The 57,671-nt window shown below is 54.4% G+C and carries 52 protein-coding genes and 1 riboswitch (1 of these 53 running past the window's edge); of the genes, 27 read left to right on the top strand and 25 right to left on the bottom strand.

The window, feature by feature from the left end; genetic code table 11:
* On the top strand, window positions 1-186 hold the 3' end of the coding sequence (locus FE848_RS16145; RefSeq protein WP_200204891.1) for an O-antigen ligase family protein. It extends 1,059 nt beyond the left edge of the window; only the last 186 of its 1,245 coding nucleotides appear in the window; the start codon falls outside the window, past its left edge; it ends in the stop codon at window positions 184-186.
* Here FE848_RS16145 and FE848_RS16140 read toward each other — a convergent pair.
* Genes FE848_RS16140 through FE848_RS16100 form a run of 9 tightly spaced genes read right to left on the bottom strand, consistent with a single transcriptional unit; the run spans window position 166 to window position 8,667 of the window.
* Window positions 166-1,152: a WavE lipopolysaccharide synthesis family protein gene (locus tag FE848_RS16140; protein ID WP_200204890.1), complete on the bottom strand. Its 987-nt coding sequence runs from the start codon at window positions 1,150-1,152 to the stop codon at window positions 166-168. The genes FE848_RS16145 and FE848_RS16140 overlap by 21 nt on opposite strands.
* Window positions 1,149-2,279: a glycosyltransferase gene (locus FE848_RS16135; RefSeq protein ID WP_200204889.1), complete on the bottom strand. Its 1,131-nt coding sequence runs from the start codon at window positions 2,277-2,279 to the stop codon at window positions 1,149-1,151. The genes FE848_RS16140 and FE848_RS16135 overlap by 4 nt, the downstream gene beginning before the upstream one ends.
* Window position 2,280: 1 nt before the next feature.
* The gene (locus FE848_RS16130; RefSeq protein ID WP_200204888.1) at window positions 2,281-3,024 is read right to left on the bottom strand and encodes a glycosyltransferase family 2 protein; all 744 of its coding nucleotides are present in this window, start codon (window positions 3,022-3,024) and stop codon (window positions 2,281-2,283) included.
* A complete protein-coding gene (locus FE848_RS16125) occupies window positions 3,021-4,637 on the bottom strand; it encodes a capsular biosynthesis protein (RefSeq protein ID WP_200204887.1) in 1,617 nt (538 codons plus the stop codon). The genes FE848_RS16130 and FE848_RS16125 overlap by 4 nt, the downstream gene beginning before the upstream one ends.
* Window positions 4,628-5,011 (bottom strand): capsular biosynthesis protein, encoded by a 384-nt coding sequence (locus FE848_RS16120; RefSeq protein WP_200204886.1) that lies wholly within the window; start codon window positions 5,009-5,011, stop codon window positions 4,628-4,630. The genes FE848_RS16125 and FE848_RS16120 overlap by 10 nt, the downstream gene beginning before the upstream one ends.
* 36 nt (window positions 5,012-5,047) lie before the next feature.
* Window positions 5,048-5,596, bottom strand: a complete 549-nt coding sequence (gene gmhB / locus FE848_RS16115) for a D-glycero-beta-D-manno-heptose 1,7-bisphosphate 7-phosphatase (RefSeq protein WP_200204885.1) — start codon at window positions 5,594-5,596, stop codon at window positions 5,048-5,050.
* A complete protein-coding gene (locus tag FE848_RS16110; protein WP_227715402.1) occupies window positions 5,593-6,636 on the bottom strand; it encodes a glycosyltransferase family 9 protein in 1,044 nt (347 codons plus the stop codon). Before FE848_RS16110 ends, gmhB begins: the two co-directional genes overlap by 4 nt.
* Window position 6,637: 1 nt before the next feature.
* The gene (hldE, locus tag FE848_RS16105) at window positions 6,638-8,083 is read right to left on the bottom strand and encodes a bifunctional D-glycero-beta-D-manno-heptose-7-phosphate kinase/D-glycero-beta-D-manno-heptose 1-phosphate adenylyltransferase HldE (protein ID WP_200204883.1); all 1,446 of its coding nucleotides are present in this window, start codon (window positions 8,081-8,083) and stop codon (window positions 6,638-6,640) included.
* A complete protein-coding gene (locus FE848_RS16100) occupies window positions 8,080-8,667 on the bottom strand; it encodes an SIS domain-containing protein (protein ID WP_200204882.1) in 588 nt (195 codons plus the stop codon). Before FE848_RS16100 ends, hldE begins: the two co-directional genes overlap by 4 nt.
* Window positions 8,668-8,928: 261 nt before the next feature.
* Here FE848_RS16100 and rfaD point away from each other — a divergent pair, with 261 nt between their 5' ends.
* Genes rfaD through FE848_RS16085 form a run of 3 tightly spaced genes read left to right on the top strand, consistent with a single transcriptional unit; the run spans window position 8,929 to window position 11,620 of the window.
* Complete coding sequence (gene rfaD, locus FE848_RS16095) at window positions 8,929-9,870, top strand: ADP-glyceromanno-heptose 6-epimerase (RefSeq protein WP_200204881.1); 942 nt, start codon at window positions 8,929-8,931, stop codon at window positions 9,868-9,870.
* Window positions 9,867-10,874, top strand: coding sequence for a lipopolysaccharide heptosyltransferase II (gene waaF, locus FE848_RS16090; RefSeq protein WP_200204880.1), 1,008 nt, complete (start codon window positions 9,867-9,869; stop codon window positions 10,872-10,874). The genes rfaD and waaF overlap by 4 nt, the downstream gene beginning before the upstream one ends.
* Window positions 10,871-11,620 (top strand): glycosyltransferase family 2 protein, encoded by a 750-nt coding sequence (locus FE848_RS16085; protein ID WP_200204879.1) that lies wholly within the window; start codon window positions 10,871-10,873, stop codon window positions 11,618-11,620. Before waaF ends, FE848_RS16085 begins: the two co-directional genes overlap by 4 nt.
* Here the strand turns inward: FE848_RS16085 and FE848_RS16080 are convergent.
* Window positions 11,617-12,711 (bottom strand): glycosyltransferase family 4 protein, encoded by a 1,095-nt coding sequence (locus tag FE848_RS16080; protein ID WP_200204878.1) that lies wholly within the window; start codon window positions 12,709-12,711, stop codon window positions 11,617-11,619. The genes FE848_RS16085 and FE848_RS16080 overlap by 4 nt on opposite strands.
* 70 nt (window positions 12,712-12,781) lie before the next feature.
* Here FE848_RS16080 and FE848_RS16075 point away from each other — a divergent pair, with 70 nt between their 5' ends.
* Window positions 12,782-13,828 (top strand): glycosyltransferase family 4 protein, encoded by a 1,047-nt coding sequence (locus FE848_RS16075; RefSeq protein WP_200204877.1) that lies wholly within the window; start codon window positions 12,782-12,784, stop codon window positions 13,826-13,828.
* Here FE848_RS16075 and FE848_RS16070 read toward each other — a convergent pair.
* Window positions 13,813-14,709 (bottom strand): lysophospholipid acyltransferase family protein, encoded by an 897-nt coding sequence (locus FE848_RS16070; protein WP_200204876.1) that lies wholly within the window; start codon window positions 14,707-14,709, stop codon window positions 13,813-13,815. The genes FE848_RS16075 and FE848_RS16070 overlap by 16 nt on opposite strands.
* 220 nt (window positions 14,710-14,929) lie before the next feature.
* Window positions 14,930-15,598 (bottom strand): YrbL family protein, encoded by a 669-nt coding sequence (locus FE848_RS16065; RefSeq protein WP_200204875.1) that lies wholly within the window; start codon window positions 15,596-15,598, stop codon window positions 14,930-14,932.
* A gap of 96 nt (window positions 15,599-15,694) precedes the next feature.
* Between FE848_RS16065 and FE848_RS16060 the strand changes: the two genes are divergently transcribed.
* Window positions 15,695-16,378 (top strand): SGNH/GDSL hydrolase family protein, encoded by a 684-nt coding sequence (locus FE848_RS16060; RefSeq protein WP_200204874.1) that lies wholly within the window; start codon window positions 15,695-15,697, stop codon window positions 16,376-16,378.
* 28 nt (window positions 16,379-16,406) lie between these two features.
* Here FE848_RS16060 and FE848_RS16055 read toward each other — a convergent pair whose 3' ends face one another.
* Genes FE848_RS16055 through lpxL form a run of 4 tightly spaced genes read right to left on the bottom strand, consistent with a single transcriptional unit; the run spans window position 16,407 to window position 20,446 of the window.
* A complete protein-coding gene (locus tag FE848_RS16055; protein ID WP_200204873.1) occupies window positions 16,407-17,417 on the bottom strand; it encodes a glycosyltransferase in 1,011 nt (336 codons plus the stop codon).
* Window positions 17,414-18,541, bottom strand: coding sequence for a glycosyltransferase family 4 protein (locus tag FE848_RS16050; protein ID WP_200204931.1), 1,128 nt, complete (start codon window positions 18,539-18,541; stop codon window positions 17,414-17,416). The genes FE848_RS16055 and FE848_RS16050 overlap by 4 nt, the downstream gene beginning before the upstream one ends.
* Window positions 18,538-19,512, bottom strand: a complete 975-nt coding sequence (locus FE848_RS16045) for a mitochondrial fission ELM1 family protein (protein ID WP_200204872.1) — start codon at window positions 19,510-19,512, stop codon at window positions 18,538-18,540. The genes FE848_RS16050 and FE848_RS16045 overlap by 4 nt, the downstream gene beginning before the upstream one ends.
* A complete protein-coding gene (gene lpxL / locus FE848_RS16040) occupies window positions 19,499-20,446 on the bottom strand; it encodes an LpxL/LpxP family Kdo(2)-lipid IV(A) lauroyl/palmitoleoyl acyltransferase (RefSeq protein WP_200204871.1) in 948 nt (315 codons plus the stop codon). The genes FE848_RS16045 and lpxL overlap by 14 nt, the downstream gene beginning before the upstream one ends.
* A gap of 122 nt (window positions 20,447-20,568) precedes the next feature.
* On the opposite strand from lpxL, the gene waaA reads away from it, so the two are divergent.
* Window positions 20,569-21,822: a lipid IV(A) 3-deoxy-D-manno-octulosonic acid transferase gene (gene waaA / locus FE848_RS16035; protein WP_200204870.1), complete on the top strand. Its 1,254-nt coding sequence runs from the start codon at window positions 20,569-20,571 to the stop codon at window positions 21,820-21,822.
* A gap of 91 nt (window positions 21,823-21,913) precedes the next feature.
* On the opposite strand, the gene FE848_RS16030 is transcribed toward waaA, so the two are convergent.
* Window positions 21,914-23,275: a TolC family outer membrane protein gene (locus FE848_RS16030; RefSeq protein ID WP_200204869.1), complete on the bottom strand. Its 1,362-nt coding sequence runs from the start codon at window positions 23,273-23,275 to the stop codon at window positions 21,914-21,916.
* A 206-nt stretch (window positions 23,276-23,481) separates the two neighbouring features.
* Window positions 23,482-23,598, top strand: a riboswitch (TPP riboswitch).
* A gap of 90 nt (window positions 23,599-23,688) precedes the next feature.
* Between FE848_RS16030 and thiC the strand changes: the two genes are divergently transcribed.
* The 4 genes from thiC (at window position 23,689) to cpdA (ending at window position 27,967) form a co-directional block, all read left to right on the top strand.
* A complete protein-coding gene (gene thiC / locus FE848_RS16025; protein WP_200204868.1) occupies window positions 23,689-25,566 on the top strand; it encodes a phosphomethylpyrimidine synthase ThiC in 1,878 nt (625 codons plus the stop codon).
* Window positions 25,567-25,826: 260 nt separating this feature from the next.
* On the top strand, window positions 25,827-26,441 hold the full coding sequence (locus tag FE848_RS16020) for an NUDIX domain-containing protein (protein ID WP_200204867.1): 615 nt from the start codon (window positions 25,827-25,829) through the stop codon (window positions 26,439-26,441).
* Window positions 26,442-26,443: 2 nt separating this feature from the next.
* Window positions 26,444-26,929 (top strand): DUF1249 domain-containing protein, encoded by a 486-nt coding sequence (locus FE848_RS16015; RefSeq protein ID WP_200204866.1) that lies wholly within the window; start codon window positions 26,444-26,446, stop codon window positions 26,927-26,929.
* Window positions 26,930-27,160: 231 nt separating this feature from the next.
* Window positions 27,161-27,967 (top strand): 3',5'-cyclic-AMP phosphodiesterase, encoded by an 807-nt coding sequence (gene cpdA / locus FE848_RS16010; protein WP_200204865.1) that lies wholly within the window; start codon window positions 27,161-27,163, stop codon window positions 27,965-27,967.
* Here cpdA and metE read toward each other — a convergent pair.
* Complete coding sequence (gene metE, locus FE848_RS16005; protein ID WP_200204864.1) at window positions 27,961-30,282, bottom strand: 5-methyltetrahydropteroyltriglutamate--homocysteine S-methyltransferase; 2,322 nt, start codon at window positions 30,280-30,282, stop codon at window positions 27,961-27,963. The two genes, cpdA and metE, sit on opposite strands and share 7 nt — an antisense overlap.
* A gap of 122 nt (window positions 30,283-30,404) precedes the next feature.
* Here metE and FE848_RS16000 point away from each other — a divergent pair, with 122 nt between their 5' ends.
* The 3 genes from FE848_RS16000 to FE848_RS15990 all read left to right on the top strand — a co-directional run bounded on the left by FE848_RS16000 (window position 30,405) and on the right by FE848_RS15990 (window position 33,155).
* Window positions 30,405-31,295, top strand: a complete 891-nt coding sequence (locus FE848_RS16000) for a LysR family transcriptional regulator (RefSeq protein WP_200204863.1) — start codon at window positions 30,405-30,407, stop codon at window positions 31,293-31,295.
* Window positions 31,296-31,339: 44 nt separating this feature from the next.
* Window positions 31,340-31,732, top strand: coding sequence for a glycine cleavage system protein GcvH (gene gcvH / locus FE848_RS15995; protein ID WP_200204862.1), 393 nt, complete (start codon window positions 31,340-31,342; stop codon window positions 31,730-31,732).
* Between the two features lie 226 nt (window positions 31,733-31,958).
* The gene (locus FE848_RS15990; protein ID WP_200204861.1) at window positions 31,959-33,155 is read left to right on the top strand and encodes a class I SAM-dependent rRNA methyltransferase; all 1,197 of its coding nucleotides are present in this window, start codon (window positions 31,959-31,961) and stop codon (window positions 33,153-33,155) included.
* A gap of 64 nt (window positions 33,156-33,219) precedes the next feature.
* Here FE848_RS15990 and FE848_RS15985 read toward each other — a convergent pair whose 3' ends face one another.
* The gene (locus tag FE848_RS15985; RefSeq protein ID WP_200204860.1) at window positions 33,220-33,876 is read right to left on the bottom strand and encodes an HAD family hydrolase; all 657 of its coding nucleotides are present in this window, start codon (window positions 33,874-33,876) and stop codon (window positions 33,220-33,222) included.
* Between the two features lie 173 nt (window positions 33,877-34,049).
* Between FE848_RS15985 and FE848_RS15980 the strand changes: the two genes are divergently transcribed.
* The 3 genes from FE848_RS15980 to FE848_RS15970 all read left to right on the top strand — a co-directional run bounded on the left by FE848_RS15980 (window position 34,050) and on the right by FE848_RS15970 (window position 38,264).
* Complete coding sequence (locus tag FE848_RS15980; protein ID WP_200204859.1) at window positions 34,050-34,580, top strand: RNA pyrophosphohydrolase; 531 nt, start codon at window positions 34,050-34,052, stop codon at window positions 34,578-34,580.
* 15 nt (window positions 34,581-34,595) lie between these two features.
* A complete protein-coding gene (ptsP, locus tag FE848_RS15975; RefSeq protein ID WP_200204858.1) occupies window positions 34,596-36,902 on the top strand; it encodes a phosphoenolpyruvate--protein phosphotransferase in 2,307 nt (768 codons plus the stop codon).
* A 117-nt stretch (window positions 36,903-37,019) separates the two neighbouring features.
* A complete protein-coding gene (locus FE848_RS15970) occupies window positions 37,020-38,264 on the top strand; it encodes a patatin-like phospholipase family protein (protein ID WP_200204857.1) in 1,245 nt (414 codons plus the stop codon).
* Between the two features lie 52 nt (window positions 38,265-38,316).
* Here the strand turns inward: FE848_RS15970 and hslU are convergent, their stop codons facing one another.
* From hslU to FE848_RS15945, 5 genes are all read right to left on the bottom strand, one after another.
* Entirely contained in the window at window positions 38,317-39,648 is a 1,332-nt protein-coding gene (hslU, locus tag FE848_RS15965) for an HslU--HslV peptidase ATPase subunit (RefSeq protein WP_200204856.1), read from the bottom strand.
* Between the two features lie 2 nt (window positions 39,649-39,650).
* Window positions 39,651-40,220 carry an ATP-dependent protease subunit HslV gene (gene hslV, locus FE848_RS15960; protein WP_200204855.1) on the bottom strand — a complete coding sequence of 190 codons (570 nt, stop codon included), beginning with the start codon at window positions 40,218-40,220 and terminating at the stop codon, window positions 39,651-39,653.
* A gap of 209 nt (window positions 40,221-40,429) precedes the next feature.
* Window positions 40,430-40,921, bottom strand: a complete 492-nt coding sequence (locus FE848_RS15955) for an SPOR domain-containing protein (RefSeq protein WP_227715399.1) — start codon at window positions 40,919-40,921, stop codon at window positions 40,430-40,432.
* A gap of 150 nt (window positions 40,922-41,071) precedes the next feature.
* Window positions 41,072-42,757 carry an arginine--tRNA ligase gene (gene argS / locus FE848_RS15950; protein ID WP_200204853.1) on the bottom strand — a complete coding sequence of 562 codons (1,686 nt, stop codon included), beginning with the start codon at window positions 42,755-42,757 and terminating at the stop codon, window positions 41,072-41,074.
* Between the two features lie 110 nt (window positions 42,758-42,867).
* Window positions 42,868-45,042 carry a primosomal protein N' gene (locus tag FE848_RS15945; protein ID WP_200204852.1) on the bottom strand — a complete coding sequence of 725 codons (2,175 nt, stop codon included), beginning with the start codon at window positions 45,040-45,042 and terminating at the stop codon, window positions 42,868-42,870.
* 215 nt (window positions 45,043-45,257) lie between these two features.
* Here FE848_RS15945 and rpmE point away from each other — a divergent pair, with 215 nt between their 5' ends.
* A complete protein-coding gene (gene rpmE / locus FE848_RS15940; RefSeq protein WP_200204851.1) occupies window positions 45,258-45,482 on the top strand; it encodes a 50S ribosomal protein L31 in 225 nt (74 codons plus the stop codon).
* Between the two features lie 228 nt (window positions 45,483-45,710).
* Window positions 45,711-46,976 carry a malic enzyme-like NAD(P)-binding protein gene (locus FE848_RS15935; RefSeq protein ID WP_200204850.1) on the top strand — a complete coding sequence of 422 codons (1,266 nt, stop codon included), beginning with the start codon at window positions 45,711-45,713 and terminating at the stop codon, window positions 46,974-46,976.
* An 83-nt stretch (window positions 46,977-47,059) separates the two neighbouring features.
* Here the strand turns inward: FE848_RS15935 and FE848_RS15930 are convergent, their stop codons facing one another.
* The gene (locus FE848_RS15930) at window positions 47,060-49,576 is read right to left on the bottom strand and encodes a penicillin-binding protein 1A (RefSeq protein WP_200204849.1); all 2,517 of its coding nucleotides are present in this window, start codon (window positions 49,574-49,576) and stop codon (window positions 47,060-47,062) included.
* A 195-nt stretch (window positions 49,577-49,771) separates the two neighbouring features.
* Between FE848_RS15930 and FE848_RS15925 the strand changes: the two genes are divergently transcribed.
* From FE848_RS15925 to FE848_RS15890, 8 genes are all read left to right on the top strand, one after another.
* Complete coding sequence (locus FE848_RS15925) at window positions 49,772-50,836, top strand: pilus assembly protein PilM (RefSeq protein WP_200204848.1); 1,065 nt, start codon at window positions 49,772-49,774, stop codon at window positions 50,834-50,836.
* Window positions 50,836-51,399, top strand: a complete 564-nt coding sequence (locus FE848_RS15920) for a PilN domain-containing protein (protein WP_200204847.1) — start codon at window positions 50,836-50,838, stop codon at window positions 51,397-51,399. The genes FE848_RS15925 and FE848_RS15920 overlap by 1 nt, the downstream gene beginning before the upstream one ends.
* The gene (locus tag FE848_RS15915; RefSeq protein ID WP_200204846.1) at window positions 51,399-52,010 is read left to right on the top strand and encodes a type 4a pilus biogenesis protein PilO; all 612 of its coding nucleotides are present in this window, start codon (window positions 51,399-51,401) and stop codon (window positions 52,008-52,010) included. The genes FE848_RS15920 and FE848_RS15915 overlap by 1 nt, the downstream gene beginning before the upstream one ends.
* A gap of 2 nt (window positions 52,011-52,012) precedes the next feature.
* Entirely contained in the window at window positions 52,013-52,561 is a 549-nt protein-coding gene (locus FE848_RS15910; protein WP_200204845.1) for a pilus assembly protein PilP, read from the top strand.
* Window positions 52,562-52,626: 65 nt separating this feature from the next.
* Window positions 52,627-54,681: a type IV pilus secretin PilQ gene (gene pilQ / locus FE848_RS15905; RefSeq protein WP_200204930.1), complete on the top strand. Its 2,055-nt coding sequence runs from the start codon at window positions 52,627-52,629 to the stop codon at window positions 54,679-54,681.
* 135 nt (window positions 54,682-54,816) lie between these two features.
* Window positions 54,817-55,383, top strand: a complete 567-nt coding sequence (gene aroK, locus FE848_RS15900) for a shikimate kinase AroK (protein ID WP_200204844.1) — start codon at window positions 54,817-54,819, stop codon at window positions 55,381-55,383.
* The gene (aroB, locus tag FE848_RS15895) at window positions 55,376-56,473 is read left to right on the top strand and encodes a 3-dehydroquinate synthase (protein ID WP_200204843.1); all 1,098 of its coding nucleotides are present in this window, start codon (window positions 55,376-55,378) and stop codon (window positions 56,471-56,473) included. The genes aroK and aroB overlap by 8 nt, the downstream gene beginning before the upstream one ends.
* Before the next feature lie 35 nt (window positions 56,474-56,508).
* Window positions 56,509-57,671 (top strand): AAA family ATPase (locus tag FE848_RS15890; protein WP_200204842.1); only part of this gene is annotated, 1,163 nt, incomplete at its 3' end.

Raw genomic sequence — 57,671 nt, 5'->3', positions numbered from 1 at the left:
CCTGGTGCTACGTGGCAAAGGTACGGTGGACTGTCGGTGGTGTTACTCTACGCAGGCGCGTCGCTCACTGATGTCCCTTTGCTCCACTCCCAGACAATATTCCTGTTTTTTGGGCTTTGTTTTCTCCTTAGCTCCGCTAACCGTCGAGATAACGTCGAGGCTCTGTCAGTTCGACAGCCTGATTAATTTCAGGTGGGTTTCAAGGCGGGTAGGGTAAACGTAAATCAACCGCGCCAATTGCAGGGCAAGGCGCTGCCTCAGGGTGGTGTCTGGCCGGAAAGCAGGGTCGCAGTGGCGCCTGTAAAGATCTTGCCACTCAAAAAACTGCCATTGGGCGCATCGGCCTTTGGGCCTGGCTATTCTTGCGTTGCCGGAAAACTTCTCGCCCAAGTGCAGCCCCAGCATTCCCGGCGGGGCTATAATAAGGTTGTCTGCATAGTAAAGGTCTGACAGCTTCAGTTTGTCCGGCGCGTTATCAAGCAACCCGTCAAGCTGAATGGAGGCGTCAAATTTCTGCAGTGTCCTGAGCCAGAACATCTGAGTGCAGTCCACAATAAAGCCGTTTGCCCGGGCCTGTGCTCTGGCGGCCTCATCGGGTTTAACATCGTCTAGCAGCTTGAGGTCCCAGATTGCCAGGAGATCCTCTGTTAACCCATAGTAGAAAAAATCGCTTAGATGGAAGGCTACTCTGAAGCCTTTGGCGTACCGCCGGGTAAATACGTTACTGGTGACGACCCGTTCCCTGAAAATGCTATGGCTTCCACAGCGCTCGGGGTATCGGCTCTGCAGCTCAACGAACCCATTGCCGGTAAGGTAGTTGTCACTCCGCAACTTGATGGCATAAGGGGTCGAAACCTGCTTCAGACCGGCCAGCGTGGAGACAATCTGGCGATTGTTGTTGTAATACTGGGGGCGTCCATCGCTGTGGAAATTCCGTATGTTTGGCCCGGGGTCGTCCGAAACCACCAGTTCATCGTAGTCCAGCCCGGCAAGATCCTGCTCGGGCCAGGTGGACAGAATGATATGAGCGCCGGGCAGGTGTGTTCTCACGGAAGACAGGCACTTTTGCGTTATGCCTTCTTCCTGCTCCCGCCCCTTTAGCGTTTGTACCGGGCCCTGGACTACAACAGTGATATCTTTGAAGCGGTTCAATGCGCATTTCCTTTCAGCTGTTCGCTAAGCTCAATATAGCGCCTGGCTACCCGTCGGTGGTCGAGAAACCCGATGTTTTCCGAGCATACCGCGGGAGGGTTCTCCAGTATATCGTCGATAGCGCGGGCAAGTGCATCGACATCTCCCCTGGGAACGATCCAGCGACTGAGGTCACCGCACAATAATTCATAGGAGCCACCCGCGTCGGTAGCTACTACCGGTGTGCCTGCTGTCAGACTTTCTACGATCACCGTTGGCAGCCCTTCAACATCCGAGCTGGATACGTACAGTTTTGCATGGTGAAACGCAGGCAATATGTTTGCGCAAAAGCCGGCGAAGATGACATCTCCGGATATGTCCAGGTCTTTAGCAAGTTGATTAAGGGCATTCAGACGTTTGCCTTCACCGAATATGACCAGTGGGTACTGTCGCCTGGTTTTGGCGTAGGCTTTCAGGAGAATATCAAACCGTTTGGTTCTGTCCGGGCGTCCTGCAGCCATGATGTACGACTGGGGCAGTTGCTCGGGAGGTGACTGCCCCATTTCCCGACGTAGCCGGTTAAAATCAAAACCGTTAAGGATAACTTCAATGCTTGCAGGCGTAGCGCCCACTTTGTTTAGCATGTCCTTCTTTACGTCTTCAGACACGGTTAAAAGCTTTTTGTGGCTGTAAATTTTTTTGTACAGCCACTCGTAAAATCTTTTTCTTATGCCGGTGTATCGGCTTATAAAATTCTCGTATTTGCAGCTGTGTACCACTATGTAGTGGTTACTGCTGCAGGCGCGCATAGGTATGCAACTCTGGCCCTGATAAAAGATAACATCGTAGTTTTCATCCCCGACTTGGCGTTTCATTTGTTGCACGAAAAAAGAGCTAAAGATGTAGTAGTAGAAATGTTTGCCGAGTATTGCGGTGAAGGTTTTTGAAAGCAGCTTGGAGAGTCGGTTTTCTTTATCTAGCCCGATAATTTTCAGGTATTTATCATTGCGGTCGAGAGGTCCGGGGTTTTCCCAGAAAATGAAATCGACAGAGTGGCCTTGCCTCTCAATTTCCTGGGCGACATCGTGAGTGACTCTGTAAAGCGACTGTTGGTAGGTAGAGCCGCCTAAAACGAAGGCAAATCTCATATTAATTCCGGATCGTGTCTGGCCTCTTGGAAAGGAACTGCCGATACTCATCTGGTGTACCACAAAAAATAATGTCGTTCTCTGGTATCTGTGAGTAAAAGATGTTGCGGCCGTTTCGGATCAGGTAGTTGTAAAGTGGTGCTATATATAATTCCCCTTTGGCCCACTCGCTGCGGGGCCGGCTTTCGTACTCATCAAAGCTCTCGATAAAATCAGACGCATGCGTGAAGTGGTAGAGCCCGTCGCTGCAAAGGTTTGAAATGGGCTTTTTTTCGGCGGTTTCAGCAACGCGCTGGGAGCCGCTCTCCACTGGGCGTGCAAAAGACCAGTTGCTTCCCGTGCCTTCAAACACCTCCAGAAAACCATCGCCTATCAAATCAGGTTCCGGAAACTTGAAGCCCGGCCGGAATGTATCAATATTGAATATAGTGACAGAGCCGCTTTTGATGCCGAGCTTCTTTAACGCAAGGTAAACAGTTTCTGCCTGCCCCCGGGTTTCCTTTTCCAGCGTTATCACACGAAAATCAGAAATGCCCAAGGCTGTTGCCCTGGTTTGTACAAACTCTTCGGTGTCAAAAACATCGCGGATGATAAACACAAAGGGGTGAGTCGAAAAATAACGTTTAAAACTGAGCACGGAATGTTCGAACAGCGTGCGGCCATGGGCTTCGAGCATGTACTTGGGCTTTTGGTACCCGGCCTCGAAAAAACGTGAACTTAGTCCTGCCATGGGAATGATGATCATGAGGCTGTGTGTTCCGGTAAAAGTGTATAAAGTCTGAAAGCGTTTGCCAGAAGGGCATCCTGTCGATCCGGCTGGTCTGCGTGTAAGGGCAGCATCGATAAAAACAGATGGATTTGCATGGCGTACATTTCAACCGCCGTTAAGCCGAAATGCGTTTCGACCAGCCTGAGAAACAGTTGCTGAACAGATTCCATCTTGTCGAAATGCGGAATGCTGAACTCAAGCCGGTTATCCGTCATGATAAGTTCATGGGTACCCGCAATGATCCAGTCGTACAGGCCAAGAACCGAATGGCTGAGTTTGGCAATATCGTAGCGGATATCGCCGAAGATGCTGAACCGGTTATCCATGGTGATGCCCCGGGGATCAATCACTTTGATCCGGTCGGTTCGGAAGTCATAGAGTATGTTGCTGAAACAGAAGTCTCCGTGCATCAGCGTGGCTGCAGACGGTTTCGTTGGAAGGTATGGGGTAGTCTTACAGATCAGATCGCTGATAGATAACTCAAGATAGTCCTGTGTTCCGGGGCCTGTCGCATAGAGGTAAGGTTTTGAATCTGACACACCCCGCTCTTCACAAAAAGCCTTAATCCGGGCACGGGTTTTGTTCTGCAGGAGTTCATCAATAGACGAATGGGGCGTGCCATCCCTCGCCGGGTACTTCTGGCAGTCCTTCAGAAAGACCACGCATTGGCGCAGGATCTTTTTCCAAATGAGCGGGGGCAGGTCTGCAAACACGTAAAGCTCGTTGAGTGCCGTGTGGTGCAGGTACTCCAGGCGGTAGGTCAGTTGGTCTGCGTTTGCTTCTGAGGTGCTCGTACCCAGAAACTGCGGCGTGTATTGCCGCATCATCGGCGGTAACTGCTCAAACCACTTCGCCTCACCGGCAATTTTTGCACAATGGGTACCTGATTTTTCAATCCAGCGCCGTGTAATGGTCAGGTCGTTGAATACCCGCTGCGTGGTGAACGTAGATTTGGAGTGGTAGTAGGTGTTGGCGTGACCGAAATCCAGCCAGTTGTGGACGCTAATCGTTTCGAGTCCCTTGGCTTTGTTATAACGCGACAGGCCATTCAGAAAGCTCCAGTTGGACTGGGTGATGCAGCGAATCAGCAATCGTGGGCTGCTGAAGTTGAAGTATCCGGTTACAACACTGTACTTTTCCAGCTCTGGTGTTTCTGTGCTGCTGACAAGCCAGTTGTCTTCGTCTTCGGTGACCACTGCCCAGTCGTAATTGTCGTCTACCTTGGCAGTGGCAATGATATCAGTCCCATCGGGCAGGGGGTCGATGAGCGTATCGCCGAACAGAACCTGCAGCGGGGTATCCAGCGGCTGCTCTGTCAGATTCAGTGATGCGACCAGCGAGGCGCCAAGGCTAAGGCCATCCGGCACGGACAGTACGGTTACCCCATGTTGATCAAGCCAGGCCTGGTCATGAGCCTCCACCACAAAGGATTCAGGTAGCGAAAGAAAAATGCGAACCCCGGCAGGAGCAGATTTAACCTGATGCTGAAATAGCCGCCGGTTGCCCAGGGGCAAGAAGCTTGGGGGCAAGGCACCGAATTCGGAGCGAAGTTCCAGGCTTATGTAATCAGCCGACATAATCAGGAACATGAGTGCTTCTCACGCTCGATGAGTTGCTGGATTTCTTCCGGCGTCAACCGGGTGAATTCCGACGGGCGTATGGCTCGGTCGTCAATGTAAAAACCGTCGAAGCCGCACCAGGGTTTACCAACGTGTATTTCATCGTAAGGCACATCATGCCTGGCCAGCCACTCGGTAATGACCGGCAGGGTGTGAACGTTGATTTTGCCCACGTTGCCCTCGTAGGTGCGCATGTTCCGGGCAGTCTGGATAATGATTTCATAGCCCAGGGCTCTGTAGCTGCGCAGGGTTTCAATCACCTCGGTGTTTGGCAGTACCTCCCGATAATCGGAGGTGTTGGCAAGTGTAATTGTTCCGTCAAGATCAACAACGAGTTTTTTCACGGTTCCCCTTATCTGGCTTGGACATCAATTCTGGCATCACGCAAGAATAGCGCGGGTAGCCTCATGGATCGACGGCCATACGCTGTGTGCGGTACTCAGGTCTGAGGGTGACAGGCTTTGCCCGGATTTCACCAGAACGCGCCTGCCAATACCAGCTGCGGATGCGGCCTCCATGTCGGCACGTTTGTCTCCGATCATGATGCAGTTTTCTGCTGTCAGTCCGTAGTCGTGGATGCCCGCGACAAGCATTCCGGGTCGCGGTTTGCGGCAGTTGCAGTTACGCTCATCTACCTTGCCGTGATCGGGGTGGTGCGGGCAGTAGTACACGTGTGCAAGTGGGGCACCTTCGCTGGCAAAGCGGGCTTTCATCCATTCGGTTAATGCCTGGAAATCCTGCTCTGTGTATTTACCCCGTGCGATACCCGACTGGTTGGTAACAACAATCAGAAGATAGCCGAGCCTGTGAAAGTGCCTGCAGGCGTCGAATACACCTTCGATAAACTCGAACTCCTCGGGCCGGTACACGTAGCCGTGATCCATGTTGATCACACCGTCCCGATCCAGAAAAACTGCTTTACCCTTCATAGTGCTTGCTCTTCCGTCAGGCGGTCAAACATGTCACACACCTGCTTTACTGAGATGTGGTTCATTAAATCTTTACCTTTCAGCCGTTTGCCCCAAGGGGCGTTGGGCGCATCGCTGCCGAGCGCCTGCTGCAGCAGCGGTGTATAAGCGTCCACGGTGTAGTGTTGCAGGCCATAGGGGCCAGTACGTGCAGGATTGCTGTGTGCATAAAGGCCTATGGCCGGCGTGCCCGCTGCCACCGCCATGTGCGTGGGGCCGGTGTCCGGCGCAATAACCAGGGTGGCGTTTTTAATCAGTGCAAAAAGCTGCTTGAGGGATGACTGGCCAACCAGGTTGTACACAGGCACCTTGCACAAACTAGCCACCCGGGCCGCCAGTTCAACCTCTGGTTCGGCCGGCCCACCACAAAGGTATATTGCAAAACCTTTGGCGTGGGCGTGTTCTGCCACCTGCGCATAGCGTTCGGGCAACCAGTTGCGTTCCTGCGCGGAGGCAGCAGGCACCAGTACCAGATGCTTTTGGGCGGTGGGGGCAAGCTGGCTGCGTGCCCAGAGTTCATCCTCCGGAGTAACCGGGATGTTCCAGCGGGGTGGCGTCAGAGGGATGCTCAGGGCAGTCAGAAACTGCCGAAAGGTGTCGAGCACGTGAGGCTTGCTGGCGGGCGCTATGCGTTCGTTGATAAACAGGCTGTGGAGTTCTTTGCTGCGGGCCTTGTCATAACCAATCCGGCGCTTTGCGGAAACACACAGGCTTGCAAGGTTTGCGCGAAGTGCCAGTTGCATGAGCAAGAGTACATCAAAGCGTCGCCCGGCCAGGTCCTGTCGCAGCTTGCGGTATGCAGCCAACCCTGTGCGCTTGTCGAACACGATCAGTTCAATACCGGGCAACCCGCGCAGCAGTGCCGCTTCCGCCTTGCCGATGATCCAGGTTATGCGGGCGCTCGGGTAGTGCTCCTGAATAGCCTGCACCACTGAAGCCGCGTTGCAGGTGTCTCCAATGGCAGAGAGCCGCAATATGCATATTGAGCGAATACTGGCCAAATCAACTCCGCACTTTGCTGATGATTCCACTGGTGGAGCGGCCTTGCAGCAAGGGCAGCACGATGACCTCACCACCATTGTGCTGAACGAATTCGGCGCCAACAATGGTGTCGACGGTGTAATCGCCACCCTTCACCAGCACATCGGGCTGTATGGTGCGAATCAGCTGTTCCGGGGTGTCGTTTTCGGAATCGTCGTCTCCGAAGGGAACCACCCAGTCCACACAAGCCAGGGCTTCGAGCACTTCGAGGCGGTCTTCCAGAGTGTTGACAGGGCGGCTCTCGCCTTTGAGTCTTTTTACCGAGGCATCGCTGTTCAGCCCCACAACAAGCCGGTCACCCAATGCTCTGGCTTCGTTCAGGTAGCGCACATGGCCGGCATGCAGGATGTCAAAGCAGCCGTTGGTAAACACAATACGCTCGCCCTGTTTACGGGCATAATCGATGTGTTGCAGGCTCTGGGTGGTAGTCGGGTAGTAACCGCTGGTTTTGGACGAAAGTTGCTGGCTTGCGCGGGCGGCAAGTTCCTCCGGAGATACCGTGGCGGCACCCAGTTTGGCAACTACCAAGCCGGCGGCCAGGTTGGCCAGCCACGCGGCCTGGGGCAGCTCAAAGCCGGCACTTAGCAAGGTGCCCAGGGTTGCGATAACGGTATCGCCCGCCCCGGTAACATCGCTCACCTCAAGAACCTGTGCCGGGAAGTGGTGGTGCTCGGTTTGGGTGATCAGACTCATGCCCTGCTCACTTCGGGTAAGCAGCATGGTTTCAATACCTGCGCTGCTTAAAAGCTCCCTGGCGGAGGAGAGCATCAGGTCCTCGTTGGTGTCCAGGCCTCCGGCTGCTCTGAACTCTAACAGATTGGGAGTAATAACGGTGGCGCCCCGATAGCGGGAAAAATCATGACTCTTGGGGTCTACCAGCACAGCTTTGCCTGCGTGCCTGGCGGCCAGGATCATGTCCTGAACAAATGCCAGCGAGCCTTTGGCGTAATCGCTGATAACAACTGTTGAGTAGTTGGCAACCAGTGCCTGAAACCGCTCGGTCAAAGCCCGGGCATGGGCCTCGGCGAAAATGTCTTCCATATCCAGTCGGATCATCTGCTGGTGGCGGGAGATGATGCGGGTTTTGGAAATGGTTCTGGCATCGTCCAGTACCAGGAGTTCCGAAGCTACATGTTCTTTGGTCAGCAGCTGGCTAAGTAGCTGGCCGTCCGGGTCTTTTCCTACCAGCCCCAAGAGGGTGGCCTGGCCGTCCAGGTGTGCGATGTTGCGGGCTACGTTGGCCGCACCACCAGCTCGGTCCTCAGAGTTGGCCACCCGTACAATCGGCACCGGTGCCTCGGGGGAAATGCGGTGCGTGTCTCCGATGAAATATCGGTCGAGCATGACATCACCCACCACCAGGATTGACGCGCTCTGAAGGTTAGCCAGCTGTGCCGGATCAATCATTGAGTCAGTCCTGCGGTCGTAACTTCATCATCCAGTGCTTCGCAAAGCCAGTGGCCGATAAACATGTGGGCTTCCTGGATGCGGGCGGTTTCATCGCAACGGATGATAATGGAGAGATCCGCAATATCTTTGACCTTACCGCCATCCCGGCCGGTCAGGGCAACTGTTGCAGCACCCAGGTTGTTGGCAGCTTTGAGACCGCGGTTGATGTTCTCACTCTGGCCGGAAGTTGTCAGGCCAATAACCAGATCTTCAGGGCGTGCCAGGCCTTGTATCTGCCGTTCGAAAACACTCTCGAATTCATAGTCGTTGGGGTGCGCGGTAAGAATCGAGGTATCTGTTGTCAGTGCAATGGAGGCCAGAGGTCCGCGCTCTTTTTTGTAACGAACCATAAACTCGGCGGCCAGGTGCTGGGAATCAGCCGCACTGCCGCCGTTCCCCATAAAAATGACTTTGCCGCCTGCATTTAGGGCCTTGAGCGTCATATTCAGCAGTCGGCCGGCCTCATCCAGGTGGTTTTCAAGAACGGAAAAAGTTGCGCGGTGCCGCTCCAGCGCGGCGATAAAACTGCTTTCCTGGGACATGAGAGCCTCCGGTTCCACAAAATGATTCAAGGTGCCCGTATTCGGAGCTTGAAAATGATTCTGGATTGTAGCATGTGGCGCATGGCCATCTGTATAGGGTTTTTCAGAGGCTAAGCACTTGGTAATGCTGGCAGTAACCCTTGGGAAAGGGGCGCGGTGCTGTGCCGCTCCGGTTTCAGCGGTTGCCAAAAGAGGTTAGTATTTACGCATTCGTTTTCTTCAATCGACCAGCCTGCTGCATTATCCCTCAGGAGAGAAGTTATGATCGTTGTCACTGGCGCTGCCGGCTTTATAGGGTCCAATCTTGTTCACTCGCTGAATCAGCGCGGGGAGACCGACATTCTGGTGGTGGATGATCTGCTGGATGGCACTCGGTTTCGCAATCTGGCAGAGCTGGATGTGACTGATTATATGGACAAGGCCGAGTTTCTGGAAAAGGCAAAAAACAACCAATTGCCCGGTAACATCCGGGCAATTTTTCATGAAGGTGCCTGTTCCGACACCACCGAGTGGGATGGCCGGTTCATGATGGAAAACAACTACACCTACTCGAAGGTGTTGTTGCACTGGTGCCTTGAGCACAAGGTACCTTTTCTCTATGCCTCCAGCGCGGCAGTGTATGGTGCCAGCAATGACTTCCGGGAAGCGCTTGAGTGTGAAAAGCCCCTGAACGTTTACGGGTATTCCAAGTGGCAGTTTGACCAGTACGTTCGCCGCCTGTTACCTGACATAAACAGCCAGGTGGTAGGTTTTCGCTATTTCAATGTGTATGGCCCGCGGGAGCAGCACAAAGGCAAGATGGCGTCCGTGGCCTATCACCTGCACCAGCAGATTGGCGCCGGTGAAAATCCCAAGCTGTTTGAAGGCTGGGATGGTTATTCTGATGGCGGCCAGCAGCGGGACTTTGTGTATGTAGATGACGTATGCAAAGTGAACCTGTGGTTTTTTGATAATCCGGAAAAGTCCGGAATCTTTAACCTGGGTACCGGCCGTGCCCAGTCGTTTCTTGATGTGGCCAATGCGGTGATTGCCCATCACGGCAAAGGGCAGGTCCAATTTATTCCGTTCCCTGATGAACTGAAGGGGCGTTACCAAAGCTTTACCCAGGCCAACATTGAGCAGCTTCGTGCTGCGGGTTACCGGGAACCGTTTGCCGATGTGGCAACCGGTGTCGAGCGTTACCTCCAGTGGCTTGAGCGATGAACTATCTGGTTGTCGGACCTTCCTGGGTGGGTGATATGGTCATGGCCCAGGCGTTGTTCATGTCTCTCAAACAGCAGGATACTCAGGCAGCCATTGATGTGCTTGCACCCGGGTGGTCGCTGCCCATCATAGCCCGCATGCCTGAGGTGAATCAGGGCATAGCGGCACCCTGGAAAAGTGGCGAGCTGGCCCTGAAGGCCCAGTGGCAATTGGCGCGAACACTGAAAGGCTATGACAAGGCCATTATCCTGCCGCGTTCGTTAAAATCTGCGCTCATTCCATTCTTTGCCGGCATTTCTGAGCGGGTGGGCTTTAGTGGGGAAGGGCGCTCTGTTTTGTTAACCGATGCCCGGCGCCGACACCCGACCCGCGACGGATCGGTGATCACCGATAAAACCGTCTGGCGCTATATGGGGCTTGGAGCCAGTAAAGCGGATTATGAGGCCTATCAGTTTGATGTGCCGCACCCGTCACTGACCATTGATGAGGCTAACCTGAAAAGTGTATTAGCCAGGCTCAAGCTGGACCCTGCCAGGCCTGCGGTGGCGATCTGCCCGGGGGCAGAATTTGGCCCTGCAAAGCAATGGCCCCTCGAAAACCACCGGGCGCTGGCTGAAAAGCTGGTGGAAGAAGGCCATCAGGTCTGGATTCTGGGTGGCCCGAAGGATGTAGGCGCAGGCGAGCAAATTGCCAACGGCCAGGAGGGCGTGTTCAATCTTTGCGGTAAAACCCGCCTGGAAGATACCGTGGATTTGTTCAGCCACTGCCGGAAAGTAGTAAGCCACGATTCCGGTCTGATGCACGTGGCCGCCGCCGCCGGTGCCGAGGTGGTTGCCATTTATGGCTCCACCAGCCCGGATTTTACGCCGCCGCTGACCGATAAAGCCTCGATTGTTCGGCACCCCATAGAGTGCAGTCCCTGTTTTGACCGAACCTGCCGATTTGGTCACTACAAATGCCTTACCGGGATATCCGTGCAGCGGGTTTTGGAGGCTTGCCAGTGAAACTCAGTGCTGTGCTGATTACCAAAAACGCGGGGCCGGATTTTGCTGAGTGTTTGACGAGCCTGGCCTTTGCCGATGAAATTGTGGTGCTGGATTCCGGCTCTACGGATGACACCCTGGCTGTTGCAGAACAGTTCGGCGCCCGTGTTTTTCAGTCTGATGATTGGCCAGGCTTTGGAAGGCAACGCCAGAGAGCGCAGAGTTACGCCCGGGGGGAGTGGCTGTTCTGGGTTGATACCGATGAAGTGGTCACCGAGGAACTGGCGACCTCTGTACAGCAGGCTATTGCGGGGGCATCAAAAAAACAGGTATTCCAGGTGGTGCGTTTGTCCTGGTTTTTTGGCCGGTTCATCCGACACTCCGGCTGGTATCCCGACAAGGTGGTGAGGCTGTATCGTCGTGAAGAGTACGGTTACGACGATGCACTGGTGCATGAAAAGGTACACTGCCCCGGCGCTAGCGTAGAAGCGCTCAGCGGTGACTTGCTGCACTACACCGCCACAAACTTCGCGGATTACATGGCGAAGTCGGTTCGGTATGCGGATGATTGGGCGCAGGAGCGTGTTCGCCGTGGCAAGCGGGCATCGCTGCTCTCTGCCTGTGGTCACAGTGCCGGAGCCTTTGTTCGGAAGTATTTGCTGCAACGAGGGTTTCTGGACGGCCCCCACGGTTTTTTGCTGGCGGTCACCACTGCGATTTATGCCTTTAACAAATATGCGGCGCTCTGGATTAAAACCCGGGATTAAAACTCGTCGTTGATGGTTTCCTGCAAGACCTGCAACAAGGCCTTTGATGACTGTTGCACATGAAAGTGCGATGCAATCCGTTGCCGGGCTTTCTGTCCCATGTCGGCGCATAGCTGGGGGTTCTGGTAAAGCCGCTGAATGCCTTCGGCAATGTCTTCGGCGTTGCCTGGCCTCACCCGTATGCCGGAAATGCCATCTTCAATAAGTTCTGCGCTTCCTCCGGTATCACTCACAATAGGTGCGACGCCGTAGGCCATGGCTTCAATCACTGTTTTCGGAAGTCCCTCCCGCTTGGTGGATGCCAGCACGGACACCTGGCAAGAGGCGATAATGGCCGGTGCGTCTTTCCGGAAGCCGGTCAGGTGAATTCTGTCCGCCATCGGGCTTGCCTGAATTAACGACTGTGCTTCAGGGGTGTCCAGCCCTCTGCCTACCAGCAGCAGATGTACCTTGCAGTCAGCGGGCAGCAGGTGGGTGGCTTGCAACAGCACGGGCAGACCTTTTCTTGGGCGAACGTTGGCAACAGAACCCACCACAAAGGCGCCATCGGGCACGCCGAACTCGGAGAGATCCACCGGGGTGTCCTGATACCAGTCGAGATCATGCCCCTTGTAAACCGCGCATACCTTGTTCCGGTTCCCCCACACATGGTTTTGCAAATCATCCCGGGTGGCTTTGGAGACGCAAACAATCCGATTCACCCGCGGGCTCAGGTGGGTGAGGTAGCAGCTTGGGTCCCAGCGGCTGATGTTACCGGTCTGGCCCCGGTATGTAAGCACCTTGACCGGCAACCCTATGGCGGCAAGGTTGGCATTGGCTATGGCCTTGTTGTTGAAACAGTAAACGGCGTCAAACCTGCCCTCTTTCAACAGCTGGCGGATTCTGCGAATCGCCTCCAGCTCGACTTTCTTGCGGGGGTGGTACCCGTGTACTTTAATGCCGTTGGCTTCAAAGCGGGAGCGATACTCCACATCGGCCTGGGTCATCAGCTGCACGTTAACACCGAGTTTCGCGAGCCCGATCAGCATCTCTGCTTCAGGGCGCACAGAATTCCAGGTGTCGGTGTAAGAGCTGATTACCAGTAGCTTCACGGCTATGTGTCCTTTTGGGTGGGTCTCACTTAAACTGCGTGTATTTAACCATTCAAAGGCCTCTGTTGGTATGCATATCTGCCACGTTAATCTTGCCGGAGGTTTCTCCGGCGGAGAGCGGCAAACGGTCAATCTTATCCGCGAACTGGCCCGGGAGGGCGCCACCCAGACACTGGTTGCCCGACCCGGCAGCAGGCTGCACACTGAGCTGGCAACTGTTGACGGGCTGGCGTTTCGGTCATGCTCCCATTTTCTGCTCGGGCATAAAGGCGGAACCTGGGATCTGATCCACTGTCACGATGGCAAATCGGTTTATTGGGCATACATCGAGTACTTGCTCCGGAAAACGCCTTATATCATTACCCGCAGGGTGGATAATCCGCTGGGCAAGGGGCGGCTTACCGGCTCTGCCTACCGGCTGGCCCGTCGCGTTGTGTGCCTGAGCAGAGCCATTGCTGCCAGCGTGGAGGGCCGGGTACCCGAGGCTAATACGGTGGTTATTCCTTCAAGTTTTTCCGGGTTTAAAGCCGATGGAGCTGAAACCCGGAGTATACGGGAGCGTTATCAGGGCAAGCGGCTGGTTGGCCAGGTTGGCCGACTGCTGGAGCACAAAGGCTATCAGGTAACCATTGAAGCAGCCCGGTTGCTGCGCAAGAAGAAACCGGACCTTGCCTTTGTATTTCTGGGCGAGGGGCCGGATGAAAAACAACTGAAACAGCGAGCAAGGGATCTGGACAACGTATTCTTTGTGGGACATCAAACCAATGTGGGCAGTTGGCTGGCAGCTATGGACGTGTTTGTCTTTCCCTCATTGCATGAGGGACTTGGCTCCACAGTTCTGGACGCCATGCACCAGGGCGTCCCGGTGATTGGCGCAAAGGCGGGCGGCATACCAGATATGATTGAACATGAGGTAACCGGCCTGCTTGTTGCGCCGGGGGATGCGGAAGAGCTCGCCGCCGGCATCGAAAGGCTTCTTGAAGACAAAACGCAGGCGCAGGACTTGGCCGCCCGTGCCGGCCAACAGCTAACTCGTTTCAGTCCGAACCATGTTGCAAACCTTTATCTGGGCTTGTATCGCGAATTACTGGCAGGAGCGGCTCAGGACACTTTGTAGGGATTTTGCTTGCCTGGTGGCCGGTGCCTAAGCCGCTTATATTCCCATTGATACTGGCATGGGGCTTGGCGCACAACCTGCTCCACGGTCTGGTTCAGCGCCGTAGCCGCAATAACCGGGTCTGAGTGGGTAAGGTCTGGCGCTGTTTTCTCGACAACAATCCGGAAGCCTTTTGCGTCTGGCAGTCGTTCCGCATAGGTGACTAGCGCATTGGCGCCGGTTTTCTGCAACAGCTTGGCCACCAGGGTCATGGTTTTGACTTCCATGCCAAAGAAGGGCGCGTAGGCGTTGGTTTTCCCACGGGGAGACTGATCGGGCAAGATGCCCACCACGCCGCCTTCCTTCAGGATTTCCATCATCCGTATGAGACCACGCCTGTCTCCGCGAACCAGCTCAGAGCCAAGCCTGCCCCGTACCTTGATCATGTACTCCTCAAACTCGGCAATGTTCGGCGGGCTGTAGAGCGCGGCCATCTGGTGTTTGGAAGAGAAGTACAGGCCCGCCAACTCCCAATTGCCCAAGTGAGGTGCAAGTAAAACCAGGCCTTTTTTGCTGGCCAGGGCCTGATCAATCAACTCAAGCCCCCGGGTTTCACGCACCAGTCCCAGGCACTTTTCTACGGGCCATTCCCACATCAATGGAATTTCTAAGGCCATCATGCCGGTATGCTGCAAGGACTGGGATGAGAGGGTTTTGCGCGCACCTGCAGACAGCTCTGGCATACAGATATCTAGGTTTATATCGGTCACGCGTCGCGCTTTAGTTGGCAACCGCCACGCGATACCTCCCAAAAAACTACCGATCCGCTGGGCACCCCGTAAGCTCAGCAGGCTTGCGATGCGCAATAGTGAGGCGATCGCGTAATATTTCAGCTTTCTCATGCGCGTTTTCAGTCTTCCCGGTGACAAACAGTGGAGGCTTCATTATGGTCAAGTTTTGCCGACACTGAGGCTGTAGTGAGTGAATGCAATAACGAATTTTGAGTTGATCTGCAGAATACTAACATATGCTTCGGTGAGCGAGGGCTCGAAAGCATTGCCTTAGGACTGTTGTGTTGTTTTGCCTTTTATTTGAGCAGCGAACTGCGAGTTGACGCCCGAATTATAAATTTTGAGACATCTCCCAGGATTGCATCTTATCACTCAGCTCCCACGCAATACGCTTGTAAAAACGGCTGATCCGCCTTGATATATACCGCTTACGCCATGCCGGGATTGCCGCCAACTGATTCTGGGCATCGGGTGCCCCCAGCCCGTCCACCAGGAAAAGTTCTAGCTGGGTGTCGCGCCGGGCGACGACCAGGTTGTGGGGTAGGAGGCTACGTGTCAGGATGCCGGTTTTCTCGAGCCACTCACAAAAACGCGCTGAAGCCGCCTTGATGGATTCGTCAAAGCCGTATTGTTGCAGATAGCTCTCAAGTGTCTGGGCTGGCTCACCGTTATCGACTACGAGCAGCTCACTTTCATTGGCGAGGCCCAGCGATGTTGATACTTCCCCATAAAAACGCGGCAGATGGCACCAAACCTCGTTTTCTCGCCCCTTTTTGAGCAAGGACACTATTGCAGTTTGCCGATGCGCTCGCTGCTCCTGTTTGTTGTCATTGATTCTGGATTTGCCAAGCAGTTTCTTGAGAGGTGTTTGCCTCTGATATCGTGCTTCAATATTTTCAGGGCGAATCACCTTCAGACAGCGGCCGGGCGTGCTAGGGTGCAGGTAACAGTGGCGGTTGTATCCCGAGGCGAAGGGCGTTTGGTGTGAAAGGTCTATCACGGCGACGTATATTCCCCCTTTTGGTTTTCATGGTGGTTATTGAGCTGATATTCACCACTGACGATGCGTTCCACTTGCAACAGGAGCCTGCTGTTTATGAGTTTTTCTGAGATAGCCAAGCCTTGTGTGGCGTACGGCGATTGTAACACAGAGGGTTTTCGAACCCTCGAAGGCCCAGTGTGGGCCAAGCGGGTTGCGGATTCGCTGGGGCTTGAGTTCAAAAACTGCGGGCACACCATGAGTACCACCCGGGAAATGTTGCAGTATGCTGCTGCGTTTCCTCCATCGGAATATGCGTTAGCGTTTATTCAGTATGGGTTGGTGGATTCCTGGTTGACGTTTCGCGGTGCGCCTTACGTGCTTTATTACCCCGATAGCCCGCGCCGCAAGCTGTCTAGAAAGGTGGTTAAGAAACTAAAAAAGTGGGCTCGTCACCTGCAATTACAAAAATTACTGGGGGCAATCGAGCAAGTGCCCATCGACGAGTACATCAGTAACATACGTTCGGTGGTGCGGTCCGCGCCTGACTGCCATTTCGTGCTTGTGGCAACCGCACCAAATCTGGATGAGCCTCGTAATCCGAGGATCCGAAAATATAATGATGCTCTGCGAGCCCTTGCAGGTGAGGAAACCAACGCTGTTTATGCCGATGCATGGCCGGAGTTATGGAAAAAACGTGACAGCTGCCTGATGAGTGATGGAACGCATTTAACGGCAGAAGGGCATCGTCTGGTGGCGGATGTCGTGCGTGACGCGCTCGCCACTCAGCCAGCCGTCTAAACCGGCTGGCTGTAAGGAATAAAAGCGTCTATTCGTAGTGGCTAAGGCACTCGGAGTATACACCGACGGTGTTCTCGATCATGTTTTCCAGCGAAAGGGATTCCCTAGCCTTCTTGCGGCTATCTGACTGAGCCTGCTGAAGTTCATCTGTATTCGCCGTCAGCATGCGGGCAAAGAGCTTTGGCGTGAATCCTCGATGGATAAACCGGGAATCGAGAAACTCATTGGCGATGGGAACGTCAGTTGCAATGACAGGTTTTCCTGCAAGCAAAGCCTCGGCGAATGCATAGGAAAATCCCTCACGCCGTGAAGAAATAACCACACCATCAGCAAACTCCATCAGGGCAGGAACATCGTCCCGGTGCCCCAGTAGTATCACTTTGTTTTGCTGTGAGGTGCTTTCTACCTGTTGCTCCAGGCTTTTTTGCTCCGGCCCCGAACCGGCAATAAGCAAGGTTCCCTCCGCGTGCTGAAATGCATCAATCAGAAAGTCGAAACCTTTCGCCGGAACCAGGCGCCCTACTGCGAGCCAGACAGGGCTTTTGAGTTGAGCTGGCAGGGCTTTGGATAATGCGGAAACCTGCGGTTGTGCAAGGCCGTTATAAACAACTTCGGTGTTCTTGTGGCCAATATCAGCCGCAAGCGCCTTGCTGACGGCGATGATACGGCAAAAAGCACTCTCTTTAGGGTAAGCAGACTTGAAGCTGTGAATTGTTGCCACCAGTTTGGTCTGGCGAATGAGGGGGGAGATTAGCTGGAGCACAGCGGCAGCCTTGCTTCCTTGCGCGTGGACAATGTCGAAAGAGCCTTCCTTGATGATTTTTATAACGGAAGCCAGAAGGATTGGAGAAAATCTTGATCTTTCAGCATTGAGCGTGACTGCCTTCACGTCCTTGCTCAATTGGGTTTGATGATAAATGGATGCAGCGCAGGTAACGCGATGCCCTCTGGCGGATAGCCCGTTTGCCAGTTCCTGGCAATGTTTCTCCATGCCCCCCGTGCCTTCGCCTTTGGAAAGCATTAGCAGAAGAATGTTCATGAAGCCGGCCGTGAAGCCTTCCGGCTTTGAGATAAGACGCTGGCATAAACCTCCAGCGTCGACTCCGTCTGCGCCTGCAGCCGGAATCGGTACGGAATCTCAATAGCTGGTGTCTTGCCACTTAGGAGACGAATAGCCACTTGGGCAAATTCCCGAGTGTCATCAGGCGTTACAAGCCCATCCCGAAAACAGGCCTGCAGTGTTTCTGCAGCACCGCCACGGTTAAACGCAATTACGGGCGTGCCGGAGGAAAGTGCTTCGGTAACGGTGCGGCCGAAGGGTTCGGGCTTTGTCGACATATGGCATACCAGATCAGCGAACAGGTAAAGTTCCGCCATATCGTCCCGCTGCCCAAGGAAGGTTACCTTGTCGATAAGCCCGAGTTTTGCGCGATGTCGCTCAAGCTCTTGCAGGAAGCGTTCTTTTCCGGGCTCTGCACCGCCTACGATAATGCCGTGGCACTCTGGCTTTTTTCGAGAGATCTCGGCCATGGCCTCAAGAAACTGCAGCTGGCCCTTCCATCGGGAAATACGCCCCGGCATCATCAGAATACGCTTGTTCTCTAGCTGTGGGAATTGCTCAAACAGAGTTCGGCGCCACGCTTCGCTTAGTTCCCGTTGCTGAAAATAATCCACATCCACCCCGCGCTGTATCACGGTCAGCTTTTGCTCCGGAACCTGGTAGTTGCGGGTGATGTAGTTGCGCACACAGTTTGATACTGCGATCACGTGATCGGATTTTGCCATGATGGCGCTGTATGGGTTCACGGAATACATGCCGTGGAAAGTTGAAACAATGGCCGGCTGCTGGCTGGCTGGCAGCCCCTTACACGCGAGGCGCACGATCCAGGCGGGCATGCGTGAGCGTACGTGAATAATGTCTGGCTGAAGCTCCCGAATCAGATCTCGCATGGGGCGAACTTGCCCAAAGGACGCAGGTGACTTGCGATGTATGGGCATTTCAACGTGAGTTGTGCCCTGTTCCTCAAGACGTTTCACCAGAGGCCCGCCGTTTGATACGACCCAGGATTCGTGGCCGTGGCGTACAAGGTCCGCCGCAAACTCGACGGTCCCCCGTTCTACACCGCCACTGTATAGAGCCGGTAGTGCCTGGAGAATTCTCAAGGAATTACCCTCTTTGAGCGTTTCTGTTTTTCGGTGCCCGGAGTAAGCCAGCGCTGAATCACCCATTGAGCGGCCCGATCTGCCTCCCAGAGCGGCTTTTCCTGGCCAGTTTTGCCGCCCATCACGGTTGCATGATCGCTCCAGCGCGCTACATGGCCCGCTTCAACCAATTGCTGCACGCCAGAGGCCACACGGCTACCGGAGCGTTCAGGTAACTGGAACAGCCCGGTTGGTACGCCGGATGTGGCAGCTTCGCATACCATGGACATGCTGTCTGGTGTTACCCAGATAGCCCGGGATGCCGAAATGCTGTGGCTTAGCCAGTCTTCATGGGTCTTGTCGGGGTCTGCCACGGTAATCTTGAGGCCTGCCAACTCATTTAGTCGTTCCCTGAGAGCTCCAGGCGTTCGTCTTGAGCCGCTGATCGTCCAGCGCCATTGAGGGTACTCTCCGATCAGATGGGTGACTTGCCCAAAAACTACGTCATCATCCCAGTCGTAATGGGGTGATGGGCCGCCGAGTAACAAAAGGGCTTCTGGCTTTTCAGTAATTCTGGCCAGGGGGGTGACCGTGTTGATAACCCCCTCTGTAATCAGTGTGTCCCGGTTTGGCGCAAGGCCGTCATGGGCAGGAATCATGGCGCCGTCGACCCAGCTGCGGGGGAAACCGGGTTTCATGATGACCAGTGTTTTGGCGTTCTTGAGCCGCAAGGACAGCAGCAGCTTGTGAGTGCCCGTGCCTGCAGCAATGATCAGATTCGGGTGGGGAAGTGATCTATCCAGGGCGGGCGGTATTGCCAGCAGCGCGCGCCACAAGGGCGTGGGTGTGTCGAGAGCATTGACCCAGAACAGGCTGGCACCGGCTTTCACCCGTAGCCGGTTGCCAAGGCCCTTTAACTGATTCCGGTGCCCCGGCTTGTTGTCTGTGAGCAACCATATTACAGGTGCCGCCGACGTGCTATTTGCCGCCATAAAAACCTGGGTCGTTTATATCTGGCCGCGTTTTGAAACGGCGATGCATCCAGAGATACTGGTCGGGTGCGCGCCGGATCTCGCGCTCAATAATCTGATTGATTGCCGTCGCATCCTGCATGTCGTCGCCGCTCGGGAACGGATCCAGTGGGGGGTGAAAGTATATATCGTAGCCGGGCTTGTCCTGCCGCCGAAAATGGCTGAATGGAACCACCTTACACTGGCTGCGCGCAGCAATGCGAGATGTGGCCGTAATAGTGCCAGTTGGTATGCCAAAGAACGGCGCGAAAACAATATCTTTGCGGCCATAATCCTGGTCTGTGGCGTACCACACAGTCCGGTTCTTTTTCAGGCTGCGAAATAGCCCACGAAGATCCCGGGCGCCAAGAACAGTCTCGTAGCGGCGCTCCCTTGCCCGGGTCATAACGGCGTTCATCAGCGGGTTGTTGTGGTCCCGCTGCATCACATCTGCCTCAATGTACTCGGTAACCAGGCTGCCGCCAAGGTCCAGGGTGCTGTAGTGGCCGCCCAGGAGCAGGACACCTTTGCCTTCGGCAAGCGCCTTGTCCAGATGCTCCTTGCCGTGAACCTCCGTTATGCCCGTAAGCTTTGCCGGATTCCGGAACCAGGCTATGCCCAGCTCCATGAGGCCAATTCCGTTTGCGATAAAACTGTTACGAACCAGTGCGCCTTGCTGCGCCTGCGTCAGTTCAGGAAAACACAGGCGTATATTCACCTCGGTGATATGGCGTCGCCTCTTGACCAAGCGCCACGCCAAAAGCCCAATGCATTTGCCAAGCCACCACTGCAATCGGATGGGAAGCTGGGCTGCACACCACATAACGGCAATTCCGATCCAGGTTGGCCACCAGCGTGGGTGGCGATAGGCTGCGTAGTCTGTATTGCGCGCCTGCTTACGGTGTTTCTTCTTCACTTGAAATCTGTCCTGCTAGCTCAGTGGATTGCTGCCCGGGCTAAGGTGCCCGGCGGAGTCTGTCGGAAGCAAATGATTAGGCTTTACGATATGATACCGCACTGTTTTGGGGAGAGTCCTGCGTGCTTCAATTTATCTATTCACAGCTTATACGATTGGCACTGCCGTTTATTCTTTTGCGGTTGTGGTGGCAGGGCCGTCAGGCGCCTGAATTGCGCATTAACTGGCAGCAGCGGTTGGGTTTTGTACCTCGGGCCAGCGGCACGGTGGTTTGGGTGCATGCGGTGTCGGTAGGTGAAACCATTGCCGCGGCGCCTATGGTGCGACGACTGCTCGCCCGTAATCCCAATATAACGATCCTGATGACCGCCATGACCGACACGGGCCAGACACAGGCCATGAAAATGTTCGGGGACCAAGTGCAGTATGCCTACGCGCCTTATGATACCCCCGGCGCGATTCGCCGCTTTCTGAATCGGGTCAACCCCAGAATACTGGTTATTATGGAAACGGAAATATGGCCTAACATGATCCGCCAGAGCCGGTCCCGGGGGGTTCCTGTTTTTCTGATCAACGCCCGGCTATCCGAGCGTTCTGCGTTGGGTTATGAGCGCGTCAAACGTCTGGTTGCACCGATCATGCGCAGTATCAGTTGGGTGGCTGCCCAGGCGGAAAAAGATGCAGAGCGCTTTCGCAGAATAGGTGTCGCGGCATCCAAGGTGGCGGTTACGGGTAGTGTCAAGTTTGATGTGGATATTCCGGACTCAGTGCGTGCGGCGTCCCGGCAGCTAAAGAACCGTCTTTCTGAGCGCCCTGTGTGGATCGCCGGCAGTACCCATGAAGGCGAAGATGCCCAGTTGCTGGCGGCACACCAGCAGCTGCTGCAGCACAAACCCGATGCATTGTTAATTATCGTGCCTCGGCACCCGGAGCGCTTTGAGTCTGTAGCTGATCTTATCGGCCGACAAGGGTTCCCTCTGGCGCGACGCTCGTTGGGTGACGAGCTCTCAAATGCGCAGGTGTACCTGGGCGACACCATGGGCGAGCTGATGATGCTCTATGGCGCCAGTGATGTGGCGTTTGTGGGCGGTTCGTTGATTGAGCGAGGCGGTCACAATCCTCTGGAGCCAGCAGGCTGGGGGGTTCCTGTTATTTCCGGGCCCAATGTGTTCAATTTTGAAACCATCTACGAGCGGCTGCTTGATGACGGCGGGGTGACCCTGGTCAATGATGGCGATGAGCTGTTTCTTCGACTGCTCGCACTGTTCAGCAATACTGACGAGCGCCATGCCAGTGGTCAACGAGCCTTGCTGGTGGTTAATAAAAATAAAGGTGCGCTGGACCGGGTGGTTGACGGAATTATTGAGCGGGTTTGAAGCGAACTTAATTGGAGGGCTGTCAGGCTTTGGGTGGGGAGGAGTACCTCCCCACCGTGCCTCAATCTACATTTCTGGCGGTGTAATCAAACTATTGGGTAGGGTCTTTCAGAGTTTGCTTGTCGTTGGCCAGAGCCTCAATCCCGGGAGCACTGGCGCTGAGCCAGTTATTCAATTCGATGAGATCTCTCGGGCTGAGTGTGCCGGCAGCCTGCTTTAGCTGAAGTGTGTTGATCACGTAGTCGTAACGGGCGTTGGCGTAGTCTCTCAGCGCCACGTAGTAAGCCCGCTCAGCATCCAGCACTTCAACAATATTCCGGGTGCCTACATCGTAGCCGGCGCGAGTGGCGTCCAGCGCACTGCGACGGGAAACGATAGTCTGCTCCAGAGCGGAAGCTGTCTCCACGTTGTTGTTTACTGTCAGATACAGGCTGCGGGTGTTAACCCGTACGTCTCGGCGGGTGGTGTTCAGTTCTTCCTGGGCTACAGTGACCAGTGACCGTTGCTGTCGAACGCCGGCTTGGGTTCCGCCGCCCATATACAATGGAACATTCAGCTCAAGGCCGATAACGCCCTGGGTTCCTTCTTGCTGGGTTTGTTTTGCGTTATCCAGCTTTGTTTCACCGTAAGAGGCAACCAGATCCAGCGTTGGCATGTGACCAGATTTCGCCACTTTCAAACCAGATTCGCTGGAGTTTAACTGGTACATTGCGGCTTGAATCGCCCAGTTCTGCTCAAGAGCTGTGCTTTCCCAAGCAGTCGGGTCCATGGGTTCTGGGCGGCCAAGGGGGAAATTAGACCGAAGGTTTTCCAGGTTTTCTGCGTATTCACCTGTCAGGCGGGACAACTGTTCCCGGGCAATGTTCGTCTGATTTTCTGCAGCAATCCGCTGGCTCCGGCTGTCGTCGTAGCTGGCACGGGCTTCATACACTTCTGTTATGGCGATCAGGCCAACATCAAACCGTTCCTGGGCTTGCTCGTACTGTCGCTGGATTGCGGCCTCGGTTGCTTGAGTGGTGGTGACAGTATCCTTTGCCCTCAGCACGTTAAAATAAGCCGTGGCGACATCCAGAATCAATTGTTGTTGCGCCAGATTGTATTGAGCCTGGGCAGCTTCGGTCTGGAACTTGCTGGAATCGTATCGAAACCAGTTGTCGGCTCGGAATACAGGTTGGGTCAGGCGCACCCCGTAGTTGTATGCTTTATAGCTGTCTCCCGGACCATTATCGGCATCAAAGTCAGTATGATTGGCTTGCGCGTAGGCACCGATTTGCGGCAAAAGTGTGCTTTTGCTGACATCACTGGCCGCCTGCTGGGATTCGAATCTGGCTTGGGCTGTGGCAATGCCAGAGTCGTAGGAAAGTGCTTTCTCGTATGTCTCTACCAGATCCAGTGAGAGGGCGGGTTGGGCCACCAAAAGGCCAATAAGTCCGGAAAGCAATCGTTTCTTCATTATTACTCCTGAGTACATGTGCGCGCCGGCGCCCAGTTGGGGGCGCTGAAAAAGGATACCGGATTGCCCGCGATGACATGGAGGCAACATCAGTAATGGCATGGTTAAGCAAGCCGACTGAAACAATCTTCCCATTATGGACAATAATTGCGCTCAGCTCTACACTTGCAAACAACACTCACTTTGAGTGCTACAGATTAAAGACTCGCGTCTTGACGGGGTGCTGGCTGTTTGACTTGTTCAGATAGTCGGCTGAGATTGCATCGCAGAACCCGCGACCTGATCCGGATAATACCGGCGTAGGGATTGAGACCAAGCTATCGAAGAGCCAGTGCTACCCGAGAACCACGTGGGTAGGGGCTCTCTCCGTCATGCGCGACCCGAATTCCAAAGTAATATTCCGGGAGCGAATGATGACAGATCTGCCTACCTACCTCAGTGATTCCGCCCGCGTCGATTCCGCCGCGATACAGCCCTTGCCGGGGTCGCGCAAAGTATACGTGCAGGGTAGCCGTTCCGACCTGCGGGTGCCTATGCGGGAAATCACCGTGCAGGATACGCCTACAGAAATGGGTGGCGAGAAAAACCCACCGGTAGTGGTGTACGACACCTCCGGCATATACACAGACCCTGAAGCCACCATCGATCTGCGCAAAGGCCTTCCCGCCATCCGCGCTGCCTGGATAGCGGAGCGTGAAGATACGGCTCCCTTGGCAGGCTACACCTCGGAATACACACGCCGCAGAATGAAAGATCCGCAGCTGGACCCGCTCCGCTTTATGGATGAGCGCAAGCCGCTGAGGGCGCTGGCCAATAAAAACGTTACCCAGATGCACTACGCCCGCAAAGGCATCATTACGCCGGAGATGGAATTCATCGCCATACGGGAGAACATGAAGCTGCAGGAAGCTCGTGAGCAAGGCTTGGCCGATGATCAGCACCCCGGCCAATCGTTCGGAGCCAGCATCCCAAAGGAAATTACCCCCGAATTTGTGCGCAGCGAAGTGGCCCGGGGCAGGGCCATCATCCCCGCTAACATTAACCACCCTGAATCCGAGCCCATGATTATCGGCCGAAACTTTCTGGTGAAAATCAACGGCAATATCGGCAACTCAGCGGTTACCTCGTCTATTGAAGAAGAAGTAGAGAAACTCACCTGGGGCATCCGCTGGGGTTCCGATACCATCATGGACCTTTCCACCGGCAAGAACATTCACGAAACCCGCGAATGGCTGATCCGCAACTCACCGGTGCCGGTCGGCACAGTGCCCATCTATCAGGCGCTGGAAAAAGTAGGCGGTGTCGCCGAAGATCTCACCTGGGAAATCTTCCGGGACACGCTGATTGAGCAAGCAGAGCAGGGCGTGGACTACTTCACCATCCACGCAGGTGTGCGTTTGCACCACGTACCCATGACCGCCAAGCGCACCACCGGCATTGTCTCCCGTGGCGGCTCCATCATGGCGAAATGGTGTCTGGCCCATCACAAGGAAAGCTTCCTGTACGAACACTTCGAAGACATCTGCGAAATCATGAAAGCCTACGATGTCTCCTTCAGCCTCGGCGACGGCCTGCGCCCCGGCTCCATAGCCGACGCCAACGACGCAGCCCAGTTCGGCGAACTGGAAACCCTGGGCGAACTCACCAAAATCGCCTGGAAGCACGACGTACAATGCATGATCGAAGGCCCCGGCCACGTACCCATGCACCTGGTAAAAGAGAACATGGACAAGCAGTTGGAGTGCTGTGACGAAGCGCCCTTTTATACCCTCGGGCCATTGGTCACCGACATTGCCCCCGGCTACGACCACATAACCTCCGGCATAGGCGCCGCCATGATCGGCTGGTTCGGCTGCGCCATGCTGTGCTACGTCACCCCCAAAGAGCACTTGGGCTTACCAAATAAAGACGACGTAAAAACCGGCATCATCACCTACAAAATCGCCGCCCACGCCGCCGACCTGGCAAAAGGCCATCCCGGTGCCCAAATCCGCGACAACGCCCTATCCAAAGCCCGGTTCGAATTCCGCTGGGAAGATCAGTTCAACCTCGGTTTGGACCCGGACACAGCTCGCGCTTTCCACGACGAAACCCTGCCCAAGGAGTCCGCCAAAGTAGCCCACTTCTGCTCCATGTGCGGCCCGAAATTCTGCTCCATGAAAATCTCCCAGGAAGTTCGCGATTATGCAGCCGAACACGGCATTGATGAGATTTCAGCCGTGGATGCAGGCATGAAGGAAAAGTCCCGGGAGTTCGTGGAGTCAGGGAGTAAGCTATACGATAAAGTGTAAGTTCTTAGCCTGATTAGCTGGCTGGGCGCGATCCATCCAGCTAATTACTGTCAGCGTATTACTGTGATGCACGGGGCAGTTGTGGGAGAACGCTTCCCAAAACTGTGCGAAGCCATGGATGGCGTAGCCAAGCTTACAGGGACGTATTCACAGCGTGTTTTGGGAAGCGTTCTCCCACAACTGTCTTGCACCCAAGCAGGCTTGCAATAAACAACACCAACCGGCTATCGTGCAAAACCGATTTCAAAACAGAGTAAAGCATGACCAAGCCGTTCCAGTTCAAAGCCAGTGATGTCAAAGTTGAAAAACGCGAAATCGTCTTCCAGGGCTTCTTTCGCATGGACAAGCTGTGCCTGACTCACCCGCGCTTTGATGGCCGGAACATGCCGCAGTTTACCCGCGAGCTTTTCATTCGTGGCGATGCCACCTGCGTGCTTCCCTACGACCCCGAACGGGACGAAGTGGTACTGCTGGAACAATTCCGCCTGGGCGCTTTGGGGCGAGACCAATCCCCCTGGTTGCTGGAACTGGTCGCTGGAATGAACGAAGAAGGCGAGAGCAGCGAAGAAGTCGCCCAAAGAGAGGCTGAAGAAGAAGCCGGCCTCAGCTTCAGCAAACTCGAAAAAATCTGTGATTACCTGGTGTCGCCAGGTGGCACTACAGAAATGGTGTACCTGTATTGCGGCAAAGTCAGCACCGAATCCGCAGGCGGCCTGTTCGGACTGGAAGAGGAAAGCGAAGACATCCGTGCCCATGTGGTTTCAGCAGACGAAGCCATAGCGATGATCAGCGACGGCCGCATCAACAATGCAGCAGCAATCATTGCCATACAATGGCTGCAGATCAATCGTGCCAGACTGCGGGCAGGGTGGTAGCCATGAATGAATGGGCAATGAAACCCAAGCGCTACGTGCCCGACCTGCGGCAGCTTGGAGCCCTGTGTGAGGGTAACTACCACCGCATTGAAAGATTACGCCAACTGAGAGCAGGTGATCAGCCCGTCTGCGACATTGAGTTGCACCGGGAAAGCGAATATTTGGGCCGGGTTCGAATCAAGGTGCTGCAAACCGCCCGATATACCGAAACCCTCTTGCTCGAACAAATACACAATAGTGGTCGCTGGCTTAACAATCCGCAGATGACCGTGCGTGTATACCACGATGCAGTTATGGCAGAGGTCATAAGTTGTTATCGCGACACGCAGATTGCGCCGGTCAACGATTATCCTAACCGTTTTATGCACCACCCGGATGAAAAGACGCAGGTTAATGGGTTCCTGGCCGACTGGCTGGAATACTGTCTGAGATTCGGCCACCTGCCTCTTGAACATGCGGCATGGACGACCCGGCAGGGTGTTGACTAAGAGTTTTTGCGCCTGGCTGCCAGTAAATCAGGTGCTGTGAAAGGCGAATAGAGTTGGCAAATCGCGCAATATTTTGCCTGCGTTAGGCCAGAATGTGACATCGGTTCCAATAGCAAGTGATAAATTCGGTAGCTTACAACGTACACTTGCCCTCAGATCATGGGAGCCTGTGTAACGTGGTAGCCCGTAAATCTGTTACTCATTGACGGCAGCAAACAGACCAATAGCATCATGACCTCAAAGGAAACCGCCCGGCCACTTCGGGTACTGCAGCTAACGGATCCACACCTTATGGCCAGTGCTGATGGCGCGCTGCTTGGTGTTAATACCCGCGACAGCCTCAATGCAGTCATAGCTGAAGTGCTTGCTTCGCACGGGCAGCCGGATCTGATTCTTGCCACTGGCGATCTTGCTCAGGATGGATCGGAAGAAGCTTATTGTGCGCTAGGCGAGAGTTTTACTGCTTTTAACTGTGCATCAGCCTGGATTGCCGGTAATCACGACAAGGTTCCCTCCCTGAAAGAAGTTGCCGCTCGCTACGGCGCAAACCGTCGTCACCTTGTGCAGGGCGGCTGGCAGTTTATTCTTCTGGATTCGTCCGTACCGGGTAAAGTGCATGGGGAGCTCGCGGAATCCGAGTTGGGTTTTTTAGTACAGATGCTGGAGCAGAATCCGGATGTGCCGACCCTTGTAACCCTGCACCATCACCCCGTTGATATTGATACCGATTGGATGGCCGATATTGGGCTGAGAAACCGTGAAGAGTTCTGGCAGTTGATTGACAGGTTCCCGCAAGTAAAAATTGTGTTGTGGGGCCACATTCACCAGACCTTTGAGCAGCAAAGAAACGGCGTGCACTTGTTGGCTACGCCGTCCACCTGCATTCAATTTACCTCCGGCTCACGCAAGTTCTCTGTAGATGACCTGGCGCCCGGGTATCGTTGGTTTGAGCTCCAGGCTTCCGGCGACTTCACTACGGAGGTCTGCCGGGCCCGGAGTTTCGAGTTTGAGCTGGATCAGAACAGCACCGGTTACTGAGCCGCTTCTGCCAGCTCCTGCTCTGCAACCTCTCTTTCTGCGATTTGTCCGCGAAGCTCTCGTGCTGCTGCCACCATTGCTTTCAGAGCAGGTATGACTTCCTCCCAGCGGCGGGTTTTCAGACCGCAGTCCGGGTTTACCCACAAACGCTCAGCCGGAATCCTCTCCGCCGCCTTGTTCATCAAGTCTGTTATTTGCTCCACCCGTGGAATGTTAGGTGAGTGAATGTCATATACGCCCGGGCCAATATCGTTGGGGTACTCGAAACCCTTGAACGCATCCAGCAGCTCCATGGCAGAGCGTGATGTTTCGATGGTGATCACGTCGGCATCCATGCGGGCAATGGCCCCGATGATATCGTTGAACTCCGAGTAGCACATGTGAGTATGAATCTGAGTGTCATCCTGCACGCCATTAGCACTGATGCGGAAGGCTTCGATAGCCCACTCCAGATAGGTATTCCAGTCTGACTGGCGCAGTGGCAAGCCTTCACGCAAAGCGGCTTCATCAATCTGGATAATCCCTACCCCGGCTTTTTCCAGATCCTGAACTTCTTCGCGCACGGCCAGTGCCAACTGCAGGCAGGTGTCCTTGCGAGGCTGATCGTCCCGCACGAACGACCAGTTCAAAATGGTAACCGGGCCGGTGAGCATGCCTTTCATGGGCTTGTCGGTCAGGGACTGGGCGTATTTGGTCCAGTCTAGGGTCATGGCATTGGGGCGGGTGATGTCACCAAACAGGATGGGTGGTTTCACGCATCGTGAGCCATAGGACTGCACCCAGCCAAACCGGCTGAACACGTAGCCTTCCAGTTGTTCGCCAAAATACTCCACCATGTCGTTGCGTTCAGCTTCGCCGTGCACCAGCACGTCCAGGCCTAGCGCTTCCTGTTGCTCAACACAGTAAGCAATTTCTTCATGAATCCGCGCGGTGTAGTCCTGCTGGCTCAGGTTGCCTTGGCGGAACTCTTTGCGAACCGCGCGTATTTCCGGCGTTTGCGGGAAGGAACCAATGGTGGTCGTCGGATAGGCGGGTAGCTTGAATCGTTCCTGCTGCAGCTTGAACCGTGTGCTGAACGGGCTCTTGCGCTGGCCATGCTCTGGCGTAATGGCTGACAGGGCTTCCGCAACCGCGGGGTTGTGTACTCTTGAGGACTGGCGGCGACTCTCGACGGCGTTCTGATTGGCGGCCAGTTCTTTGGCTACGGCTTCTCGACCTTCATCAAGAGCCTTCGCCAGAGTGTTTAACTCCTGCAGTTTCTGCCGGGCAAAAGCCAGCCAGTTGCGCACTTCGGCATCCAGCGTGGTTTCACTTTCCAGATCAACCGGTACATGCAGAAGAGAGCAGGAAGGCGCCAGCCAAAGACGCTCGCCCAGCTTTTCCTTCAGCGGCTCCAGAAGATCCAGAGTAGCATTCAGATCCGTTTTCCAGATGTTTCGGCCGTTGATAACACCGAGGGACAGCACCTTATGAGCTGGCAGCCAGTCGGCCAGTCGCGCAACTTCGTTTTGTGCGCTGATAGCGTCCAAGTGAATGCCTGCCACAGGCAGTTCGCAGGCAAGTTGCAGGTTTTCCCTTAGCTCGCCAAAATAAGTGGTCAACAGCAGTTTTACCGGAGCGGTTTTCAGTTCGTGGTACGCGAGAATGAAAGCATGCTTCCAGTCGGCATCCAGCTCGGTAACCAGTGCCGGCTCATCAATCTGCACCCATTCAGCACCCGCATCCGCGAGCTTCGCCAGTAACTCGGTGTAGACCGGCAGCAGCTTGTCGAGCAGTTTCAAGCGATCAGATTCATCTTTGGCTTTTCCCAACCATAGATAGGTAACCGGGCCGATGATGACAGGCTTGGTGTTTACACCCTGAGCGCGGGCTTCCGCCAGTTGCACCAGTATGCGATCAGCGTTCAGGCTGAAATTCGTATCGGCACTGAACTCCGGCACTATGTAGTGATAGTTGGTATCAAACCACTTGGTCATTTCGCCCGCATGGACGCTGCAGCAGGCACTGTCGCTTGGGGAGCGGCCCCGGGCCACACGAAAATACTCGTCCAGCGGTGAACCTTCATGGGCGCTTGCCCGCTCCGGCAAATTGCCAAGTGTCGCGCTCATGTCCAGCACCTGATCGTAAAGCGAAAAATCGCCTACGGGCGCCAGGGAAAGACCTGCCTGCTCTTGCCAGTTTTGCGAACGCAACCCGGCGGCGGTTTCCTGCAGCGCCTGTTCGGAGGAGGTGCCATTCCAAAGTGCTTCCAAGGCGAATTTAAGTTCCCGGCGCGCGCCGATGCGCGGATAGCCGAGGTTGTGCGTAATGGTCATCTGAAACTCCTGAATCTGTGTTTAGTGAGGCGTTGATAGGAGTTGCCAGATTAGCGTTCCGGGTCAATGAAAAATAATGGTATTATTTCAGGGTTCCATTAATTCCATTCATGGATTGCCGAATGATTGAACGTAACCATCTGGAAGTGCTCCGAGCCGTTGAAACAGAAGGCTCCCTGACGGCAGCCGCCAGCCGCCTTCACCTTACCCAGTCCGCGCTTAGCCACTCCGTACGCAAACTGGAGCAGCAGCTGGGAACCCCGCTTTGGCTGCGAGAAGGCAGGCAACTTCGATTGACCCAAGCCGGCAGCCACTTGTTGGCACTGGCTAATCGCCTGTTACCTCAATTTGAGCATGCGGAAATGCTCATCGGCCAGTTCGCCAGAGGGCAGGCGGGCACCCTGCGTATCGGAATGGAGTGCCATCCCTGCTATCAATGGCTGCTAAAAGTTGTTGGCCCTTACCTTGAACAGTGGCCGTCGGTGGATGTAGACGTAAAGCAGAAATTCCAATTCGGTGGTATTGGCGCTCTTTTTGGCCACGACATCGACATGCTGGTCACTCCCGACCCGCTGCACAGGCCGGGGTTAGTGTTTGAGCCTGTGTTTGATTACGAGCAGGTGCTGGTGGTTGCCGCTACCCACCGCCTGGCAGGCAAGCCTTGGGCAGAAGCGGTGGATCTGGAATCGGAAACCTTGATTACCTATCCCGTGGCGATAGAGCGGCTGGATGTTTTCAACCACATACTGGTGCCCGCAAACATGCGCCCCGCACGCCACAAAACCATCGAGACCACAGACATCATGCTGCAAATGGTCGCCGCCGGCCGTGGCGTAGCGGCGCTACCCCGATGGCTGGTCACGGAATACAGCGACCGGCTGGGCATTGTTCCGGTAAAACTGGGCAAAGAAGGCATATCCAAACAGATATTCCTGGGCTGCCGCGAGCGAGATGTGGGCGTGCAATATCTCGATTCCTTCATGAAGCTGGCACGAGAGGTTCGCTGGCGCTAAGGTTTCGGTTACACTGCCCAAAATTTTTGTCAGGAATTACCCTTATGAGTGAAACACCTTCTGATCTCAAATACATCGACACCCACCAGTGGGTGCGCGTACACGCTGATGGCACTGCAACCGTTGGCATAACCGACTTCGCCCAGGAGCAACTGGGTGATGTGGTTTATATCGGCGTTCCCGAAGTCGGCGAAACCGTTACTGGCGGCGAAGAAGCTGGCGTGGCCGAATCCGTGAAGTCCGCATCCGATGTGTTCAGCCCGGTAACCGGTGAGGTTCTTGAAGTTAACGAAAGCCTTGAAGACGAGCCAGAGAAGGTTAACGAAGACCCATACGGCGATGGCTGGATGTTTAAAGTGCAGCTTGCCGACAAAGGTGAGCTTGATGGGCTGATGGATGCTGAAGCCTATGCGGAGCATGTGGCTGCCGCTGAATAATCTTTGGCATTAGCTTTTGCTTAGCTGCAGGCAACTCTATTGTTTGAGCAGTCGGGGCGCAGCTCCCAAAACTGTGCGGAGCCATGGATGGCGGAGCCAAGCGTACACGGACGTATTCACAGCGTGTTTTGGGAGGTGCGCCCCGACTGCGTTCCCAGCCCGTGTGTGGGTGTCGTAAGTTAATGTATAATTCCCGCCCTATTTTTCTCTACCCTAGGTGGCAGCAATGAATTTCCCGGTTTTATATCTACGCAAAGGCGCGGAGCGCAGGCTTCGGGCTGGCCACCTGTGGGTTTACAGCAACGAAGTCGACATCCAGAGATCACCACTGACACAGTTTGAAGCCGGCACCCAGGCTGAGCTGCGTGCGTCCAACGACAAACCTCTCGGTGTGATTTTCGTAAATCCTCATGCTCTTATTTGCGGCCGACTCATCAGCCGGGACGCGGCACAAGGCATGACCCCGAACCGATTGACTCAGCGCATGGAAACAGCGCTGGCATTGCGGGACAGGTTGTTTGATAAGCCCTTCTACCGCTGGGTATTCGGCGACAGCGACGGCCTGTCCGGGCTGGTTATCGATCGCTTTGGCGATACGGTTGTCGTCCAGATATCCACCGCTGGCATGGAGCTGATGAAAGAATCCATAGTCCGTGCGGTTCAGCGGTTGGCGCACCCGAAAGCCATCATCCTGAAAAACGATGGCAAGATGCGCAGCGTTGAAGGGCTGAACTCATACGTTGAGCAGGCCCATGGCCCGGAAGCGACACTGCTTGAAGTGGAAGAAAACGGCGTGCGCTTCGAAGTGCCCCTGGAGGGCGGTCAAAAAACCGGTTGGTTTTACGATCACCGTATGAATCGTCAGCGCCTGCAGGCCTACGCGCCGGGTAAACGGGTGCTGGATGTGTTCAGTTATGTAGGCGGTTGGGGTATTCAGGCGGCATGCGCCGGTGCCGCCCAGGTTACCTGTGTGGACAGTTCTTCTGGTGCTATTGATTCGGTACATCACAACGCCAAGCTGAATGGCCTCGATAATGTTGAAACCATCGAAGGCGATGCGTTTGATGCGTTGAAAGCGCTGGCGGAAGAGAAGGAAAAGTACGATATCGTTGTGCTGGACCCGCCCGCGCTTATTCCCCGCCGTCGGGATCAGAAAGCTGGCGAGCAGGCCTATGCGCGGTTGAATCAGCTTGGGCTGAGGCTGCTGGGGCGGGACGGAATTCTTGTTTCTGCTTCGTGTTCCATGCATCTCTCGCAGGAAAAGCTGGTAGATATCATTCGCGGCAGTGGCCGCAAGATCGATCGCTTCGTGCAGTTGCTGGAGCAGGGGCATCAGGCGCCGGACCACCCGATTATTCCAGGGATTCCAGAGACCGACTACATCAAGTCCTGCTTCGTACGATCCCTTACCGGTTTTATGTGATCCCCTGGTTGAGCCCGCCCTCCAATAAAACAAGGAGGCGGGCTCAACGCGCAGTTAGCGGGGCTCAGTCGCGAAGCGTCATAACACTCCAGCCTTTGTTCCTCGCAAATTCTTCCAGCTTTGGATCCGGGTCAACGGCAACCGGATTGTCCACCTTTTCCAGCAGTGGCAAATCGTTGTGTGAGTCGCTGTAGAACCAGGCGCCGTCCAGGCTTCTGTTGTGAGCGTTCAGCCAGTCGTTTAGACGAGTGACCTTGCCTCCCTGAAAGCTGGGGACGCCTGCAATTTCACCGGTGTAACGTCCATTGACCAACTCAGGTTCGGTGGCGATCAGGTGGTCAATACCCAGCACGTCTGCAATGGGCTCGGTCACAAACCGGTTGGTGGCTGTGATAATCATCAGCGTATGGCCCTGCTCCCGGTGGCTGTTCAACAGCTCACTGGCTTTTTCTTGCAGCATGGGGCGCACTTTCTTGTCCATGAACACATCTCGCCACGCCAGTAGTTCACTCATGTTGTGTGCTGACAAAGGTTGAAGCGCAAACCTGAGGTAATTCAGGATGTCCATTTCGCCATTCAGGTATTCCTGATAAAAGCGGTCGTTAGCTTGGCGATAGGTCTCTGCATCAACGATGCCTTCTTCTACAAGAAACTCGCCCCAAGCGTGGTCGCTGTCGCCAGCGAGCAGGGTATTGTCGAGATCAAAAATTGCGAGCGTCAAACGTTTACCTCCAGAGGCATAGGGCTTGCGAAAAGCGGTATGTTACCACGGGTACCCTGAGTGCGGCTGCGTTTGCCGAAGTCTTGGGATTCTGTAAGAATGAGCGCAACTTGGAAAAAATCCGGCCGGTACATATCTCACCGGCCTGCCGACTCTATCAAGAGGACTGTACCGTGATCGATTCAGACGGTTTCAGACCCAATGTCGGAATCATTCTGGCCAACCACCGGGGAGAGGTTCTCTGGGCGAGGCGAATAGGACAGGACTCCTGGCAGTTTCCTCAAGGCGGGATAAATCACGAAGAATCGCCGGAAGAAGCGCTATACCGGGAGCTCGGAGAGGAAGTTGGCCTGGGCGCCAATGATGTCGAAATCATCAGTTGCACCCGGGGCTGGCTGAGGTACCGTCTTCCCCGAAGGATGGTGCGGCACAACTCGCACCCCGTCTGCGTGGGTCAAAAACAGAAATGGTTCCTGCTGAGGATGTTATCACCCGATGCACAAGTGCGCGTTGATGGTACGGATTCACCGGAATTTGATGGCTGGCAGTGGGTAAGCTACTGGTATCCGTTGGGTCAGGTGGTGTCCTTCAAGCGTGAAGTGTACCGACGTGCGCTGAGAGAACTTGCGCCAAGACTGTTCTACAACATGGAGCAGTGGCACCGGAGCGAGCACAACCGGCGTTTAAAGGAACAGGCGAAATGACGGACTGACACACCCATGCTGAGCATTCTGCGAAGTCTTGTACAAGAGGTAAACAGCGCCCGGGATCTCTCGGAAGCGTTGGGTATTATCGTGTCGCGTGTGCAGAAAGCCATGAACACCGAGGTCTGTTCTGTCTACTTGCTGGATCCGGTGTCCAATCGCTACATTTTGATGGCCACCGAAGGCCTGTACCTGAAAGCCGTAGGCAAAGTGAGCCTTGCGCACTCAGAAGGCCTGGTGGGCCTTGTCGGTTCCCGGGAAGAACCAATCAATCTTGAAGATGCACCTTCCCACCCCCGTTATCGTTATTTCCCGGAAACCGGTGAAGAGCGTTTCCGCTCCTTCCTCGGTGTCCCCATTATTCACCATCGCCGTGTGCTTGGGGTTCTCGTAGTCCAGCAGCGCGAGAGTTCCCGGTGCTTTGATGAGGGTGAAGAAGCGTTTCTGGTCACGGTTTCAGCTCAGCTTGCGGGCGTTATAGCCCACAGTGAGGCGACCGGCGCCATCAGCGGTCTCTCTCTCACCGGCGAAGAGACCCGAGATGTCAGCTTCAATGGTGTTCCGGGCGCGCCCGGAGTGGCAATTGGTCATGGTGTTGTGGTGTACCCCGCAGCTGATCTGGACGTGGTTCCCGATAAGCCTGCAGAAGATATTGAGCTGGAACTGGAGCTGTTCCGGTCGGCAGTGCAATCGGTGTGCGAAGACATTGGCCAGGTCGCCAAGCGGCTCACTTCACGGCTTCGTCCGGAAGAGTTGGCACTGTTTGACGTATATCTCCGCATGCTGGGCGATGAAGCATTGCCCGGGGAAGTTAATAATCGTATTCGGGAAGGAAACTGGGCTCAGGGTGCCCTCAAACAGGTGGTTCAGCACTACGTTCGTCATTTCGAAATGATGGATGACCACTACCTTCAGGAAAGGGCGGTCGATGTCCGCGACCTTGGTCGCCGTCTGCTTTCCTACCTGCAGGAGGGCGATCAAAAGGACCTGAACTACCCCGAACGCACGGTTCTCGTCAGTGAAGAGCTGACGCCTGCCATGCTGGGAGAGGTTCCCCGGGGCCAGCTGGTGGGCCTTGTTTCCGTCAAAGGTTCCAGCAACTCCCATGTGGCCATTCTCGCCCGCGCAATGGGTGTGCCCACCGTTATGGGGCTTGTGGATATTCCGGTGAATCAGCTCGATGGTCGGGAGCTGATTGTTGATGGTTTTGAGGGGCAGATTTTTGCTTCTCCGTCGTCAGACCTCAGGGCGTTTTTCCAAACCATCTGCGAGGAAGAGGCTGAACTCGATCGGGGGCTGGAAGCGCTTCGCGATAAACCCTGTATAACCACCGATGGCCATCGTGTGCCCCTGCTGGTGAATACCGGGCTGATGACGGATGTAGTGCGTTCCTTGTCGCACGGCGCCGAAGGCATAGGGCTTTATCGCACCGAAGTGCCTTTCATGATCAAGGACCGCTTTCCATCGGAGCAGGAGCAGCGACAGTATTACCGGGAACAGCTGGAAGCCTTTGCACCCAACCCGGTAACCATGCGTACTCTGGATATCGGTGGTGACAAGGCGCTGACCTATTTCCCGATTGAGGAAGAGAACCCGTTCCTGGGTTGGCGCGGTATTCGGGTAACTCTGGACCATCCGGAAATATTTCTGGTTCAGGTGCGAGCCATGCTCAAAGCAAGTGAGGGCCTGAACAATCTGCAGATCATGTTACCCATGATCAGCAATATTTCTGAGGTAGAAGAGTCTCTGCACCTGATTTACCGGGTATATCACGAGGTGCGAGAGGAAGGTTTTAACATTCACATGCCCAAAGTGGGTGTGATGGTGGAAATACCGGCCGCGGTATACCAGGTTCGTGAATTGGCTGATCGTGTGGACTTTCTCTCGGTGGGCTCAAATGACCTGACCCAGTACTTGCTGGCAGTTGACCGCAATAACCCGCGGGTCGCTCAACTCTACCATTCGTATCACCCCGCGGTTTTGCAGGCGTTGGTAAGAATTGCTCAGGACGCCCATGCGGTTGGCAAGCCAGTGGGTATCTGCGGTGAGCTTGCGGGAGATCCCGGTGGTGCACTGTTGCTGATGGCTATGGGCTACGATTCTCTTTCCATGAACGCAGCCAGCTTGCCAAAAGTGAAATCCGTCATTCGCAGCGTCAGTCGGGAGTGGGCAGTAAAGCTGTTGAAAGACGTGCTGCTGCTGGATTCTCCCCACGTGATCAAGAGCTGTGTGGATCTTGCATTGCGTGATGCCGGTTTTGGCCGGTACCTTCGGCCGGGAATTTCCACGAGTGCCGCTCTGGTGGAACAGGTCGCTTCTTGAGGTTGTCTATCAGGCAGGCTCTCAAATATAGGGTGCGTGCTCTAAACCGGGTTGTTACCTTGTAAGTCAGGCAGGCCAGAAACTGAATCTGGCGAATTATCCGGAGATGGAAAGGCCATGAAAAAGCCAACCGAACTGAAACCAGCACCGCGCATCGGGCTTGCACTCGGTGGGGGTGGCCCTTTAGGCGGCATATATGAGATTGGCGCACTCCGGGCGCTGGATGAAGCTCTGGATGGCTTGGATTTCAATAACCTTGATGTGTACGTGGGCGTTAACTCCGGCTCATTCGTCGCCGCCAACCTTGCGAACCAGATGACCACGGCGCAGCTGTGCCGGATTTTTGTGCGTAATGAAGCTGAAGTTCATCCTTTTCACCCTGATGTATTCTTCCGGCCAGCACTGAAAGAAATGGCGGGCCGATTGCTGGCGGTGCCCGGGTTGCTCACGACGGCCGTGCGCCGTTTTGTTGCCAATCCTTACGATCAGAGCTTACTCGAAGCCCTCACCATACTGTCTCAGGCGGCCCCCGCCGGGCTGTTTGATAATGAAGGGCTTCATGATTATCTCAAGCGTGCTTTTTCCATGTTGGGCCGCTCAAACGACTTCCGGCAGCTAAAGCGCAGCCTATACATAGTTGCGGCAGACGTGGAAAGCAGCGACGCCGTGTGCTTTGGCGCTCCCGGGTTTGATCATGTGCCCATATCCAAAGCTATACAGGCGAGCACGGCATCTCCGGGGCTGTATGTGCCCGTTGATATTGATGGCCGGTATTATGTGGATGGAACGCTGCGCAAAGGCTTGCACGCATCGGTCGCGTTTGAAGATGGTGCAGATCTGGTTTTTGCAGTGAACCCCTTGGTGCCCATTGATGCCAGTGCGGCGGTACGGGCGGGCACTATGGCGCCCGGAGAATTGACTCGTTCGGGGATGCCAAACCTGCTGTCACAGATGTTCCGGACCATGGTTTATTCCCGCATGCAGTCGGGTATTGCTCACTACGCGACGGACTATCCGGATAAGGATATCCTGCTGTTTGAGCCGACTCGGGATGACGCCAAGCTGTTTTTCTCTAACGTGTTCAGCTTCCAGTCACGCCGAATGGTGTGTGAGCATGCTTATCAGATGACCCGCCAGGATCTGCGGAATCGTGCAGACGAGCTGGAGCCAAAGCTGGCAAAATATGGCATCAAGCTACGCCGGGATCGTCTGGAAGATGAGCAGCGCACCATCAGTACCAGCCTTTATGGCGAAATGCTGCCACTGTATGTGGCCAAGAGCAGAAAGAAAAAGACAACCGGAAAGGGCAAGCTGGCGGCAGGGCTGGGAACGGTCACCCACCTGTTTTCAAAGGCAGAGTAGGTATTCGGGCCAGGCGCGCGAAAAGCACGCCTGGCTCAACGGTGGCTTCAAATCAGAGAATATAACGACTCAGATCTTCGTCTTCCGACAGATCTCCAAGCTTTTCATTAACGTAATCTGCAGTGACTTCAAACGCTTCGGTTACCCCATCACCCGCATCAAAAGACAGGCTTTCCAATAGCCTTTCCAAAACCGTGTGTAAGCGCCTGGCACCGATGTTTTCGGTTGTCTCATTTACCTTCCAGGCGATCTCCGCTATGCGGGCAATTGCATCTTCACTGAACGTCAGCTTAACGCCCTCGGTGTTCATCAGAGCTTCGTACTGCTGAACCAATGAGGCATCCGGTTCTGTGAGAATGCGCTTGAAATCGTCCGGGGTAAGAGCCTGCAGTTCTACCCGTATTGGCAGTCGGCCCTGCAGCTCCGGAATAAGATCCGATGGCTTGGACAAGTGGAAAGCGCCGGACGCAATAAACAGAATATGATCTGTGCGTACCGAGCCGTATTTTGTGCTCACGGTACTGCCCTCAATAAGTGGCAACAGATCCCTCTGAACGCCTTCCCGGGAAACATCCGACGAGCTGTTCTCCGCGCGCTTGGCCACCTTGTCAATTTCATCGAGAAACACAATGCCGTTCTGCTCAACGGCGATAATGGCTTTCTGTTTGATCGACTCCTCATTGACCAGCTTACTGGCTTCCTCTTCCTTCACCCGTTTCAGAGCGTCTGCCACCTTCATTTTCCGTGGCTTGGATTTGTCAGCGGCCATGTTGGAAAACATGCTCTGTAGCTGGCTGGTCATCTCCTCCATGCCAGGAGGTGCCATGATTTCTACGCCGGCGCTTGAATTACGGAGGTTGATCTCGATTTCCTTATCGTCGAGTTCGCCTTCCCTCAGCTTTTTCCGGAACATCTGGCGAGTGGAGGAGTCTTCAGAGGTCTTTTGGCTATCCTCGCCGAAGCTTCTTGGCGGTGGGAGCAGGGCGTCCAGGATTCTGTCTTCGGCTGCGTCCAAAGCCTGCTCTTCGTGACGCTTCATTTCCTGAACCCGCAGCATTTTTACGGCCATATCCGCCAGGTCGCGGATAATGGATTCCACATCACGCCCAACGTAGCCAACCTCGGTAAATTTGGTGGCTTCAACTTTCAGGAAAGGTGCATCTGCCAATTTGGCCAGGCGGCGGGCAATCTCAGTTTTGCCTACACCGGTGGGGCCGATCATCAGGATGTTCTTGGGTGTGACCTCATCCCGAAGCGTGCTGTCCAGCTGCATCCGGCGCCAGCGGTTTCTCAGGGCGATCGCCACGGCCCGCTTGGCCTCTTGCTGACCCACGATGTGTTTATTGAGCTCGTGAACAATTTCACGGGGAGTCATTGCAGACATGTTTACTCCGGATCAGTCGTTTTGGAGGGTTCTGGTTTGATAACGGCATCTTTGGAGAGCAGTTCAATGGTGCGATTGTGGTTGGTATAGATGCAGATATCTGCAGCTATCTCCAGGCCTTTCTCCACAATCTCGTGGGCAGAAAGCTGAGTGTTTTCAAGCAGAGCCCGTGCAGAGGCTTGAGCGAACGGGCCGCCCGAGCCAATAGCAATCAACCCGTGCTCTGGCTCTATCACGTCACCATTACCTGTGATGATCAGGGAAGCTGTTTTATCCGCTACAGCCAAAAGCGCTTCCAGCTTGCGCAAGGCCCTGTCTGACCGCCAGTCTTTGGCAAGTTCAACGGCGGCTCTTGTGAGATTGCCGTTATGCTTTTCAAGCTGCGCCTCAAAGCGCTCAAACAGAGTAAACGCATCTGCAGTGCCGCCTGCAAAACCCGCGATAACCTGTCCGTTATAGAGGCGGCGTACCTTGCGGGCGTTACCCTTCATCATGGTATTTCCCAGAGAAACCTGGCCGTCGCCACCCATGGCAACTTCGTCATCGCGTCTGACGGAAAGTATGGTAGTCATTCGGGCTCCAATTGCCTGATTAAAAATTGGTATTGGGCAGTTATGGAGGCAGGATGGAAGAATTCAAGTAGTTTGGAGTAGGAGTCTGCAGGGTGCGGCTTTTCAAAACACGCTGTGAATACCTCCCTGTACGCTCGGCTCCGCCATCCATGGCTCCGCACGGTTTTGAAAAGCCGCACCCTGCAGACTCCCGTAGCTATCGGGTAACCTCAACCTTGCTTGGGAACCTTCCGAATAAGCGGCTGAATGTTAATCGAAACAAGCTTGTCGATGGCTGAGCTCATCTGGCTGCGGGTATTAAAGGGCCCGACATTCACTCTATACCAAACGGAGCCGCTATCGAGTTCTATGCGCTGCACGCCGGCTCTGAGCCCCTGAAAGGCAATCTGTGCGCGCTGACGCTCAGCATCTTCCTTGCTGCGGAAAGAACCGGACTGCACCAGGTAGTCAAAGTCCTGCTTGGTTGGGCCCGGAGTGTACTCCTCCACCTTTGGCGGAATAACCTCAGATTCCGGCAGCATCTCATAAAACCGGAAACCTGGTTTTTTCTCCTCCGGTTTGGCGGTTTTCGTTGCCGGAGTTTGTACTGACTCTTTGGCAGTGGGCGGCTGCTGCGGCCCGCTGCTTGGTGGCACAGAATTGAGGTAGACAATAAACCCGATAAAGCCACCAACCGTTGCCAGTGAAAAAATCCACTTCAAGGATAAACCTCCTCGCTGAGAGCGCGCAGGCGCAGCTGGCTTTGCGCGTTTTTTCTGGGCGCTAGCAGGCTTGGCAGGCTTTTTCCTGTTGGGGGCTGCTGAAGCACCTGAGCGATTTTTACGAGCATAGTCTCGGGACATTGTTGTTACTTACATCTCTTCCGGTGCGCTGACGCCCAGCAGGTCCAGCCCATTGGCAATCACCTGGCGCACGGCCAAATAAAGGCTGATGCGGGAATCTCGCAGTGCTGTATCTTCTATCAGTACCTTGTGGGCGTTGTAATAGGTGTGGAACTGGCCGGCCAGTTCCCTCAGATAGTGCGTGAGGGTGTGCGGTTCGCGCTGCAAGGCAGAGTTGGCAATCAGCTCCGGGTATTTCGCCAGCTGGTTTGCCAGTTCTTTTTCCTCATCCAGAGTCAGTAAAGACAGATCGCCCACGCACTCATTGAACCCGCGCGCAACGCCTTCGACCGCCAACTTCCTCAGCACGCTGCATATGCGTGCGTGGGCATACTGAATATAGTACACCGGGTTTTCATTGGTCTGGGAGCGGGCCAGATCGATATCGAAGGTCAACTGGGAGTCAACGCGCCGCGCAGCAAGGAAAAAACGGGTGGCGTCGCGGCCGACTTCGTCTATCAAATCGCGAATGGTGACGTAGCTGCCTGCGCGCTTGGAAATTTTTACTTCCTGTCCGGAACGGGTAACCATCACCATCTGGTGCAGAACGTAATCCGGCCAGCCCTTGGGAATGCCTGCGTTCAAAGCCTGCAAGCCAGCACGAACGCGAGTTACCGTAGAGTGGTGGTCGGCCCCCTGTTCGTTGATGACCGTGGTAAAGCCACGCTGCCATTTGTCCAGGTGGTAGGCGACATCTGGCAGGAAGTAGGTGTAGCCGCCGTCTTTCTTGCGCATAACCCGGTCTTTGTCGTCACCGAACTCTGTGGTTTTGAGCCACATGGCGCCGCCGTCTTCATAGGTGTAGCCGTTTTCCTGTAAGCGTTTAACGGTAGCTTCCACTTTTCCATCGTCGTACAGGGACGATTCCAGGAAGTACACATCAAACTCGACGCCAAAGGCTTTCAGGTCGAGATCCTGCTCCCGGCGCAGATAGGCCACTGCAAACTCCTGAATGGCAGCCAGGTCATCAGGGTTGGCGCTGGCAGTCACCTCCCGGTCATCTGCCGTAACCGTATCGCCGGCCAGATAGGCTTTTGCGACATCAGCAATGTAGTCGCCACGATAGCCGTCTTCCGGCCAGCTTTCGTCTTCGGGTGTCAGCCCCTTGACGCGCGCCTGTACGGACAGGCCAAGGTTGTTGATTTGGGCGCCGGCATCGTTGTAGTAAAACTCGCGGGTAACGTCATAGCCGTTGGCTTCCAGGAGGCGGCAAAGGCAATCGCCAATGGCTGCGCCCCGGCCGTGGCCTACGTGCAGTGGGCCAGTGGGGTTGGCGGATACAAATTCCACCTGAACTTTTTCACCCTTACCGCTGTTGTTGCGACCAAACTGTCCAGCCTCATCCAGAATGGTATTTACTATCTCAAATGCACTGGCCGTGCTCATGAAAAAGTTAATAAACCCCGGGCCTGCAATTTCCACCTTCGCGACTGCGCTGCTTTGGGGCAACTTCTCAATCAGCATTTCTGCCAGTTTGCGAGGCGCACAGCCGGCCGTTTTGGCTGCAACCAATGCGATGTTGCAAGCATAGTCACCATGGGATTTATCCTTGGTGTTACCCACTTGCGGCGTATAGGTCTGGTCGGCTGGCAGCGTGCCTTCAGATTGAAGGGCCGCCAGTGCGGACTGGAGCAGGTCGGAAACGGTCTCTTTCATGCTGTGAGATGGCTCAGTTTACTGGAAAGTTGGGTTGGGGCAGGGCGCCCGGTGATAATTGAAGAAGGCCATTATCGCGGAAAGTCCGGCCGCAAGCAAAAGCATGATGATTAGCCCGTTTCTTGCGGATCCACATCAATCATCCATTTCGCGCCCTTTTGAAATCGTTTTTGTTCAAGCGTCTGGCAAACGCTCGTCAAAAGCTTATTGAGGCGTCGCCGGTTATCCGTATTTAGCACCAGTTGCGCCCGGTGTCGGTCGGCCCGGCGTGCGATCAGGGCGGGCAGGGGGCCCCAAACTTCGATGCCTGGTGTGTTTGTGAGCGGTTTTATGCTGTCGAGGATCTGTAGGCTTTGCTCCATGGTGTCCGCTTCGGCCCGGAATATAGCCATGGCGCGAAAAGGCGGAAACTGGCCGGCTTCGCGCTCCCCAAGAAGTTGGTCTGCCATGTCGAGATAGTGCCCATTGCAAAGTGTTCTGAGCAGGGGGTGGTCGCTGTGGCAGGTTTGTACAACTACTTTGCCTACTTTAGTTCCACGCCCTGCCCGGCCACTTACCTGGAGTAATGTCTGGATCAATTGCTCAGGGGCCCGGAAGTCGACGCTGAAAAGGCCGCCGTCGGCATTGATAACAACAACCAACGTCACATTTGGGAAATCGTGGCCCTTTGCCAGCATCTGGGTCCCAACGAGGATGCAGGGTTCACCGGTGTTCACTTGTTCGAGTATCGTCTGGATGCTGCCCTTGCGCTGCGTGCTGTCGCGATCCACCCGCACAATGGGGGTGTCGGGGAAGCTGGCAGCAAGAATATCTTCGGTTTGCTCTGTGCCCTGGCCTACGGGCTTGAAGGCTTCACTTTTGCACTTAGGGCAGGTTTCGGTTGCCGCAGTCTGGTAATCGCAATGGTGGCAACGCATGGCGCGATCGCGGCGATGGTAGGTGAGGCGAGTGTCGCAGCGTGGGCATTCGACCATGTGGCCGCAGTCGAAACACATCATCACAGGCGCAAAGCCGCGACGGTTTACGAACACCAGTGCCTGGTTACCGCTTTCCAGCGTCTTCTGGAGCGCTTGCAGGACAGGGCGAGAGAGCCCGCCCTCCAGGGGGCGGCTACGGATGTCCAGCAGGCTGATAGAGGGCGGCAGTGCTTCACCTGCGCGCTCTTCCAGTTTTATCAGCCGGTACTTGCCCGCCAGGGCGTTGTGATAAGACTCCAGCGATGGTGTGGCGGAGCCGAGAATTACCGGGCAACGGTTCAGGTGCGCACGATAAACAGCAACATCCCTGCCGGAATAGCGAAACCCTTCGCCTTGCTTGTATGAGCTGTCGTGCTCCTCATCAACAATCAAGGTTTTCAGTGCAGTGAACGGAAGTAGCACGGCCGATCGCGTGCCAATGAGTATGATTGGCTCGCCATTGCGGATTTTTAGCCAGGCGTTCAGGCGTTCGCTGTCGTTCAGGGCGGAGTGCCATACCAGAATACGCTCGCCAAAATAGCGTTTAAATCGGGCGACGGTTTGGGGGGTCAGGTTGATTTCCGGAACCAGCACCAGCGCCTGATCGTCAGCGGTGAGATTCTGTTTAAGGTAGTGCAGGTAAATCTCGGTTTTGCCACTGCCTGTGATGCCATATAGAAGGGAGGCGCTGAAGCCTTCATCGGGTGGTGGCAGTTGGGAGGCGGCGACCAGCTGTGCGGGAGAAAGCGTTGGGGCTGCAATGGATTCACTGTATTGCTGGCTTTGGGGACTTGCGCTCTCCGGGGCTGCAACTCGAACCAGTTCTTTTTCAAGCAAAGCCTTCAGTTGCGGGCGAGTGAAGCCCGCTTTTGTGATCTCGTTGTTTTTTACGCCCTGCTCGTGTTGGGCAATCCATTCCAGCAGGGTTTTCTGCTTGTGGGCTTTTGCTGGCAGGGCAGCGCTGCTGCCGCAGGCTTGCCACCTGTCTTCAGCTTTTTGTATGGCCGGCCGGCCCCGGCGCAGTGCGGGTGGGAGGGCAGTGAACAAACACTCCCCCAGCGGGTGCTGGTAGTAGTCGCTGGCCCAGCTAAGTAATTGAAAAGTTTCATTTGGCAGGGCGGGCCAGTTTTCCAGTGCTTTTAGCACCGGTTTCAGGGTGATGCCCTCTGGTGGTTCAATGTTTGTTTCCACAACCAGGCCGATCGCCTGCTGTCGCCCGAAAGGAATTTTTACGCGTTGGCCCGGTTCCAAAGGTATTCCCTCGGGCACAAGGTAATCAAAGAGCCTTCTTAGTGGCCGATTCAGCGCAATACGGGCTGTTGATGGCAACGGGTAATCCTTTAATGATTTATGCGTATAAGGCAGGGTTCACGCACCTGCAAGGCTTGCCTGCCAGGATAATTGCAAGTAAGATTCGCGGTCTGTTTGCGGCAGGGCATGATTGTGCCCCGTCTTCTCCATTGATTCAAACATGCGGTGCCTGGCACTTGGGCTTTTACGAGTGTCCCGTGATCAGGTAGCGGCATGACCCACAGAGGTTCGCCATGAAAGAAGGTATTCACCCCAAGTACGAAGACATCACCGCAACATGTTCTTGCGGAAACGTGATCAAAACTCGCTCTACTGTCGGTCATGACCTGCAGCTGGATGTTTGTTCCCAGTGTCACCCATTCTACACTGGCAAGCAGAAGGTTATGGATACTGGTGGTCGTATCGACAAGTTCCAGAAGCGTTTTGGCGGTCGTATCGCCGGAAAGAAAGAAGACTGATCTTGTTATAGATTCGAAAAAAGCGCCTGAGGGCGCTTTTTTTATGGGAAGCGCAAAATAACAGCTTAGTATTTGATTATACGCAATTCGCCGTATTGACTGGTTATAGTTTGTTCGATTTGCCCTTGTCGTTTCGGGGCGAGCGCGCCATAATGTCGCGCTCCTTCAGGCAGGCACCTGCCGTCTGGAGGCTTATTACCTTTTAACGTGACAAACGGAACAGTGGCAATGTCTCAAGATCTGAAAGAAGCAGCCCTTGAATATCACGCCAAGCCGCGGCCTGGAAAGATTAGTGTAGAAATCTCCAAGCCGACCGCGACCGCTCGCGACCTCGCTTTGGCATATAGCCCAGGCGTTGCAGAGCCGGTTCGCGAGATTGCGAAGGACCCGGAGAACGCATACAAGTACACGGCCAAGGGTAACCTTGTCGCCGTTATCTCCGATGGTACTGCGATCCTCGGTCTGGGTAACCTGGGCCCGCTGGCGAGCAAGCCGGTAATGGAAGGCAAAGGTGTACTGTTCAAGCGCTTTGCCGGGATTGACGTATTCGACATCGAAGTCAATTCTGAAAGCCCGCAGGCGTTCATTGAAACCGTTGAGCGTATTGCTGACACCTTTGGTGGCATTAACCTAGAAGATATCAAGGCGCCAGAGTGTTTCGAAATTGAACGCGCGCTGATCGAAAAGTGCAACGTGCCTATCTTCCACGATGATCAGCATGGCACAGCGATTGTTACTGCAGCCGGCATGATCAACGCCCTTGAGTTGCAGGGCAAGAAAATTGAAGAAGCGAAAGTGGTTTGCCTGGGTGCCGGTGCTGCTGCAATCGCGTGCATGAAGCTGTTGATCAGCTGCGGTATCAGCTCTGATAACATCTACATGCTCGACCGCAAGGGTGTGATCCACTCTGGTCGCGATGACCTTAATCAGTATAAGGCGATGTTTGCCAACGACACCGACAAGCGTACGCTGGATGAAGCCATTGATGGAGCCGATGTGTTCCTGGGTCTGTCTGGCCCGGATCTGCTGAGCGCTGACCAGCTCAAGAAAATGGCTCCCAACCCGGTTGTGTTTGCCTGCTCAAACCCGGATCCTGAAATCGATCCTGCGGTGGCGCACTCTGTTCGTGATGACCTCATCATGGCGACTGGTCGCTCAGACTATCCAAACCAGGTTAACAACGTGCTTGGCTTCCCATTCATCTTCCGTGGTGCACTTGATGTTCGTGCAACTTGCATCAACGAAGAAATGAAAGTGGCTGCAGTGAATGCGATCCGTGAGCTGGCTAAAGAGCCGGTTCCGCAAGAGATTTGCGAAGCCTACGGTGCTGACAGCTTTGAGTTTGGTAAAGAGTACATCATTCCCAAGCCCATGGATGTTCGTTTGCTGGACGTTGTTCCTGCAGCTGTGGCCCGTGCTGCAGTGGATTCCGGAGTTGCCCGTAAAGGCTACCCGGCGCACTATCCGCTGAAAAGCATGGATGACATCATCTGATCGATGACGTTATGAGTTTGTAAAAAAACCGGCGGTGATCCCGCCGGTTTTTTTGTAGGTATTTGTTTTGTGCTGCGGGTTGCCTAGAAGATTTGGCGCGAAAGGTCGTCTCCATTGCCATGAGTGCGGCCGGGTCTCTCATCTTCTTCGGTCAGAGGTGCGGGTGCATCTTCTTCCTTGAATATCTCGAAGGCACCCTCCTCGCCAGGTCTTGCACGCCTACCGGTCTCCGGGTTGATTCGAATGTTTACAATGCCGTTAGGGCGCGGCATGAAGGCTGATGGGGCGCCGTCAAGCGCTACCTTCATGTAGTCTATCCAGATGGGTAAGGCTGTGCTCGCACCGAATTCCCGGCGGCCTAGTGGGGCTGGCTGGTCGAACCCGACCCACACCGTGGTGGCAAGGTTGTGGTTGAACCCTGCAAACCAGGTGTCCCTCGGCTCATTTGTTGTGCCGGTCTTGCCGGCAATGTCATCCCGGCCAAGGGCCAGCGCCCTGCGCCCAGTTCCCCGCTTAACCACATCCCGGAGCATTGAGTGCAATATGTATACAGAGCGCTCGTCTGCTAGCCGACGCATAACACGCGTCTTGGGGGCGGATTCCTCTGTCATGGTCAGTGTTCTTTCGAGAGTGTCATCTGTGCTGGTTTCAGGCTCCAGATCGTTGGTGCCGCAGTTACGTTCACACAGAATAACCTCCGGGGCCAAGTATATGTCCTTGCCGTCTACATCTGTGATGCTCTGAATCAGGAACGGTTCTACGTCGTAACCACCGTTGGCGATAACTGCCAGGCCTCTGGCTAACTCCATCGGCGAGAGTTGTCCGCTGCCCAGTGAGAGGGACAGGTCTTTGGGCATATTCTCGGTGGGAACCTTGAGCTGATCAAGGTAGTCCAGCATTTGGGGAATGCCCAGATCTCTCAAGAGCCGGATAGAAACAAGATTTCGTGAGCGGTAAAGGGCTTCACGCAGAGGGGTGGGGCCATAGAATTGTCCTGAGGAATTCTGTGGGCGCCAGGCAGTTTCGAGTTCCGAGTCATCAAAAACAATTGGGGCATCGTTATAAATAGTGGCCGGCGTTTTGCCGCTCTCCAGGGCGCTGAGGTACAGGAACGGTTTGAATGTAGAGCCTGGTTGACGCTTGGCTTGTATGGCACGGTTGTACTTGCTTTGCCCGAAACTGTAGCCGCCCGCAAGTGCTTGTATGGCGCCGGTTTTAGCCTCAATAGAGATTAGCGCACCTTCGGCTTTTGGAACTTGCATGAGTGACGCGCGGATGGGTTGGACAGATCCCGGGTCCTGGTCGACTGTTTGCTCTGCGTCATCCGGAGTGTCTGGTACTTTGGGGAGTTCGTCTACCCGGACATAAACAACGTCGCCTACGCTCACAACATCTGAAGCTTTTTCGGGTTTGGGCCCGGTCAGGTTTTCAGTTCTGTAGCGGCGGGCCCACTGCATTGTTTCGAAGGGTATGATTGCTGGTCCAAACCTCCACACATAGGCGCGCGCTTCCCCTTTATCGTCATTGATTTCGGTAATAGCAGCAGGCATCAAAGACTCTACTCTGGGGTAGTTCAGCATCGCGCGAGCAAGATCTCCTCCTGCAAGGGTGTCGGCATCCAGTTTGCCTATGGCGCCCCGGAACCCGTGTCGGCGATCGTAGGCTTCAAGGCCGCTTCGCAAGGCGTCTGTTGCTGTTTGCTGTTCTTTGCTGTCTACCGTCAGTGTAACGGAGTAGCCATCGGTATAGGCTTCCTCTCCAAAGCGTCGGACCATCTCTGCTCGCGCCATCTCAGCAACATAGTCGGCGTCCACTTCGGTTTCTGTGGCGTTGTAAGTTGCTGTGAGTGGCGCCTGAATAGCGAGGTCGTAGGCGGTCGGGCTGATATACGCAAGCTCTTTCATTCGGCCAAGAATCCAGTCTCTGCGCTGCATGGCGCGCTGGGGGTTGGCGAGAGGGTTGTATGCAGAGGGGGCTTTGGGTAGTCCTGCCAACATGGCCATTTGAGCAAGTGACAGTTCGTTGACGGGCTTGTTGTAATAAACGCGAGCCGCAGCCGCTATGCCGTAAGCCCGGTTGCCCAGATAGATCTTGTTCAGGTAGAGCTCAAGAATTTCGTCTTTTTCGAGTTCACGTTCTATTTGAACAGCCAGGAGTATCTCGTTGAACTTGCGAATAAAGGTCCGGTCGCGTGACAAAAAGTAATTTTTTGCAACCTGCATGGTGATGGTGCTGCCGCCAGATTGGATCGAGCCGGTAGAGATCAGTTCGATCGCAGCCCGCACCAATCCTTTGATGTCGACCCCGAAGTGCTCGTAAAAGCGTGAGTCCTCAGCTGCCAAAAAGGCTTGTAACTGAATTGTAGGGATCTGTTCGATTGTGATCGGGGCCCTTCTCTTTTCACCGAATTCTGCTATTAATCTGTTGTCTTTGCTATATACCCGCAGCGGCGTCTGGAGTTTTATGTCCAGAAGCTGCTCAACAGGTGGAAGGCCAGGGCGCAAGTAAAGATAAAAGCCTGAGCCAACGATAACGGCGACACTCAGTCCGGTGAGAAATAACCAGGCAAAAAGGCGAGAAGTGCGCAACAAATGAGACATTTTTTTCTGACAACTGTTGGATATAGGTCTATCATTTGAGAAATTGCTTTAGGAAGGATGAGTCGCTTCACCGTTGCAAATGTTCCCAGCTGAACGAGAGTGGGCATTGTAAACGGAACAATGAAGAAATTCTCTTAAATAAAAAACACATAACACATGTAACCGGGTGCAACTAACCAGGTATAGGGTGAGCGCGTGTTCGGATTGTTCGGAAAGAAATCCAGTGCAGTGTTGGGCGTTGATGTGAGCTCCAGTTCCGTCAAGCTCATAGAGCTGTCCAAGCAGGGCGACCGTTATAAGGTCGAAAGCTACGCTGTTGAGCCGTTGCCGGCGAATGCTGTCGTGGAAAAAAATATCACGGACGTAGAAGCGGTGGGTGAGGTTCTCAAGCGGGTAGCCTCAAAGTCGCGTTCCAGCGTCAAACAGGTTGCTGTGGCGGTGTCCGGCTCGGCGGTCATTACAAAGCTCATTCAGATGGATGGCGGCCTTAACGAATTTGAGATGGAAGATCAGATCGCCCTCGAGGCTGATCAGTACATCCCATATCCGTTAGACGAGGTTGCTATTGATTTCGAGGTGCAGGGTCCCTCGGAAACGAACCCGGATCAGGTGGATGTGCTCCTGGCGGCTTGCCGTAAGGAGAACGTGGATATCCGCCAGGACGCACTCGAGATTGCTTCGCTTAACACGAAGATTGTGGACGTTGAAGCCTATGCGCTGGAGCGTGCATACGGTTTGATTGAAGCTCAGCTCGATTCCCAGGGTGAGGAGCTTGTGGTGGCCATTGTTGATGTTGGGGCGACCATGACAACCTTGAGTGTACTGGCTGAAGGTAAAACCGTGTATACGCGAGAGCAGATCTTTGGTGGCAAACAGCTTACGGAAGAAATCCAGCGTCGCTACGGTTTGTCTGTAGAAGAAGCCGGGCTTGCCAAAAAGCAGGGCGGGCTGCCTGATGATTACGAATCCGAAGTGCTTACGCCGTTTAGGGAGGCCGTGGTTCAGCAGGTTGCCCGTGCGCTGCAGTTCTTTTTCGGGGCTAGCCAGTACAATGCGGTGGACTACGTGGTGCTTGCAGGTGGTACTGCTTCGATTCAGGGGCTGACAGAAATGGTGGAAGAAAAGACTGGCACACCAACACTTGTTGCGAACCCCTTTGCAGAGATGGCGGTCGGTTCGCGGGTTAACGCATCTGCTTTGAGTAACGATGCTCCCTCGCTGATGATTGCTTGTGGCTTGGCGATGAGGAGCTTCGACTAATGGCAAGAATTAACCTCAGGCCTTGGCGCGAAGAGCTCCGGGCAGAGAAGCAGAAACAGTTTGTTGTGATGGTTGTGGGTGCCGCTATTATCGGAGCAGGGCTTACGTTTTTGTGGAGTTCTGACCTCGATAGCAGTATCGCATACCAACATTCACGTAACGCGTACATCGAGTCGGCCACCAAAAAGCTCGATGTGCAGATCAAGGAAATTGACAGCTTGAAGCGCAAGCGTAACGAGTTGCTTGCGCGCATGAAGGTCATTCAGGACTTGCAGGGCAAGCGGCCCGTCATTGTTCGTGCCTTTGATGAGTTGGTCCGCACCTTACCTGATGGTCTGTTTTATACAGACCTCAAAAAGACAGGTGATCAGGTGAGCATTGTGGGTATGGCGGAATCAAATAGCCGTGTTTCAACGCTGATGCGTCAGTTTGATGAGTCCGAGTGGTTCACAAACCCGAATCTGTCCAATGTGTCGTCGGCGGATGGAAAGCGTGCAGGTTACAGCCAGTTCACCATGACAGTGCAGCAGAAAACACCTGAGCCGGAAGGAGGGAGTAAGTAATGAGCCTTGCGGATTCACTTAAAAGCCTGAATGAATTTGATATCAATGATCTTGATATAAACAATGCGGGTATCTGGCCTGCACCTATCAAGGCCATTGTTGTTTTGATCGTTTTCGGTCTGATCATGGGCGGAGGCTACTGGTTTTTCATAAAAGACCAGTATGTTCAGATCGACAGGGTTGAAAAAATCGAACAGGATTTGCGCAAAAAGTACGAAGAGAAAGCTTACCAGGTAGCTAACCTGGAGGTGTTCAAAGCGCAGATGATTGAAATGGAAGAGACCTTTGGCGCTCTGGTTCGGCAGTTGCCGAGCGAGACAGAAGTGCCGGGGCTTCTGGAAGATATCACTAACACTGCTCTGGGTAGCGGACTCGCGTTGCAGGAAGTGAAGCTACAGCCTGAGCAGAGACGCGACTTCTATTCAGAACTACCGATCAATATCCGTGTTTCCGGCTCTTACCATGAGTTGGCATCCTTTGTAAGCAGCGTTGCAAGCCTTCCAAGGATCGTAACATTGCATGATTTAACCATTAAACCAACTGGCGGAGACGGTGAGCGACTTGATATGCAAGTTGTTGCGCGCACCTACCGCTACCGGGCTGGAGAATGAGCATGGCAGCAAAGCATGCGGGAAAAGCCTGGCTGGGTGTTTGTCTGGTATCACTCTTGACAGCTTGCTCCCAGGGCAGCGGTTTTTCCGATCTGGACAAGTTTATGGCAGACACCCGAGCCAAACCTCGGGGGCATGTCGAACCATTGCCTGAGTTTAGCGCATACGAGGCGTTCAGTTACTCTGCAGCAGACAGGCGGGCTCCGTTTGAGCCCCCACTGGATGTTCAGCTGACTATGGTTGACGAAAAGCCCATAAGTGATGTTGAGCCCAATCTGGATCGCCCCAAAGAAGTGCTGGAGAATTTTGATCTCAAGGATCTTGGCATGGTGGGGACGCTCCAGGGAGTGTCCGGAAACCTGTTTGCTCTGATTCGGGACAATGCGGGGGGTATTCACCGGGTTCGTACCGGGAATTTCATGGGGCAGAACTATGGCCGGGTTATTGGCGTTAGTGAAACCCGTATAGAGCTTATCGAAATCGTTCCCAATGGCCGGGGTGGCTGGGTAGAGCGTCCTCGCTCTCTGACCCTGGACGAAGACGCTGGCTAAGGAGCGACTTTATGAAAACTGAAAGAAAAATGCATGCACAAAAAAGTTCGGGGTCGAGGCTAGCGATGTTCAGAAAACTCAATGTATACGTCAGCTTAATTGCTTTTGGGTTGTTATCCGGCCTGGCCAGTGCGGTCACGCTGGAAGACGTGTCGTTTTCGTCGCTACCGGGAGAGCGCCTGGAAGTGACACTTAAGTTTGATGGTCAACCGCCCGAACCATCGGGTTACACCATTGAACGACCAGCAAGAATCGCGATGGATTTGCGTGACACTACCAGTGGGCTTAACACCCGCAGCATTCCTCTCGGTTCGGGTAATGCCCAGAGCATGACCGTTGTTGAGACAAAGGATCGTACGCGCTTGATCTTCAATCTGGTTGAGCTTGCGCCTTACGAGACAGTTCGGAATAACAACTCGCTGGTGATGACAATCGGTGGTGAGTCAGGTGCTGGCTCTGTTGCCACTAACACTTCCGGAACAGCAGCTGCGTCACAGTCCGCTTCTACACCTGGTACATTGGCCGGCATAGATTTCCGTCGTGGAAAGAATGGCGAGGGTCGTGTCATTGTTGATCTTGGAAGTCCAGGCACGCCGGTTGATCTGTCTGAGTTGGGCGGGAAAATCCGTCTCACGATGAATGGGATTGCCGTGCCAGCCGATCTACGCCGACGCTTGGATGTAACCGACTTCGCAACACCTGTCAGCCGCGTTGATACGTTCATCGAAGATGGCAACGCGGTGGTCGAGATACGCCCTGAAGGCAATTATGATTACATTGCCTATCAGTCTGGTAGTCAGTTTACGGTGAGTGTTGAAAAGCTGAGCGAAGAAGAAGCTGAGACCCGCCGTGAGGAAAAATTCCCTTACTCTGGAGAAAAGCTGTCGCTGAACTTCCAGGATATCGAAGTGCGCTCAGTGCTGCAGTTGATTGCTGACTTCACCGGCTTGAATCTTGTTGCCAGTGACACGGTAGGTGGCAGCATTACTCTGCGACTGCAGAATGTTCCCTGGGATCAGGCTCTGGATCTTATCCTGAAGACCAAAGGGCTGGATAAGCGTCAGATTGGCAACGTATTGTTAGTCGCACCTGCTGAAGAGATTGCGGCCCGTGAGAAGCTTGAGCTGGCAACTACCAAGCAGATTGCTGAGCTTGCGCCGGTTCGTTTGGACATTATCCAGGTTAACTACGCGAAGGCGAGTGACATAGTTGCACTTATTCAAGCAGATAAAGAGCTGATCTCGAGCAGAGGCTTCGTTTCCTCAGATGCGCGCACCAATACCATCAGTGTTCGGGAGACGACTGAGAAACTGGATGAAATCCGTCGTCTTGTTTCGACTTGGGACATAACGGTTCGTCAGGTTTCCATCGAAGCTCGCATTGTTCGCGCTCAGAATAACGTTGCTCAAGAGCTTGGTGTGCGCTGGGGTGCAGCAGGCCGGGGTAATGCAAACAGTGGAAACAATAATGTTGTAGTCGGCGGCTCACAGGGTGGCTTGAGCTCGATTGCCGGCAGCGGCGCTCTTGGCTTCCCGTCTGACCTTAACGTAGACCTGGGCACTATTCGTTCCCCGGCAGGGTCGCTAGCCTTTGGTTACATTGGTACGGACTTCTTGATTGATATGGAGTTGTCCGCTTTTGAAAGTGACGGTCAGGCCGAGGTGGTCTCGCAGCCACGCGTGGTAACTGCAGATCGTCAGACGGCTTCCATCAAGTCGGGTCAGGAAATTCCATATCAGGAAGCTTCCAGCAGCGGTGCAACCAGCACTTCATTCAAAGAGGCGGTGCTGTCGCTAGAGGTCACTCCTCAGATCACCCCTGACGACAAGATCATAATGGACCTTGAGGTTAATCAGGATTCCCGAGGCGAAGATACTGACGCGGGTCCGGCGATTAATACCAACTCCATTACAACGCAGGTGCTTGTGGGCAATGGTGAAACAATTGTGCTTGGAGGGATTTTTGAGTCCACCAACTCAACCACGGTCACAAAAACACCATTCCTGGGTGATATTCCCTACCTGGGCCGTCTTTTCAAGCGGACGGAAGTAACCGAACTCCGTAGTGAACTCTTGATCTTCATCACGCCGAAGATCATCAAGAACGACCTGATTCAGTAACAGGGGTCAGCAGCAAAGCCGCCGCGGTAAACCGGCGGCTTTTTTGTGTCTGAAAACCTGAGATCCCAGGCGAAGCTTATGCAATCTTCAGCCCTGTGATATTCTCACGCGCCTGAACATTATTGAGCGGAAGTTATGTCTTTGCCCAAACGCATAGTCCTGATTGGCCCCATGGGCGCAGGTAAAAGTACGATTGGCCGTATGCTTGCCCGGGAGATGGGGTACAGGTTTCTTGATACTGACCGGATCATAGAAGAGCGTTGTGGAGCAAATATTCCCTGGATATTCGATGTAGAAGGGGAAGAGGGTTTTCGGCAGCGTGAAACGGCGATGCTGGAAGAGCTTGCGGCTGAGCCTGAGACGGTACTTGCCACCGGTGGTGGGGCTGTAATGCGCCCTGAAAATCACGCTCTCCTGAAAAAACATTCAGTGGTTGTCTACCTGAGAACATCCATAGAGCAGCAGGTAGAGCGCACACGCAAAGACCGGAATCGGCCTTTGCTGCAGAATGATGATCCCGAAGGTGTTTTGCGGACTTTGTTTGCGGTTCGGGACCCCTTATATACCGAGCTGGCAGACATTATTATGCACACGGACCGTAAGAGTCCCCGTCTTGTAGTGCGGCAGCTTGTTAATCGCATAAACCCAAAAACACCGCGACAACAAAGGCAGGTGCGAAAGGAGGGTCGCAATCATGTATAAGCTGCTTCACGAACTTCAGGTTGAGTTGGGTGAGCGTAGTTATCCGATAATAATCGGTAAAGGCATGCTGGGTGAGTTTGATCTTTCAGGCTACGTTGGCGGATCCCAGGTAATGATCGTAACCAACGATGTGGTTGCCCCCATGTATCTGGAGAAAGCCAAAGCCAGTTTTCCCGGAAAGACAATAGATGCTTTGGTACTCCCTGATGGTGAAAAGCATAAAGACTGGCAAACGCTGAATTTGATATTTGATGCCCTTCTGGAAAATCAGCACACCCGTAGAACTACGTTGGTGGCACTCGGTGGTGGTGTAATCGGTGATATGACAGGATTCGCAGCTGCCTGCTATCAGAGAGGTGTTCCATTCATACAAATTCCCACTACGCTGCTGTCCCAGGTGGATTCATCTGTGGGTGGAAAAACCGGAATTAACCATCCGCTCGGGAAGAACATGGTTGGTGCATTTCATCAGCCGGAAGTGGTGCTGATTGATACAGATTCACTGCAAACCTTACCGCCGAGGGAGGTGTCTGCTGGCCTTGCAGAGGTCATTAAATATGGACTTATTCGCGATACTGCTTTTCTTGATTGGCTGGAGCAGGCAATGGGCCAGCTGGTCGCTTTTGACAGCGAGGCTCTGGGAGAAGCTATATTTCGCTCATGCGCGTGCAAGGCAGATGTGGTCGGTCAGGATGAACGGGAAAGTGGAATTCGAGCTACGCTGAATCTTGGTCACACATTTGGGCATGCGATTGAGACCTTCGCCGGCTATGGCAACTGGCTTCATGGAGAGGCTGTAGGCACTGGCATGATAATGGCTGCCGACTTGTCTTTACGTGAGGGATCGATAAACCGGGCTGATTATGACCGGGTTGTGCGCATCGTTCTCAAAGCAGGGCTTCCTTCGCAGCCGCCCGAACAAATGACCCCTGCGGACTTTATGAGCCTTATGGCGGTCGACAAAAAGAATGTTGATGGCAAGTTGAGGTTGGTGTTGCTTAAGGCTGTCGGAGAGGCGGAAGTCACATCCGAAGCCTCTCCAGAAAATCTTAAGGCAACACTAAACGCCTTTTGTTATCAGGATAACTGAGCGGGGCGCGTAACATTGAACGGTAGGGGTCTTTTGTGACTGACGACAGCTTCAACAGCCTGGATGGAGGAGGCTTGTTCCCCCGTTTGCAGCAGCGGTATGGCCTGAGAGGTAATCCGCTGGAGATGGACACGCCGTTCTTTCCGGATGGTATGCGTCACCATGCCTTGGAGGCATTGCGCCATCTATGTGGGTTTGGCGACATGGCTCTCTTACTCACCGGCGGCCCCGGGTCTGGAAAAAGCCGGTTGCTGGCAGAGTTGGTTCGCAGTGAATCGTCACGATTGGGTTTTCATCGCATTTCTTCTACAGCCATGGTCAGTGCTAATGCGCTTGCAAAAGATCTCCGGCAGGTTGCCCGTTCTGGTGTTGGAGCCGATGATAACTCGCGAGAGGCCGTGTATCGTTTTTTTCGATGGTCTGAAACCAGAGTCGGTAAAGGGCAGCGTATGGTGCTGCTTATTGATGATGCTGACCGGGCTCCTCCAGAGCTTCTCAGGCTGATCCTCGACGGGTTTTTGGCAGCAGATCGAGCCAAGGCGGCAGTCCCGGTTTTCGTTGGGGAAGACCGCCTGGTTACACTCCTTGGCCTCGATGACTCGTCCACCTCTGTGCATCAGGTCCATTTGCGACCACTAACCCGGGAAGAAGTGTTCTCCTATCTTGAGCCCCGCGTCCATAACGCGGGAGGTAAGGTGAGTGAACTTTTGAGTCCTGCTCGCCTTGCGCGGATACACGATCTCAGCCAGGGGAGTTTCTCTCGGTTGAAAAGGGTTACGCCAGGTATTTGGCTGGATATCGTGTCTGATGCCTCCAGGCAAAGAAAGACCAGGCGTATCGATTTCAAACAGTTCCGCTTGCCTGCGTTGGCCCTATTGATTCTGGGAGCTTCCTGGTGGTTCGTGTCCCAGCAGTATGATGAAACGGTAGCTCTGGATAGTGAAACGCTTCCAGAGCCTGATCGCGTTCGCAGAAGCATTACCATTGGCCCAGAAGCTCCAGAAAATGTGGTTCCAGTGGAAGATATTCCGGTGTTGACAGAAACTCTGGCCCTGGCGGAACCTATTCCTGAGCCTGAGCCTGAGCCTGAGCCTGAGCCTGAGCCTGAGCCTGAGCCTGAGCCTGAGCCTGAGCCTGAGCCTGAGCCTGAGCCTGAGCCTGAGCCTGAGCCTGAGCCTGAGCCTGAGCCTGAGCGCTG

Origin of the sequence: Marinobacter sp. 1-3A (genome assembly GCF_016597775.1) — a bacterium.
Lineage (GTDB): Bacteria > Pseudomonadota > Gammaproteobacteria > Pseudomonadales > Oleiphilaceae > Marinobacter > Marinobacter xiaoshiensis.
This window is presented reverse-complemented; position numbering and strand designations above follow the sequence as displayed.

Coding starts and splice junctions, on each gene's coding strand:
- FE848_RS15935 (WP_200204850.1), top strand. CDS start 45,711: ATGTCTCAAGATCTGAAAGAAGCAGCCCTTGAATATCACGCCAAGCCG.
- FE848_RS16020 (WP_200204867.1), top strand. CDS start 25,827: ATGACCAAGCCGTTCCAGTTCAAAGCCAGTGATGTCAAAGTTGAAAAA.
- FE848_RS16070 (WP_200204876.1), bottom strand. CDS start 14,709: ATGAGAAAGCTGAAATATTACGCGATCGCCTCACTATTGCGCATCGCA.
- FE848_RS16135 (WP_200204889.1), bottom strand. CDS start 2,279: ATGAGATTTGCCTTCGTTTTAGGCGGCTCTACCTACCAACAGTCGCTT.
- FE848_RS16015 (WP_200204866.1), top strand. CDS start 26,444: ATGAATGAATGGGCAATGAAACCCAAGCGCTACGTGCCCGACCTGCGG.
- FE848_RS15920 (WP_200204847.1), top strand. CDS start 50,836: ATGGCAAGAATTAACCTCAGGCCTTGGCGCGAAGAGCTCCGGGCAGAG.
- FE848_RS16075 (WP_200204877.1), top strand. CDS start 12,782: ATGCATATCTGCCACGTTAATCTTGCCGGAGGTTTCTCCGGCGGAGAG.
- thiC (WP_200204868.1), top strand. CDS start 23,689: ATGACAGATCTGCCTACCTACCTCAGTGATTCCGCCCGCGTCGATTCC.
- ptsP (WP_200204858.1), top strand. CDS start 34,596: ATGCTGAGCATTCTGCGAAGTCTTGTACAAGAGGTAAACAGCGCCCGG.
- pilQ (WP_200204930.1), top strand. CDS start 52,627: ATGTTCAGAAAACTCAATGTATACGTCAGCTTAATTGCTTTTGGGTTG.
- FE848_RS16030 (WP_200204869.1), bottom strand. CDS start 23,275: ATGAAGAAACGATTGCTTTCCGGACTTATTGGCCTTTTGGTGGCCCAA.
- FE848_RS16045 (WP_200204872.1), bottom strand. CDS start 19,512: ATGGCGGCAAATAGCACGTCGGCGGCACCTGTAATATGGTTGCTCACA.
- FE848_RS16060 (WP_200204874.1), top strand. CDS start 15,695: ATGAGTTTTTCTGAGATAGCCAAGCCTTGTGTGGCGTACGGCGATTGT.
- aroK (WP_200204844.1), top strand. CDS start 54,817: ATGTCTTTGCCCAAACGCATAGTCCTGATTGGCCCCATGGGCGCAGGT.
- rfaD (WP_200204881.1), top strand. CDS start 8,929: ATGATCGTTGTCACTGGCGCTGCCGGCTTTATAGGGTCCAATCTTGTT.
- FE848_RS16000 (WP_200204863.1), top strand. CDS start 30,405: ATGATTGAACGTAACCATCTGGAAGTGCTCCGAGCCGTTGAAACAGAA.
- metE (WP_200204864.1), bottom strand. CDS start 30,282: ATGACCATTACGCACAACCTCGGCTATCCGCGCATCGGCGCGCGCCGG.
- FE848_RS15970 (WP_200204857.1), top strand. CDS start 37,020: ATGAAAAAGCCAACCGAACTGAAACCAGCACCGCGCATCGGGCTTGCA.
- hslV (WP_200204855.1), bottom strand. CDS start 40,220: ATGACTACCATACTTTCCGTCAGACGCGATGACGAAGTTGCCATGGGT.
- argS (WP_200204853.1), bottom strand. CDS start 42,757: ATGAAAGAGACCGTTTCCGACCTGCTCCAGTCCGCACTGGCGGCCCTT.
- cpdA (WP_200204865.1), top strand. CDS start 27,161: ATGACCTCAAAGGAAACCGCCCGGCCACTTCGGGTACTGCAGCTAACG.
- gcvH (WP_200204862.1), top strand. CDS start 31,340: ATGAGTGAAACACCTTCTGATCTCAAATACATCGACACCCACCAGTGG.
- gmhB (WP_200204885.1), bottom strand. CDS start 5,596: ATGAAGGGTAAAGCAGTTTTTCTGGATCGGGACGGTGTGATCAACATG.
- FE848_RS16130 (WP_200204888.1), bottom strand. CDS start 3,024: ATGATCATCATTCCCATGGCAGGACTAAGTTCACGTTTTTTCGAGGCC.
- FE848_RS16100 (WP_200204882.1), bottom strand. CDS start 8,667: ATGTCCCAGGAAAGCAGTTTTATCGCCGCGCTGGAGCGGCACCGCGCA.
- hldE (WP_200204883.1), bottom strand. CDS start 8,083: ATGATTGATCCGGCACAGCTGGCTAACCTTCAGAGCGCGTCAATCCTG.
- hslU (WP_200204856.1), bottom strand. CDS start 39,648: ATGTCTGCAATGACTCCCCGTGAAATTGTTCACGAGCTCAATAAACAC.
- aroB (WP_200204843.1), top strand. CDS start 55,376: ATGTATAAGCTGCTTCACGAACTTCAGGTTGAGTTGGGTGAGCGTAGT.
- FE848_RS15990 (WP_200204861.1), top strand. CDS start 31,959: ATGAATTTCCCGGTTTTATATCTACGCAAAGGCGCGGAGCGCAGGCTT.
- FE848_RS15910 (WP_200204845.1), top strand. CDS start 52,013: ATGGCAGCAAAGCATGCGGGAAAAGCCTGGCTGGGTGTTTGTCTGGTA.
- waaF (WP_200204880.1), top strand. CDS start 9,867: ATGAACTATCTGGTTGTCGGACCTTCCTGGGTGGGTGATATGGTCATG.
- FE848_RS15915 (WP_200204846.1), top strand. CDS start 51,399: ATGAGCCTTGCGGATTCACTTAAAAGCCTGAATGAATTTGATATCAAT.
- FE848_RS15930 (WP_200204849.1), bottom strand. CDS start 49,576: ATGTCTCATTTGTTGCGCACTTCTCGCCTTTTTGCCTGGTTATTTCTC.
- rpmE (WP_200204851.1), top strand. CDS start 45,258: ATGAAAGAAGGTATTCACCCCAAGTACGAAGACATCACCGCAACATGT.
- FE848_RS16055 (WP_200204873.1), bottom strand. CDS start 17,417: ATGAACATTCTTCTGCTAATGCTTTCCAAAGGCGAAGGCACGGGGGGC.
- FE848_RS16125 (WP_200204887.1), bottom strand. CDS start 4,637: ATGTTCCTGATTATGTCGGCTGATTACATAAGCCTGGAACTTCGCTCC.